This is a genomic window from Pseudomonas sp. FP1154, from assembly GCF_030687245.1.
GTDB lineage: Bacteria > Pseudomonadota > Gammaproteobacteria > Pseudomonadales > Pseudomonadaceae > Aquipseudomonas > Aquipseudomonas rhizophila.
Genome location: NZ_CP117465.1, coordinates 5,221,263 through 5,278,933, shown reverse-complemented (window position 1 = coordinate 5,278,933; position 57,671 = coordinate 5,221,263). Strand labels below are relative to the sequence as shown.

At 59.2% G+C, this 57,671-nt stretch carries 46 protein-coding genes and 1 pseudogene (2 of these 47 cut by a window edge); 26 read left to right on the top strand and 21 right to left on the bottom strand.

Going from position 1 to position 57,671, the window contains the following annotated elements:
• The 4 genes from PSH91_RS23580 to PSH91_RS23565 all read right to left on the bottom strand — a co-directional run.
• Positions 1-627 carry the beginning of a TonB-dependent receptor domain-containing protein gene (locus tag PSH91_RS23580; RefSeq protein WP_305466865.1) on the bottom strand. The gene continues 1,254 nt to the left of window position 1, outside the view, so 627 of the gene's 1,881 nt are visible here — the first part of the coding sequence; its start codon is at positions 625-627; the stop codon falls past the left edge of the window.
• 148 nt (positions 628-775) lie between these two features.
• On the bottom strand, positions 776-2,674 hold the full coding sequence (gene dxs / locus PSH91_RS23575; protein ID WP_047229735.1) for a 1-deoxy-D-xylulose-5-phosphate synthase: 1,899 nt from the start codon (positions 2,672-2,674) through the stop codon (positions 776-778).
• A gap of 105 nt (positions 2,675-2,779) precedes the next feature.
• Positions 2,780-3,667: a (2E,6E)-farnesyl diphosphate synthase gene (gene ispA, locus PSH91_RS23570; protein ID WP_047229734.1), complete on the bottom strand. Its 888-nt coding sequence runs from the start codon at positions 3,665-3,667 to the stop codon at positions 2,780-2,782.
• Positions 3,664-3,906: an exodeoxyribonuclease VII small subunit gene (locus PSH91_RS23565; protein WP_047229733.1), complete on the bottom strand. Its 243-nt coding sequence runs from the start codon at positions 3,904-3,906 to the stop codon at positions 3,664-3,666. Before PSH91_RS23565 ends, ispA begins: the two co-directional genes overlap by 4 nt.
• A 497-nt stretch (positions 3,907-4,403) precedes the next feature.
• On the opposite strand from PSH91_RS23565, the gene PSH91_RS23560 reads away from it, so the two are divergent.
• From PSH91_RS23560 to PSH91_RS23500, 13 genes and pseudogenes are all read left to right on the top strand, one after another.
• Positions 4,404-5,192, top strand: a complete 789-nt coding sequence (locus tag PSH91_RS23560; RefSeq protein ID WP_047229732.1) for a YfaP family protein — start codon at positions 4,404-4,406, stop codon at positions 5,190-5,192.
• A gap of 35 nt (positions 5,193-5,227) precedes the next feature.
• Positions 5,228-6,937 carry a DUF2138 domain-containing protein gene (locus tag PSH91_RS23555; RefSeq protein WP_047229731.1) on the top strand — a complete coding sequence of 570 codons (1,710 nt, stop codon included), beginning with the start codon at positions 5,228-5,230 and terminating at the stop codon, positions 6,935-6,937.
• A complete protein-coding gene (locus tag PSH91_RS23550) occupies positions 6,922-7,581 on the top strand; it encodes a DUF1175 family protein (RefSeq protein ID WP_160893659.1) in 660 nt (219 codons plus the stop codon). The genes PSH91_RS23555 and PSH91_RS23550 overlap by 16 nt, the downstream gene beginning before the upstream one ends.
• Positions 7,578-12,148 (top strand): annotated as a pseudogene (locus tag PSH91_RS23545) (alpha-2-macroglobulin). Before PSH91_RS23550 ends, PSH91_RS23545 begins: the two are co-directional and overlap by 4 nt.
• Positions 12,087-13,769 (top strand): DUF2300 domain-containing protein, encoded by a 1,683-nt coding sequence (locus PSH91_RS23540; RefSeq protein WP_370695171.1) that lies wholly within the window; start codon positions 12,087-12,089, stop codon positions 13,767-13,769. The pseudogene PSH91_RS23545 and the gene PSH91_RS23540 overlap by 62 nt, the downstream one beginning before the upstream one ends.
• Positions 13,770-13,772: 3 nt before the next feature.
• A complete protein-coding gene (locus PSH91_RS23535; protein WP_047229728.1) occupies positions 13,773-14,588 on the top strand; it encodes a YfaP family protein in 816 nt (271 codons plus the stop codon).
• Positions 14,589-14,920: 332 nt separating this feature from the next.
• Positions 14,921-15,502: a YjfI family protein gene (locus tag PSH91_RS23530; protein ID WP_092394936.1), complete on the top strand. Its 582-nt coding sequence runs from the start codon at positions 14,921-14,923 to the stop codon at positions 15,500-15,502.
• Positions 15,503-15,526: 24 nt separating this feature from the next.
• Positions 15,527-16,225, top strand: coding sequence for a PspA/IM30 family protein (locus tag PSH91_RS23525; RefSeq protein ID WP_047229446.1), 699 nt, complete (start codon positions 15,527-15,529; stop codon positions 16,223-16,225).
• Positions 16,226-16,602: 377 nt separating this feature from the next.
• Positions 16,603-17,640: an ion channel gene (locus PSH91_RS23520; RefSeq protein ID WP_188251933.1), complete on the top strand. Its 1,038-nt coding sequence runs from the start codon at positions 16,603-16,605 to the stop codon at positions 17,638-17,640.
• Positions 17,627-18,301 carry a DUF2491 family protein gene (locus tag PSH91_RS23515; RefSeq protein WP_047229448.1) on the top strand — a complete coding sequence of 225 codons (675 nt, stop codon included), beginning with the start codon at positions 17,627-17,629 and terminating at the stop codon, positions 18,299-18,301. The genes PSH91_RS23520 and PSH91_RS23515 overlap by 14 nt, the downstream gene beginning before the upstream one ends.
• 15 nt (positions 18,302-18,316) lie before the next feature.
• Entirely contained in the window at positions 18,317-18,745 is a 429-nt protein-coding gene (locus PSH91_RS23510) for a DUF350 domain-containing protein (protein WP_047229449.1), read from the top strand.
• An 18-nt stretch (positions 18,746-18,763) separates the two neighbouring features.
• The gene (locus PSH91_RS23505; protein WP_305466863.1) at positions 18,764-19,483 is read left to right on the top strand and encodes a DUF1190 domain-containing protein; all 720 of its coding nucleotides are present in this window, start codon (positions 18,764-18,766) and stop codon (positions 19,481-19,483) included.
• 12 nt (positions 19,484-19,495) lie between these two features.
• Complete coding sequence (locus PSH91_RS23500; RefSeq protein ID WP_047229451.1) at positions 19,496-20,653, top strand: glutathionylspermidine synthase family protein; 1,158 nt, start codon at positions 19,496-19,498, stop codon at positions 20,651-20,653.
• 245 nt (positions 20,654-20,898) lie between these two features.
• Here PSH91_RS23500 and PSH91_RS23495 read toward each other — a convergent pair whose 3' ends face one another.
• From PSH91_RS23495 to PSH91_RS23470, 6 genes are read right to left on the bottom strand one after another with little or no spacing between them, the layout of a single operon-like run.
• The gene (locus PSH91_RS23495) at positions 20,899-21,831 is read right to left on the bottom strand and encodes a phosphatidate cytidylyltransferase (protein ID WP_305466862.1); all 933 of its coding nucleotides are present in this window, start codon (positions 21,829-21,831) and stop codon (positions 20,899-20,901) included.
• Position 21,832: 1 nt separating this feature from the next.
• Positions 21,833-22,453, bottom strand: a complete 621-nt coding sequence (locus PSH91_RS23490) for a 1-acyl-sn-glycerol-3-phosphate acyltransferase (protein ID WP_281459797.1) — start codon at positions 22,451-22,453, stop codon at positions 21,833-21,835.
• Positions 22,454-22,462: 9 nt separating this feature from the next.
• On the bottom strand, positions 22,463-22,918 hold the full coding sequence (locus tag PSH91_RS23485; RefSeq protein WP_305466861.1) for a hypothetical protein: 456 nt from the start codon (positions 22,916-22,918) through the stop codon (positions 22,463-22,465).
• Positions 22,908-24,251, bottom strand: a complete 1,344-nt coding sequence (locus PSH91_RS23480; RefSeq protein ID WP_305466860.1) for a phosphatase PAP2/dual specificity phosphatase family protein — start codon at positions 24,249-24,251, stop codon at positions 22,908-22,910. Before PSH91_RS23480 ends, PSH91_RS23485 begins: the two co-directional genes overlap by 11 nt.
• On the bottom strand, positions 24,251-26,008 hold the full coding sequence (locus PSH91_RS23475) for a bifunctional alpha/beta hydrolase/class I SAM-dependent methyltransferase (RefSeq protein ID WP_305466859.1): 1,758 nt from the start codon (positions 26,006-26,008) through the stop codon (positions 24,251-24,253). Before PSH91_RS23475 ends, PSH91_RS23480 begins: the two co-directional genes overlap by 1 nt.
• A gap of 10 nt (positions 26,009-26,018) precedes the next feature.
• Positions 26,019-26,642: a CDP-alcohol phosphatidyltransferase family protein gene (locus tag PSH91_RS23470; protein WP_107321797.1), complete on the bottom strand. Its 624-nt coding sequence runs from the start codon at positions 26,640-26,642 to the stop codon at positions 26,019-26,021.
• Between the two features lie 255 nt (positions 26,643-26,897).
• Between PSH91_RS23470 and PSH91_RS23465 the strand changes: the two genes are divergently transcribed.
• The 9 genes from PSH91_RS23465 to PSH91_RS23425 all read left to right on the top strand — a co-directional run bounded on the left by PSH91_RS23465 (position 26,898) and on the right by PSH91_RS23425 (position 40,558).
• Positions 26,898-27,356, top strand: a complete 459-nt coding sequence (locus PSH91_RS23465) for a GNAT family N-acetyltransferase (protein WP_047229458.1) — start codon at positions 26,898-26,900, stop codon at positions 27,354-27,356.
• Positions 27,357-27,865: 509 nt separating this feature from the next.
• Positions 27,866-29,140 carry a glycoside hydrolase family 68 protein gene (locus PSH91_RS23460; RefSeq protein ID WP_305466858.1) on the top strand — a complete coding sequence of 425 codons (1,275 nt, stop codon included), beginning with the start codon at positions 27,866-27,868 and terminating at the stop codon, positions 29,138-29,140.
• Positions 29,141-29,731: 591 nt separating this feature from the next.
• A complete protein-coding gene (locus tag PSH91_RS23455) occupies positions 29,732-30,091 on the top strand; it encodes a DUF6124 family protein (RefSeq protein ID WP_305466857.1) in 360 nt (119 codons plus the stop codon).
• A gap of 688 nt (positions 30,092-30,779) precedes the next feature.
• Complete coding sequence (locus tag PSH91_RS23450) at positions 30,780-32,525, top strand: DEAD/DEAH box helicase (protein ID WP_305466856.1); 1,746 nt, start codon at positions 30,780-30,782, stop codon at positions 32,523-32,525.
• Positions 32,515-34,338 (top strand): ATP-binding protein, encoded by a 1,824-nt coding sequence (locus PSH91_RS23445; protein WP_305466855.1) that lies wholly within the window; start codon positions 32,515-32,517, stop codon positions 34,336-34,338. Before PSH91_RS23450 ends, PSH91_RS23445 begins: the two co-directional genes overlap by 11 nt.
• Positions 34,339-34,361: 23 nt before the next feature.
• Complete coding sequence (locus tag PSH91_RS23440; protein WP_305466854.1) at positions 34,362-35,249, top strand: phospholipase D family protein; 888 nt, start codon at positions 34,362-34,364, stop codon at positions 35,247-35,249.
• Positions 35,250-35,452: 203 nt separating this feature from the next.
• Positions 35,453-36,391, top strand: a complete 939-nt coding sequence (locus PSH91_RS23435; protein ID WP_305466853.1) for a DUF4007 family protein — start codon at positions 35,453-35,455, stop codon at positions 36,389-36,391.
• On the top strand, positions 36,378-39,716 hold the full coding sequence (locus PSH91_RS23430; RefSeq protein ID WP_305466852.1) for an ATP-binding protein: 3,339 nt from the start codon (positions 36,378-36,380) through the stop codon (positions 39,714-39,716). Before PSH91_RS23435 ends, PSH91_RS23430 begins: the two co-directional genes overlap by 14 nt.
• Entirely contained in the window at positions 39,716-40,558 is an 843-nt protein-coding gene (locus PSH91_RS23425; RefSeq protein WP_305466851.1) for a phosphoadenosine phosphosulfate reductase family protein, read from the top strand. The genes PSH91_RS23430 and PSH91_RS23425 overlap by 1 nt, the downstream gene beginning before the upstream one ends.
• A gap of 601 nt (positions 40,559-41,159) precedes the next feature.
• Here the strand turns inward: PSH91_RS23425 and PSH91_RS23420 are convergent.
• The 9 genes from PSH91_RS23420 to PSH91_RS23380 form a co-directional block, all read right to left on the bottom strand.
• Positions 41,160-41,891 (bottom strand): helix-turn-helix transcriptional regulator, encoded by a 732-nt coding sequence (locus tag PSH91_RS23420; protein WP_305466850.1) that lies wholly within the window; start codon positions 41,889-41,891, stop codon positions 41,160-41,162.
• A 195-nt stretch (positions 41,892-42,086) separates the two neighbouring features.
• Entirely contained in the window at positions 42,087-42,614 is a 528-nt protein-coding gene (gene ppa / locus PSH91_RS23415; RefSeq protein ID WP_047229468.1) for an inorganic diphosphatase, read from the bottom strand.
• A 111-nt stretch (positions 42,615-42,725) separates the two neighbouring features.
• Positions 42,726-43,538 carry a zinc-dependent peptidase gene (locus tag PSH91_RS23410; protein WP_305466849.1) on the bottom strand — a complete coding sequence of 271 codons (813 nt, stop codon included), beginning with the start codon at positions 43,536-43,538 and terminating at the stop codon, positions 42,726-42,728.
• A gap of 6 nt (positions 43,539-43,544) precedes the next feature.
• Complete coding sequence (locus PSH91_RS23405) at positions 43,545-44,201, bottom strand: DedA family protein (protein ID WP_107321807.1); 657 nt, start codon at positions 44,199-44,201, stop codon at positions 43,545-43,547.
• A gap of 466 nt (positions 44,202-44,667) precedes the next feature.
• Positions 44,668-45,129, bottom strand: coding sequence for an N-acetyltransferase (locus PSH91_RS23400; RefSeq protein WP_076383489.1), 462 nt, complete (start codon positions 45,127-45,129; stop codon positions 44,668-44,670).
• Between the two features lie 106 nt (positions 45,130-45,235).
• The gene (eutC, locus tag PSH91_RS23395) at positions 45,236-46,060 is read right to left on the bottom strand and encodes an ethanolamine ammonia-lyase subunit EutC (RefSeq protein WP_281459803.1); all 825 of its coding nucleotides are present in this window, start codon (positions 46,058-46,060) and stop codon (positions 45,236-45,238) included.
• A gap of 27 nt (positions 46,061-46,087) precedes the next feature.
• A complete protein-coding gene (locus PSH91_RS23390) occupies positions 46,088-47,482 on the bottom strand; it encodes an ethanolamine ammonia-lyase subunit EutB (protein WP_107321809.1) in 1,395 nt (464 codons plus the stop codon).
• Positions 47,483-47,539: 57 nt separating this feature from the next.
• Entirely contained in the window at positions 47,540-48,988 is a 1,449-nt protein-coding gene (gene eat / locus PSH91_RS23385) for an ethanolamine permease (RefSeq protein ID WP_107321810.1), read from the bottom strand.
• A 224-nt stretch (positions 48,989-49,212) separates the two neighbouring features.
• Positions 49,213-50,733, bottom strand: coding sequence for an aldehyde dehydrogenase family protein (locus tag PSH91_RS23380; protein ID WP_305466848.1), 1,521 nt, complete (start codon positions 50,731-50,733; stop codon positions 49,213-49,215).
• Between the two features lie 498 nt (positions 50,734-51,231).
• Here PSH91_RS23380 and PSH91_RS23375 point away from each other — a divergent pair, with 498 nt between their 5' ends.
• The 4 genes from PSH91_RS23375 (at position 51,232) to PSH91_RS23360 (ending at position 55,667) form a co-directional block, all read left to right on the top strand.
• Entirely contained in the window at positions 51,232-53,136 is a 1,905-nt protein-coding gene (locus PSH91_RS23375) for a sigma-54-dependent Fis family transcriptional regulator (RefSeq protein ID WP_047229476.1), read from the top strand.
• A 260-nt stretch (positions 53,137-53,396) separates the two neighbouring features.
• Positions 53,397-54,746 (top strand): UDP-N-acetylmuramate:L-alanyl-gamma-D-glutamyl-meso-diaminopimelate ligase, encoded by a 1,350-nt coding sequence (gene mpl, locus PSH91_RS23370; protein ID WP_173406517.1) that lies wholly within the window; start codon positions 53,397-53,399, stop codon positions 54,744-54,746.
• Positions 54,743-55,390, top strand: coding sequence for a flavin prenyltransferase UbiX (gene ubiX, locus PSH91_RS23365; protein WP_305466847.1), 648 nt, complete (start codon positions 54,743-54,745; stop codon positions 55,388-55,390). Before mpl ends, ubiX begins: the two co-directional genes overlap by 4 nt.
• Positions 55,383-55,667 (top strand): YceK/YidQ family lipoprotein, encoded by a 285-nt coding sequence (locus PSH91_RS23360; RefSeq protein ID WP_160893627.1) that lies wholly within the window; start codon positions 55,383-55,385, stop codon positions 55,665-55,667. The genes ubiX and PSH91_RS23360 overlap by 8 nt, the downstream gene beginning before the upstream one ends.
• A 146-nt stretch (positions 55,668-55,813) precedes the next feature.
• Here the strand turns inward: PSH91_RS23360 and PSH91_RS23355 are convergent, their stop codons facing one another.
• Complete coding sequence (locus PSH91_RS23355) at positions 55,814-56,455, bottom strand: oxidoreductase (protein ID WP_047229480.1); 642 nt, start codon at positions 56,453-56,455, stop codon at positions 55,814-55,816.
• Between the two features lie 27 nt (positions 56,456-56,482).
• Positions 56,483-57,671: the 3' portion of a C13 family peptidase gene (locus PSH91_RS23350; protein ID WP_305466846.1), read on the bottom strand. The gene runs 530 nt beyond the window's last position; only the last 1,189 of its 1,719 coding nucleotides appear in the window; its start codon lies off the right edge, out of view; it ends in the stop codon at positions 56,483-56,485.

Here is a 57,671-nt window from a genome sequence, read left to right as displayed (position 1 = left end):
CTCATGGGTGCGATTGGTCCCATCGCTTTCATCCAGGCTGGCGCCGAGGCTGAAGCGTGTTCGATCATCACCGCCGGACAGGCCCAGGCTGCGCTCCCAGGTCTGGTGGCTGCCGAAACCCAGGTGCAAGCGCGGTTGCAGGCCTTGTTCGTTACCGCGACGGGTGAAGATCTGGATCACCCCGCCCACCGCGTCGGCGCCGTAGATCACTGAGCGCGAACCGCGCAGCACTTCCACCCGTTCGATCTGGTTGATGTTCAGGCGTTGCAAGTTGCTGTCGCCGGAGGTGGAATTGCCGATGCGCTGGCCGTCCACCAGCACCAGGCTCTGGGCCGATTTGGTGCCGCGAATGTAAATCCCCGGCAGGCTGCCACGCCCGCCCAGCGGCGCCACCTGAACCCCCGGCACACGGCTGAGCAGGTCGGTCACGCTGGCCGGTTGCAGGCGTTCGATGTCGTCACGGGTGAATACCGTGTTGGCGGCGCTACTGTCGTTGCGGGCCTCGACCTGGCGGTTGGCGCTGATGACCACGTCGGGGAGCTTGAGGGCCTGGTCGCGTTCGAAGGTGTCGGCCAGCAGCTCGGTGGTTGGTAGCAGTGAGAAGGTCAGGGCGAGGCGCAGTTTCATGGGTGTTCCGAGAAATATGGCTCCACGCATACCCCTGTGGGAGCGAGCCTGCTCGCGATAGCGGTGCGTCAGTCGATGTAGATGTCGACTGGTCTTACGCCATCGCGAGCAGGCTCGCTCCCACAAGGGATTTGTGTGGTCTGAAGATTTACCGGCCCAGCACCTGCAACCGCTGGCGCACGGCCGCTTCGATCCCGGCCTCGTCCAGCCCGCATTCAGCCAGCATCTGCGCCGGTTTGGCGTGTTCGACGTAGATGTCCGGCAGGCCCAGGTGCAGCACCGACTTGAGGATGTTTTCCCGGGCCAGGAACTCGCTGACCGCCGCTCCGGCGCCGCCCATGATGGCGTTTTCCTCGACAGTCACCAGCAGTTCGTGACTGCCGGCCATCTCGCGCACCAGGGTTTCGTCCAGGGGTTTGACGAAGCGCATGTCCACCACGGTGGCGTCCAGGGTTTCGGCGACCTTCAAGGCCTCGGCCAGTTGCACGCCAAACACCAGCAGGGCGGTCTGCTTGCCCTGGCGGCGAATCACGCCCTTGCCGATTTCGATCGGCTCAAGATCAGCTTCAATGGTCGCATTCGGGCCGCTGCCGCGAGGGTAGCGCACCGCCGCCGGGCCATTGAACAGGTGCCCGGTGGTGAGCATTTTGCGCAACTCGTTTTCATCGCTCGGCGTCATCAGCAACATGCCGGGGATGCAGCGCAGGAACGAAAGATCGAAGCTGCCGGCGTGGGTCGGGCCGTCTTCGCCTACCAAACCTGCACGGTCGATGGCGAACAGCACATCGAGGTTCTGCACCGCGACGTCATGAACAAGCTGGTCGTAGCCGCGTTGCAGGAAGGTCGAATAAATCGCCACCACCGGTTTTGCGCCTTCACACGCCATGCCAGCGGCGAGGGTGACAGCGTGCTGCTCGGCAATCGCCACGTCGAAGTAGCGCTGCGGGTAGCGCTCGCTGAAGGCCACCAGGTCCGAGCCTTCCTTCATCGCCGGGGTAATGCCCACCAGGCGCGGGTCGGCGGCGGCCATGTCGCACAGCCATTGGCCGAACACAGCGGAATACTTCGGTCCGCTGGCCTTCTTCGGGGCGGTGGCCGGGGCGTCCACCGGCTCAAGCTTGGTGATGGCGTGGTAACCGATCGGGTCGACTTCCGCCGGGGCGAAGCCTTTGCCTTTCTTGGTGACCACATGCAGGAACTGCGGGCCTTTGAGATCGCGCATGTTGCGCAGGGTGGCGATCAGAGTGGGCAGGTCATGGCCGTCGATGGGGCCGATGTAGTTCCAGCCCAGCTCCTCGAACAGCGTACCGGGCACCAGCATGCCCTTGGCGTATTCCTCGGTGCGGCGAGCGATTTCCCAGGCGCCTGGCAGGCGCGAGAGCACCTTTTTACTGCCTTCACGCATGCTGGCGTAGGTGCGGCTGGAAAGAATCTTCGCCAGGTAGTTGGACAACCCGCCGACGTTGCGCGAGATCGACATGTCGTTGTCGTTGAGGATCACCAGCATGTTGGCGTTGACTTCCGGCGCGTGGTTCAGCGCCTCGAAAGCCATGCCTGCCGTCAGTGCACCATCGCCGATCACGGCAATCGCCTTGCGCTCGCTGTTTTGCAGACGGGCGGCAATCGCCATGCCCAGGGCGGCGCTGATGGAGGTGCTGGAGTGGCCGACACCAAAGGTGTCGTACTCGCTCTCGGAGCGCCGCGGGAACGCTGCCACGCCGTCCTTCTGGCGCAGCGTGCCCATGCGCTCGCGACGGCCGGTGAGGATTTTGTGCGGATAGGCCTGATGACCGACGTCCCACACCAGCCGGTCGTCCGGGGTGTCGAATACGTAATGCAGCGCGATCGTCAGCTCGATGACGCCAAGGCCGGCGCCAAAGTGGCCACCGGTCTGGCCGACCGTGTAGAGCAGCTCCAGGCGCAACTCATCGGCCAGGGTTTCCAGCTCGGCTTCACCCAGGCGACGCAAGCCGTCCGGCGTGTTGGCGCGGTCCAGCAGCGGCGTGGTCGGGCGTTTGCGGGGAATCTCTTGAAACGTCGTGGGCATCAGGCGAATCGTTATAGGTATAGAAAGAGGCGGCAGTTTACCTTATGCATCGCAAGCTGCCCACGCGTAGGCCGGAACTTGGCCGATACGCAGTCTGACCCCGTATCAGCTACGGCGTTCGACGATATATCGGGCCAGCTCGCGCAACGGCTCGGCCGCCGCGTCAAAGGGTCGCAGCGCGCTCAAGGCCTGGTCGCGCAACTCCAGGGCATAGGCCTTGGCAGCGTCGAGGCCGAGCAGGGCCGGGTAGGTCGGTTTGTCGCGAGCGATATCGGCGCCCTGGCGTTTGCCCAGGGTCTGGGTATCGCTTTCGACGTCAAGGATGTCGTCCTGCACCTGGAACGCCAGGCCAATGGCCCGGGCGTAGGTCTGCAAGGCTTGCAATTGGTCAGGCGTGGCCCGACCGCTGGCCAGGGCACCGAGTTTGACGCTGGCCTCGATCAAGGCGCCGGTCTTGTGCCGATGCATGTATTCCAGCGCGCTCTGATCCAGCTTGAGGCCCACTGAACCGAGGTCGATGGCCTGGCCGCCGACCATTCCGGCCGGGCCTGCCGCCAGCGCCAGGGCGCTGACCATGTCCAGGCGAATCTGCGCCGGGCAATCGTTCAGCGTCGGCTCCAGCAGGGCGCTGAACGCCAGACTCTGCAAGCCGTCACCGGCCAGGATCGCGCAGGCTTCGTCGAATTTCTTGTGGGTGGTGGGTTGGCCGCGACGCAAATCGTCGTCGTCCATGGCTGGCAAATCATCATGAACCAGCGAATACGCGTGGATCAGCTCCACGGCACAGGCCGCGCCGTTGGCCTGTTCAGGGGCGCCGCCCAAGGCTTCGCACGCCGCGTAGGCCAGCAGCGGACGCACGCGCTTGCCGCCGTTCATCACGCTGTAGCGCATGGCCTCGTACAACCGCGCCAGCTCAGGGCTTGGGGCGGTGAACAGGGTGTCCAGTGCCGCGTTGACCCGGGCCTGACTGCCGGCCTGATAAGCGCCGATCATTCAGGCTGGTCCGCGTCGAAAGGCTCTTCGGTCAGCTCACCATCGCGTTCGAGCAACAGTTGCACCTTTTGCTCGGCCTGGGCCAGCGCCGCCTGGCAGTCGCGAGTCAAGCCGATGCCCTGTTCGAAGGCGGTCAGCGAGTCTTCCAGCGACAACTCGCCGTTCTCCAGCCGCTCGACCAGCGTTTGCAGGTCGGCCAGAGATTGTTCGAAGTCCAGTGCAGCTTTTTTGCGGGCCATGGCGGCGATTCCGGTTGACTGTTAAACGGGCGCGACACTAGCAGACATGGGGTATTGGGGCAAATCAGAGCAGGACTTGCGCGGTCTGTGAAGCGCTGCTTTTTGGTAAGGGGCAAGCTCCTGCTGGACCGTAGGAACTGTCGAGTGCAACGAGGCTGCGATCTTCCCCCTGCCAATTGAATCTTGAGCGAAAGTTAAAAGATCGCAGGCTTCGCCAGCGCCAATAGAGGCAACGGGATTACCTCCGAAGCTACGTCAGTTTCCGTATTCGGCTCATTTCGTGAGCCGAATAGCCGCGCTAATCGGCTCACGCCCCCCTCAGTACGTGATTTCCCACACAGATTCGCGCGTTCCCTGATTGTGAATAATCCGCCGAATCGCTAACCTTCGCCGCATCTACGGGCCCCTTGTGGCGGGGCCTTCAGACGTAACCCGAATAATGACAGGCAGCGCCGAGGAAGGGCGCCGGGTTGGGTCATGCATGGCAGGAGGCAGACATGCGTTTTCTTTCATTGTTGATCGTGCTGGCGGGCGCGCCACTGGCGTGGGCCGAGCCTGCCGCCGAGCTGTCGGAACCGGTGGGCGGCTGGCGCTACAGCGGTTTGCTCGATCGCACTGAAAACCCACGCGTGGCCTATCCCACGCCGCCCATCGACCGCGGCGTGCAGCGCAATCGCACGATGATCGAGGGTCGGCTCAAGGCCATGGGCACGGCCCGAGCGCCCCACAGCCTGGCCGTCAACGGCAATCCACTGAATCTCTATACCGACGATGAAGGGCGTTTCGCCCGCCCGTATGCCTTTGGCGCGGGCTCCAACAGCGTCGAGGTACGCAGTTCCGCAGGCCAGTCCCTCAAGCGCGTGCAGTTCTATGAAGCCAACAACCAGCGAACCCCGGCGCAGATCCGCGTGGTGCTGGGCTGGGACGATCCCAAGGCCGAGCTGGACCTGCACATCGTCACCCCCGACGGCCAGCATGCGTTCTTCGGCCGGCCGGCGCTGAGCAACGGCGGCGGCCTCGACCCCGATGGCGTCGATGGCCCTGGCCCTGAGATGTTCACCATGACCGCGCCGATGCACGGTACCTACCTGGTCTACGTGAACTACTGGGGCAACTACAGCAACGGTGGCTACAACTTCGAGGAAACCAGCAACCAGAACGAGGTGATCACCTCGCAGATCAACTTGGTGCTCAACGAAAACACCGTCGATGAAAAACGCGAAACCTTTGTCGTGCCCCTGCGCGCCATCGGCGATCTGTTGCTGGTCAAGACTTTCAACTACTAAGTATCCGCTCCACGGATGAACAGGCCCTTGTGAATATGAGCGACAACACTGCTTCCCCGACCGCGCCGGCCCCCGCCACCAAACCTGTGCGCCGCTGGCCGGCGCTGCTGATCGGGCTGTGCCTGGTGGCCGGTGTCGCCGCCGGACTGGGTTGGTTCATGACCAAGCCCAAGACGCCGCCCATGGAACTGGCGTTGGAAAAACTCGGCCTGAGCCGCCCCGACGGCCTGCTCGAGGCCCACTCCCTGAGCCAGTTGCCCAAGGACTTGCTGGCGGTGCCGTTCCTCAAGGCCACGCTCACCGAGGATTTCGTCTTCTATTACGAAACCCATGCCGACCGCCTCGGGCTGATCGGCAGCCTGCGGCGGATCATCTACGAGCATGATCTCAAACTGCAGGACAGCCTGATCGAGCAGCTTTTCGACCAGCCGGCCGATGTAGCGCTATGGCGCGGCGCCGACGGGCGGCTCAAGGATTTTCTACTGGTGATGGATCGCGGTGGCCTGGCCAAGGTGCTGGAGCCGCTGGCAAAAGTGGCGCTGGATGATTCACAGCTCAGCCAGCTCGGTGAGATGAACGTGGCCGGCGACGTGGTGCCGGTCTATCAACTCACCTATAACGCCAGCAAAGCCCTGGTGTTCGCTTCTCATGGCGACAAGCTGGTGGTGTTGTCCAATCCGACCAGACTCTACGACCTGGGAAGTGGCCCCACCGACGAACCCGGCATGGTCTCGACCCAGGCCCTCGAAGCGCTGCTGGCCGGTGAAAAACTCTTCCCCGAAGCCTTTGGTCTGCTGCCCAAGGCGCCTGAGGTCAAGCAACGCATCTCGGTCAATGCCAGCGTGCTCGCCATGGGCTACCAGCGTTTCATCCCGAACTTCGCCGGGTTGCGTTTCGACATGGACGACAAGGGCTGGCACAGCTTCCTGGCCATGGATGAGCTGGAAGACCAGCCGGACTTCGACTTCAAGCCAATCTGGCAAGCCATGCCCATGGGCGCCAGCGCCTGTGTCGCGTTGCCCCTGGCCGCCGAACAACAGAAGCCATTGCTGGTGAAACTCGGTGCCGACGACAACGCGGCCCAGGTCATGATCGAGCACATGGCCGGCGCGGCGGGGCTGTGCTGGTACGCCGATTCGCGGCTTTACACACCACTGCTGGTGGCGAACCTGAACGATGACGGCGGCAAGCTTGATGCCGACCTGGGCAACCTGTTCGGTTCGATGGTGGGCGCCTACGAAAACAACGTGGCCGAACATGCGTTTCCCGTTGTTGAGACACAGGAAGGCCCGATGCACCGCTGGCAACGCCAGGTCAGCTCCAACTTCGGCCCTTACCCGGCCAAGGACGCCGCGCAGCCCGAGTCGATCACCGGCAAGGCGTTCATGCAAGTCAGTCTGGCGCGGCACGGTTCGACCCTGTTGTTTTCCCTCGACGACAAACTGGTAGACAAGGCCCTCGGCACCCTCGACAAACGTTTCCCGCCCATGGCCGACGTGGTGCCCAAGGACCTGCTGATGCCGGTCTACTTCGGCCCGGATGCCATGGCGCAACTGATGCAACGCGAAACCCTCGACAGCCTGCCCCAGGACATGGAACCGGTGTTCTACAACGCCGCGCAAACCTACCTGATTCCGAAGCTGCGCACCCTTGGCGGCTACGGCAAATACGCCCTGACGTTGCCTGAAGGCAGCGAACCGGACGGCCACTGGCAGTGGTTGCCACTGGAATGGAAAGCGCTGTGACCGGGTTGATCCGCCGCCCCGGATGGGTGTTGATGCTGGCGCTGCTGCTGGGCGGGCAGGCGTTGGCCGCTCAGACACCCGCGCTGGATGTGCAGCAATCGAAGGTCTTTCGTGCCTGGTTCGTGCGTATTGCCCAGGAACAACTGACCAAAGGCCCGAGCCCGCGCTGGTACCAACAGGACTGCGCCGGGCTGGTGCGCTTTGCGGCCAATGAAGCGCTGAAGGTCCACGACCAGAAGTGGTTGCGCAGCAATGGCCTGTCCAATCGCTACCTGCCGCCAGAGCTTGAACTGAGCGATGCCCAGCGACGTCTGGCGCAGCAGTGGCAACAGGGCGGCGGCAAGGTCGGACCCTACGTCAACGCCATCAAGCTGATCCAGTTCAACAGCCATCTGGTGAGCCGGGACGTCACCCAGGCCCGTCCGGGCGATCTGATGTTCTTCGATCAGGGCGATGACCAGCACCTGATGATCTGGATGGGCCGCAACATCGCCTATCACACCGGCACCACCACCCCAACCGACAACGGCATGCGCTCGGCAAGCCTGCAACAACTCATGAACTGGAAGGACACCCGATGGATACCCGACGCAGCCAACCCCAACTTCATCGGCGTCTATCGACTCAACTTTCTCTCCCAATGACCGGTGCCCACATGCTGCGCTTGTGTTCAAAATTGCCCCTGCTGCTGGCCCTGTTGCTGGCGCCGATCGTTCATGCCGAAGACACTGTGCAGCCCAGCGGCTATACGCCGTTGGCCGGTGAAAGCTTCTTCCTGCTGGCCGACAGCAGTTTTGCCAGTGACGAGCAAGCCATGGTCCGCCTCGAAGCGCCGGGGCGCGACTATCGGAAATTCCGCATGGAGCCGTACGGCGGTGCCGATATCCGCGTTTATCGCATCGAAAAACCGCTGGATTTCCTCAAGCGCCAGAAGAACCTGCACCGGGTGGTCAGCGACGGCCAGTTCAAGGGCGAAGGGCTGTCGAACACCCTGGCGTACCTGTGGGACAACTGGTACCGCAAATCCCGTCGGGTGATGCAGCGGGCGTTTTCCTACGAGTCGCGTCAGCAAGTCACCGAGCAAGTGCCGGAACTGAAAATGGGCAGCGCCATCGCCGCGCCGACGCCGTACGACGCGCAACCACAGTTCGCCTTGATTCCGGGTTTGCCGGTGGTCAGCCAGTTCCGTTACCCGCTGTGGCAGGCCAAGCCGATCCAGCCGCCAGCGGGGGTCAACCTGGCGGGTTCGTCGAGTGAGTTCATCAGCGTCGCGCCAGGCAACGTCTACGTGCCACTGGGCCAGTTGAAACCCGGTCTCTATTTGGTCGAAGCGCTGATCGGGAAATACCGGGCCACCACCATGGTGTTTGTTTCCAACACCGTAGCGGTGAGCAAGATCGCCGGGGACGAGCTGCTGGTCTGGGCCGCGCGTAAACACGAAGGTCGTTCGGTGCCCAAGGTCAACGTGCTGTGGACCGACGGCCTGGGCGTGATGAGCAGCGGCGCCACCGACGAAGACGGCTTGCTGCGCCTCAAGCACGTCAGCCCGGAGCGTTCGTTCGTCATCGGCGAGGACGAGGAGGGCGGGGTATTCGTCTCGGAAAACTTCTACTACGACAGCGAAATCTACGACACCAAGCTGTTCGCCTTCACCGATCGGCCGCTGTATCGGCCGGGGGACTGGGTGTCGCTGAAAATTGTCGGCCGTGAATTCAAGAATGCCCGGGACTCGGTGCAGCCGACGGCCGCCGACGTCAATGTCAGCGTGCTGGATGCCACCGGCACCGAGTTGCAGACCCTGGCCCTGAAGCTGGACTCCAAGGCCGGCACCCAAGGCCGTTTCCAGTTGCCGGAAAACGCCATGGCCGGTGGTTATGAGTTGCGCTTTGGCTACAAGGACCAGCTCTACAGCAGTGCCTTTCGCGTGGCCGAATACATCAAGCCGCACTTCGAGATCGCGCTGAACCTCGCCAAGCAGGATTACCGCACCGGCGAGCCGGTCAAGGGCGCTCTCGTGCTGCTGTACCCGGACGGCAAACCGGTGGCCAACGCCAAGGTGAGCCTGAGCCTGCGGGCCCAGCAACTGTCGATGGTGGATAACGAGCTGCAGTACCTGGGGCAATTCCCGGTGGAGCTGACCAGCAGCGAAGTGACCACCGATGCCAAGGGCAGCGCCACCCTCGATCTGCCGGCCGCCGACAAGCCGAGTCGCTATACGCTCACTGTGTTTGCCAGCGATGGCGCGGCGTATCGGGTCAAGACCACCAAGGAAATTCTCATCGACCGTGGCGCGGCGAACTTTCGCCTGAGCGCGCCCCAGCGTTTCAGCGCCGCCGGCGAGAACGTCTCGTTCAGCTACACCAACGAGGGTGGCAACGCGCAAAGCAACGCCGTGACGCCGGGCAGCTACGCCTGGGTGCGGCTGGAAGACCAGACCACCGGCGAAGGCAAACTGGCGGCCAAGGACAAGGGCTTCAGCCTGACCTTCGAGCGTCCGGGCACCTACAACCTGACCCTCAAGGATGACCACGGTCGAGTCATTGGCGCCACTGGCCATTCGGTGACCGGCGAAGGTATCAAGGCCGTGCCGGGCACGGTCGAGATCGTCCTCGACAAAGCCCAATACCAGGCCGGTGACGAAGCCCTGGCGCTGATCACCTTCCCGGAGCCGGTCAGTGATGCGCTGCTGTCACTGGAGCGGGACAAGGTCGAGGCCACGGCGCTGCTGTCCAAGGGCGGCGACTGGCTGAAAATGGAAAAGCTCAGCGACACTCAATACCGCGCGCGCATCCCGGTGAAAGACGCTTTTGCGCCGAACCTGACCTTCTCGGTGCTGTACACCAAGGGTGGCCAATATAGCTTCCAGAACGCCGGTATCAAGGTGGTCGCGCCGCAGATCGACGTCGCCATCGTTACCGACAAAGCCACTTATCGGCCTGGCGACACGGTGACCGTGGACCTGAGCACCCAGTTCGTCGGCAAGGCGATCCCGGCGCACCTGACGGTCAGTGTCGTGGATGAAATGATCTACGCCCTGCAACCGGAAGTGGCGCCCACCATCGATCAGTTTTTCTACCATCCGCGCCGCAACAACGTGCGCACCAGCGCCAGCCTGTCGTTCATCAGCTACGACGTGGCCCTGCCGGGCAGCCCCGGCGCGCCGGGCAAGGCCAACCGCAGCGAGCGCGGGGTCAAAGTGCTGGAGCGGCCTCGTCGTGAAGACGTCGACACTGCCGCGTGGCAACCGGAGCTGGTCACCGACGCCAACGGCAAGGCCCGCTTCACCTTCAAGATGCCGGACTCCCTGACTCGCTGGCGCATCACGGCCCGGGCCATCGCCGACGACGGCCAGGTGGGGCAGAAAAAGCAATTCATCGGTTCAGAGAAACCGCTGTACCTGAAGTGGAGCGGCCCGACCCGGTTCCGCAGTGGTGACAAACCGCAAATGGGCCTGTTCGCTTTCAGCCAGTCCGAACAGCCGTTGAAGGCCGAACTGCTGATCCGTTACGCCGGTACTGAACAGCGCGTGGTGGCGGACCTGAAGCACGGCATCAACTATGTGGCGCTACCGTCTCTGGAGTTGAGCAACGGCGACTTGAACGTGCAGTTGCAGGTCAATGGCGAAACCCAGGACACCCTGGCCGTGCAACTCAATGCCATTGGCAACGGTTGGCAAGTCACCCAGAGCCAGCGCCTTGACGTGGCGAGCGGTGACACACCGCTGAGCCTGCCGCTTGATGCCAGCGATATCCGCCTGCGCCTGGACGACAGCCCGCAAGCGCTGTTCCGTTCGGCCCTGGATGACTTGTTGAGCTACCCCTACGGCGGCGTCGAGCAAACCGCCAGTCGTCTGCTGCCGCTGAGCATCGCGCCTACCCGACGCTGGCGGCGAACCCGCAGATTCGCGATCGCTTGCGGCTGATCATGCAAAACAGTCGCCTGCGCCTGGTGCAAATGGCCGGGCCTGCGGCGAGCTTCACCTGGTGGGGCCAGGCTGGCGAACCGGATGCGTTCCTCACGGCCTACGCTTATTACGCCGACTGGCACGCCAGCCAGGCCCTGGATCTGAGCCTGCCGCCGGAGCACTGGCAGCGGGTGCTGGAGGTCTACGCCAAACAGGCCGGCGATACGCCGTTGCTGCAGCGTGCGCTGATCCTGTCGTTCGCCAAACAGATGCAACTGCCGGTGAACACCTTGCTCAGCGGCTTGATGGACGACCTGGCGAAAGCCGGCGAGGGCGGCGATTCGAGCGTGATGGACAGTGGCGAAGACAGCCTGGTCATGAGCGCGCCGGATTCGGCACTGGGCTTGGCCAGCGCCCGCATGCTGACGGCGTCCCTCGCCAGGCAGGTGAAGGTGCCGCTGCCGGAGGCCTTCAGCCGGCAACTCGACGCCGCACAACAGCAACTGGACGTCAGCTCCCAGCCGTTCGTCGAGGCCTTGAGCCTGTCACTGCAAAGCTTCGATCAGGCGCGTGCCAAGGCATTGCTCGAACGTCTGCTGCCGCAGCAATCGACCCTTGAACGGGCCCTGGCCTTGACCTGGCTGCAACGCAGCATCGAGCAGGCCGCGCCCGCCGTGGCCCTGACCCCGGGCGAAGGCTGGAAGGCCCGGCAAGGCGCCACCGGTGAAACCTACTGGCAATGGCAGGGCGCGCAGCTACCGACCCTGCTGACCTTAAGCGGTGCCGAGGAGCGCCCGTTGCAGGCGGCACTGAGCTACCAGAGCCAGCAAGCGCCCGTGACGCCGATGGCGGTGACCATTACCCGGCGCTTGTCCCGTCTGGTGGCGGGCGACGAGGCCTTCACCTTCAAGCTCGAAGCCGTGGGCAGCAAGCCGCTGTCCAGTGACAGCCTTTATCTGGATGAAGTGATCATCAACAGCAAGGCGCCTACGCCGCTGCGCTACGGCATGCTCGAAGTGCCGCTGCCGCCGGGTGCCGATGTGGAGCGCACCACCTGGGGCATCCAGTTGTTGGGCAAGGCCGGCAGCGAGCCGACTTCCCTGGAGAAGGCGCGCTTCGAGCCGGGTCAGATGGGTTACGCGGTACCGCTGGACGCCCTCAGTGGCGAGCTGCGCCTGCGGCATCTGGTGCGCTTCTCCCAGAAGGGCCAGTTCAGCTTGCCGCCGGTGCGTTTCACCCAGGTCTATGCGCCGCAGCATCAGGCTCGGGAACAGAAACCGGCGCTCGGTCAGGTCACGGTCAACTGACGTGCGCTGGCCGCGGCTTGGGTGGTTGTTGTGCTTGATCCCTGCGCTGGCCACAGCGCAGGAGGAACCGTTGCGTCTGGCTTTCGACGGTCAGTTGCTGCTGGTGAGCCAGACCCAGGTGCTGGACCGTCAGCCCTTGCCCGAGGCCTTGCAGGCGCCGCTGGGCAGTGTGTGGAAGCTATTTGTCTACGCATGGCTGGTGGACACCGGCGCTCGCGAACCGGCTTATGAATGTCGCGGTGAGTCCAAAGAGGAAGTCTATTGCTGTAGCGCCGGGCAGAGCATCGGTCGCGATCAGGCGTTGGTGAAATCCTGCGGCCTGTATTTCGAACCGCAGCGGCTTGGGCTTTCGGCTTCGAACTGGCGCGAGTACTGGCAGGCCCGCCAGGCGCCGTCGTGGCTGCTGGACCTGCCGAGCCTGCAACCGCAAAAACAGGTTCGCGTGGCTGAACTGCTCAAAGCACTGGCGATGCTGCCGGCTCAGGATCAGGCCCGTCGGGTGCTGCTGGATGTGGTGCTCAACGCGGCGGATGGGCGATTGGTCGGCCAGTTGGGCAGTCGTCTGCGGGTCAAGACCTGGAGTTGGCTGGGTGAACAGGATCCTTCATCGCGCCAGGGCGGCTTCGCCGGTTGGCTGGCTGACGGCACGCCGGTGTGGGCCGGTGGGCGTGGCACCAGCGAGCAGATATTGAAGGCATACGGTGATGGATTGGCTGCGGCGCTGCCGTCTCGTTGGCCAGCGGAAACGGGGCGATGCGTGGAAGTGGACCTGTTCGCCCGGTATCCCTTGCAACGGGTGATGGCGGGTGACCGGCCGGCCACCCCAGGCCCGCTGCGCGGCGATTACCGTGTCGAATTCGCCAACGGCAACCAACTGGATATCCACAGCGACGGCGAGTTGTTCCTGCTGCCCGGCAAGCTGGTGGCGCGACTGGATCGCGAAGAGTACGTCGCCCGGGTCCTGCAGCGCGAAGCCAAGGCTGAACCCATCGAAGCGGCCAAGGCCCTGGCTGTGGCGATCCGCAGCTACCTGCTGCAAAACGCCCAGCGTCACGGCGATTGCCTGAGCATCGATGACAGCAGTCATCGCCAGCGCGTCGCCTCACGTCCGGCGGCGCCGCAATCCCGCGCCATCGCCGCCTGGACCAGCGATCTGGTGCTGGCGGGCACCGACGTGACCTACCACTCTGACCAATCCGCCCCGGACAAACTGTCCTGGGCGCAAGCCGTGGAGCAGGCCAGCGCCGGCCAGCGCTACGACGCCATTCTGCTGCATGCCTACCCGCGCGCCAGCCTCAGCCGCTGGGACAATCCGGTGGCGTCCTGTGAAGCGCTGCCCGCCGCTCAGGACTGGCTGTTGAAACAGCGACGCGGCTGGCGCCCCCGTCTGGCAGGTGAAGTGGGTTACAACGAAATCAGCGGGTTCGCCGTCTGCCGTGTCGCCTTCGGCCGGCCCTATGTCGACCGCGAACGCCGGCGCATTTACGTGCGCGGTGTGCTGTCGTTGCAAGACCGCCTCGACCTGACCCACGAATACTTGCACCTGGCCTTTGAAGCTCACCCCAACGGCCAGGACGAAACCTACATCGAAGGGCTCGCCCGTCACCTCTTGCTGGAATAGACCATGACACTCCGTTATCCACAGGCCTTGCTGTTGTTCTGCGCTTTGGCCGTGTTGCCGCCGGCCATTGCGGGCGAGGGCATCAAACTCGACACCCCGGTCGGCGGCTGGCGCAGCGGCGCGCCGGGCGGTGAAGGCGAGAGCTTCAGCCAGACCGTCAACTACCCGGCTTCTTCGGTCAACACACCTCAGGGCCAGGCCAACACCGCCCGCATCAGCGGCCAGATCAAAGGCACGCCCAAGGACAGTAACGAGCCGGGCAAACTCATCATCAATGGCGTGACCCTGCCGCTGAAACTCGACCCGCAAGGGCGCTTCGACCGACCGTTCTCGTTCCCCAATGGCAGCAACAGCATCGAAGTGCGCAGCCCCGACGGCCAGCAACGCCACCGTACGCAATTTCTCAACACCAGCGGCGGCGCCACCCCGGCCAAGCTGCGGGTCTTGTTGACCTGGGACAGCGACGGCACCGACCTGGACCTGCACCTCGTCACCCCGGACGGCGCCCACATCTGGTACGGCGACCGCGTCGTCCCCAACGGCGCCGCGCTCGACGTCGATGTCACCACCGGCTACGGCCCGGAAATCATCGCCATGCCCGCGCCGATCAAAGGTCAGTACCTGGTGTACGTGAACTACTACGGCGGCGGTTACCGCAGTGACGAGGACGGCGAGCAACAAGCGGCACAAGCCCTGACCACGGCGCAGATCACCGTCATCACCGAAGAGGGCACGCCAAGCGAGAAGATGGAAACCTTCGTGGTACCGATGCGCACGGCGGGGGAGTTGATGTTGGTCAAGAGCTTCAGTTACCCCTAAGGCCGCGCCAGAGTCGTTTGTGAGTGTGGGAGCGAGCCTGCTCGCGATAGCGACAGCACGTTCAGCATCAGGGTGTCTGACATACCGCTATCGCGAGCAGGCTCGCTCCCACAGGGGGTGTCCGTGGTTTGTGACAATTAGAAATCTCACGCGTGAGCTATTGAGGGGGCTGGGTATTCCCTGTAGTGTTTCTCACGCGTGAGTTTTTTCGCAGTGAGGTCAGCACCATGAACAGCCGCTCTCCAACAGATCCTGCGGGGTCTGCTACCGATTCAGCGAGCCGCAAGGGAGAGCGCTCGAAACCGTCCGTGAAAAAACCATCCAGCTTTTACATGAAGCAGATGCGCGCGGGCTTGAGTGCCGCCGGGTATGTGAAACACGAAACTTGGGTGCTTCCCGAAAACCGGAGCCTGCTCAAGCAGATGGAGAAACAGCTACGCCAACCGATTCTGGCTGGCTCATTCATGTCGGAGAATTACATGAGCGCAGGTAACAACTGGAACATTGATCGCCTCTTCAGTGCCCTTCAGGCCCTCGACGAAGTGGTGGCGAACGACATCACGCTTTCCCTTGTTCAAGGCTCCGAGTCCAGCATCAAGCTGGAAATGAACGACTTTGGCGGCTTGCCGATTTACATCGCAGTGGTGGGTGATCAGATCATCGTCGACACCGTTCTGGTGGATGTCGAATCGATCAATGACGTCGCGGCCTTCAATGATGCCGTGCTGCGCAGCCGGGAAATGTTCCCGCTGTCCTCGATCGGTATCGAGTCCATGCCCAACGGGCAGATTGTCTACAACATGTTTGGCGCACTGAGTTCCGACTCCAGCCTGACCAACGTCGTGACCGAGGTCAAAACCCTCGTCGACAACGTCCAGCGTGCCAGCGAAGCCTTCGAACGTTTCTTCATCTAATTTTTCGGGAACAGGAAATATCCAATGACTCAGTCCATCTGGAGCAAATTGTTCACCGCGCTGCGTGGTGGTGCCAACGAAGTCGGCGAATCGATCGTCGACCAACAGGCCCTGCGCATCCTCGACCAGGAAATTCGCGATGCCGACAGCGCGCTGGCCAACGCCAAGCGTGAGCTGGTCACCATCATGGCCAAACACAAACTGTCGACTGACCGCGTCAGCGAGTACAACGCCAAGATCCAGGACCTGGAGTCCAAGGCGCTGGCGGCCATCCAGGCCAACCGTGAAGACCTGGCGCTGGAAGTGGCCGAAGCCATTTCGACCCTGACCTCTGAGTTGGACGCCGAGCAAAAGCACGCGACCGAGTTCGGTGGTTACGCTGAAAACATGCGCAAGGACATCGTCAAGGCCGAGAACCGCATCAAAAGCCTGCGTCAGCAAGTGGACATGGCCAAGGCCCGTGAGAGCGTGCAGAAAGCCCAGGTCAGTGCTTCGATTGCCAGCGGCGGCGCCAATGGCAAGCTGGAAACCGCCGTCGGTACGCTCAACCGCCTGCAGGCCAAGCAACAGCAACGTGCCGCTGAACTGCAAGCCCAGGATGAACTGGCCGAGGCTTCGACCGGCAACGACCTGGAGCGCAAACTGCGCGATGCCGGCATCACGCCGAACGAAGGCAGCGCCAATGCGATTCTGGAGCGCCTGAAGAAAAAATCGGCGGAGTAATCGGCTGGGCTTTGCCTTTGTGAGGACCGGCCAAGGCAAGCCAGGCACAGACCTTGTGGCGAGGGGATTTATCCCCGTTGGGCTGCGAAGCAGCCCTGAAACCTGACACCCTCGGTGTGTCAGCTGGGTCGAGTTCGCTGTTATTGGGGCTGCTCCGCAGCCCAGCGGGGATAAATCCCCTCGCCACAGGGTTTTGTGTTCAGCTTCAGGTTTTGTGTCTTAGTCCTGTTTTCCTGAAAATTCCCGGATTTATTGTCACCAAAGCTCTTCTATCCAATCCCCGCAGCAGGTTTAATGCTGCCCCGTGACCGCACTTGAGCACTCCGCTGCCCGTGCGATGACGTCGCCAGGAATGAACCCACGGAGTCAGGGACGAAATGTCGATTTTCCTTTTGCTGCGAACCTACGCCTCGTCCTTCTTCCATCGGTTCGGCTGGGCGGGCCTGGCCATTGCGTTGGGCGTACACCTGTCCATCGCCTGGATCGGCCTGGTGCTTCTGGGCGAACAGCACCTCATCGCTGCCGCCACGTTTATCTACTTCTATCTCACCACCACGCTCACCGTCGGCTATGGCGATCTGTTGCCACAGACATCCGCCGGGCGAATTTTCGTGGCCACCTGGATCATGCTCGGCGGCATTGCCCTGTTGACGACGGTCATCGGCAAAACCACCAGCAGCGTCATTGATGTATGGAGAAAAGGCATGAAGGGCAAAGGCGATTTCACCGGCAAGACCGGCCACACCGTTCTCATCGGCTGGGAGGGCGCCTCCAGCGAACGGGTCATCGAGTTGCTCCTGCAGGACGAGACGTCCAATGACAACCTGATTGTCATCTGCGATTGCGTGCTTGAAGAAAACCCCATGCCCGGCAAGACGACTTTTATCAAAGGTGAAAGCCTGTCCTCTGTCGCACTTTTGCAGCGTGCCGGTGTGCCGGGTGCCGAACGCGTCCTGGTGCGCACCCACTCAGACGACCTGACCCTGTCCACCGTGCTGGCGGTCAATCAACTGAACCCGGTCGGGCATGTGGTCGCCCATTTCAATGACAGTGAAGTGGCCGCCCTCGCCAGCGCCTACGCGCCCAGCCTGGAATGCACCTCCAGCATGGCCATCGAGATGTTGGTGCGTGCTTCACAGGATCCGGGTTCGTCAGTGGTCATCAATGAATTGCTTTGCGTGGGCGAGGGCGCCACTCAGTACCTGATGAAACTGCCCGAAGCGTTTGATGCCGCGTTCGGCGATCTGTATGTGCAGATGAAAGAACACCACAACGCCATTCTCATCGGCTACCGCGCCAAAGGCGCCCGGCACCCGTCGATCAACCCGCCCTGCGACACGCGGGTCGGGGGCGGCGGCGACCTCTTCTATATCGCCTCCGCGCGTCTCAAGGAAATCTCCAATGGGCTGGTTTAAACGGTTGATGGGCATGGAGGCGCCGAACTCGGGCAAGGACTCCAAATGGGTCGCCAACCCAATCCCGGCCTCCGTCGGGCCGCTGGGCCTGGCATCTGGCAAAGAACTCAGGTTCGATAGCACGTTGAAGTTGTTGCTCGACGGCAACACCGGCGTGGTCATCCCGGATGCCCAGCAGATCTGGAGCACCGGCATCGTCGACCTCGGGCAATCGAACTGGCTGACGCGCTGTTACATGAACGACGAGGACTACTGGCTGCAAGTGCACACCAGCGGCGATGTCGCCGGGCAGGTCGAGTCGGTGATCCTGTTCAATTACCTCAGTTACGTCACCCTCAACAGCGAAGCGGAGTTGCGACGCCTGGCCGGGCCCGAAAGCCTGATCGGCCTGCCGACCTACAACCACGACGGTGTCGAGTACAGCCGCGAATGGGGCACCGAGGAAGGCCAGACTGAACTGGTGGCGTTGAGCGAGCGCGTGAGCAATCCGGATGAGTCCTACAGCGTCGAGCACCGCTCAATGCTGTATGCCCGCGAAACCGGCCTGACCGATCGCCGGGAATTCCTGCTGTTTTCCGTCGAAGAAGATGCCGAAGGCACCATCAGCTTGAGCACGTCGCTGGGCATTTCGCTGTACACCACTGACCTGAACACTTTTTAAAAAAGGAAGAAGTCCATGCTTGAAGCGCTCTCGATTTCCCTGAACAAAGCCGCCGTGCTCGGGTTTGTGTTGTACATCCTCGGTGCGGCCGTGCTGTTCGCGCTGTACCAGTTCATCTACACCCGGATCACGCCGCACAAGGAATTCGAACTGATCCGTTCGGGCAACGTGGCCGCCGCCATCGCGCTGGGCGGCGCCATCATCGGTTTCGCCATCCCGGCCAGCAATGTGATTGCCTATTCCGTCAGCATTCTGGACTTCGTCGTCTGGGCCGTGATCGCAGCGTTCGTGCAACTGCTGGCGTTCCTGGTGACCAGCCTGGTGCTCAAAGGCGCCTCTGAACGCATTAAAAAGGGTGAGCTCGCCGCGGGTATTTATATCGCGGCAGTAGCCATCAGCGTCGGCATGTTGAACGCCGCGTGCATGACGCCTTCCCAGAACTGATTGCGCCACGGAGATCCCATGAAACGAAGCAAGTACGTTCAGCTCTCGCTGGCCGCGTCGGTCGCCATGGCGATATCAGGCTGCAGCCCGACAGAAAAAACCTACCCGGTACAGAAGAAGTACAACTTCCAGTCCGTGCAGCAATGTGCCGATGAAAAACTCCCGGTAGACGTGTGCTCCGACGCCTACATGACCGCCATGGCCGAGCATCGCCGCATCGCACCGACGTACAGCAACCAGGCCGATTGCGATGCCGACTTTGTTGCCGATTGGTGCCAACAGGATTCCACCGGCCAGTTCATCCCCAGGCTGGGTGGTTTCGAACTGACCGCCGATGGCCAGGTTACCCAAGCCCAGGTGGATGCGGCCAAGGCACAACTGCCGGCCTCCGAAGCCAATGCGCAAGGCTCAGGGTTCTCCGGCACCAGCCTGCTGACCGGGTTGCTGATCGGCAACATGCTGAGCAGCAACCGCAACAGCTATTACTCCCAACCGGTCTACCGCTATCGCGATGATCGCGGCAACTACGCGTCCTCAACACTCGCCCAGCGGATTTCCAAAGGTTCGACCTTTACCAAGTCCAATCAGGCGAGGTATGGCAACTACACCGACACGGTCCGCTCCGCCAGCAAGCCGATCTCTGTTGCTTCCTCCACCTCCCGTGGCGGTTTCGGCAGCAAAGCCAGCGCCCGCAGCGGTTGGGGCGGCTCGAGCAGCTCCGGGCGATCGAGCAGTTAAGGAACGCGCGTCATGAAGAAAGTCCATTGCGCCGAACGTCATGACTGGAAACAGACCGCCGAGAGTCTCGGCTTTCTGTTCCACACCATCGACGACGAACCCTATTGGGACGAGAGCGCGTACTACCAGTTCACGCTCAAGCAGATCGAAGACGATCTGGAGGACCCGACCACCGAGATCCATGAGATGTGCATGGACCTGGTGGCCCGAGTGGTTCAGAGCGAGGAGCTGCTGGAGCGCCTGAGCATTCCTGCGCCGTTCTTCGACATGGTTCGCACCTCATGGCTCGAAGGGCATCCGCACCTGTATGGGCGCATGGACTTCTCCTACAACGGCAGCGGCCCCGCCAAGCTGCTGGAACTGAACTACGACACGCCCACCAGCCTGTATGAGGCGTCGGCGTTTCAGTGGGGCTGGTTGGAGCAATGCATCGAGCGCGGACTGTTGCCTGGGCATGCCGACCAGTTCAACAGCATCGACACCAAGCTGCATCAGGTCTTTGCCCAACTGCAACTCAAGCAGCCTTTTTACTTTGCGTCGATGAAAGACTCGATCGAAGACAAAGGCACCACCGACTACTTGCGCCTGATCGCGGAAAAAGTCGGCATCGAATCGCGGCACATCGATATCGAGGATATCGGCCTCACAGGTGAGGGCCGTTTCGTCGATCTGGAAGATCGCTGGATCCCTCACCTGTTCAAGCTGCATGCCTGGGAGTTCATCTTCCACGAGCCTTTTGGTGCGGCGATTGCCCAGAGCGACACGCAGTTTTTCGAGCCGGCCTGGAAGTCGATCATCTCCAACAAAGGCATCCTGCCGTTGCTGTGGGAATTCAACAAAGGTCACCCGAACCTGCTCGCAGCCCATCTCGACACTGACTCGAGCAAAGCCGTACCCAAGGGCTGGGTACGCAAACCGTTCTTTTCCCGGGAAGGCGCCAACATCGAGCTGCAAACCGCTGATGGCCTGATCGTCAAAGAAGACGGCCCCTACACCGACGCCCCCTTCATCCTCCAGGAATTCGCCCCGTTGCCGAAGTTTGGCGACAGCTACACATTGATCGGCTCCTGGGTCATTGGCGACCAGGCCGCCGGCATCGGCGTGCGGGAAGACAACAGCTTGATCACCAAGGATTCGAGCCGGTTCCTGCCGCATTTGATCCTCGACTGATTGCTCCCAAGCAGCCAATTCAATCAGCCTGACAGTCTGCGGTGCTTGTTTTTGGGGCTGCTTCGCAGCCCAGCGGGAGCAAGCTCCCTCGCCACAAGGGCGGTGTGTCAGTGGGCTAGGCGCTGAACCCATGTGGGAGCGAGCCTGCTCGCGATGGCGGTGGATTAGCCAACATCAATGTCGACTGACTTTCCGCTATCGCGAGCAGGCTCGCTCCCACAGTTCAGGTGTTCACCACAGATTTTTCAGGTCCACCAGTACCGCACCAGATGAAAGAAGATCGGTGCGGCGAAGCTCACCGAATCCAACCGATCCAGCATGCCGCCGTGGCCTTCGATCATGTGCCCCCAATCCTTGACGCCACGGTCACGCTTGATGGCCGACATGACAATCCCACCGGCAAACCCCAGCAAGTTGATCAGCAAGGCGATGAGGAATGACTGCCACGGATTGAACGGCGTGATCCACCACAACGCGCCACCGATCAGCGAAGCCAGCAGAATGCCGCCGACAAAACCCTCGACGGTTTTCGACGGTGACAGGTTCGGGGCGATCTTGTGTTTGCCGAACAACTTGCCGCACACGTACTGCAGCACATCCGACAGCTGCACCACGATCACCAGGTAAGCGATCAGCAACAGGTTGCGCCCTTCGAAACCAGCGATGTCCAACGTCAGCAGTGCCGGCACGAACGAGATGCAGAACACCGCGATCATCAGCCCCCACTGGACCTTGGAAGCGCGCTCCAGAAAGTGCGTGCTGTCGCCGCCCAGGGACGCCAGGATCGGCAGCAGCAGGAACACGTACACCGGGATAAAGATGGAAAACAGTCCGTACCAATCAAAATAAATCAGCAGGTATTGCAGCGGCAGTGCCAGGTAAAACGCCGCCACCAAGGCCGGGTAGTCGCTGCGCCGGGTCGGTGTCAGGGTCAGGAACTCCCGCAGGGCGTAAAACGACACGGCGTAGAACAACAGGATGACCGCCGCGTTGCCCAGCCAGAACGCGGTGCCGATCACCAGCACCATCACCCACCAGGCGTTGATCCGCGCGTTGAGGTTATCGATGACCGAATTCGGCGCGCCTTTTGTCCGCAGTTTGAGGATGAAACCAATCACAGAGGCCAGCAGCAGAATTGCGCCGATCCCGCTAAACAGCATCAGGGTATGTCTATCCATGTCAGACGTGCTCCGGGGCCAGTGCCAGCAGCGCGGCCCGGCTGCGTTCAAGAAATTGCTCTTTGCCTTCATCTTCTTCGATGCACAGCGGCGCGCCGAAACTGGTGGTGCACAACAGCGGCAGCGGCAGCACTCGACCCTTGGGCATGACGCGGTTGAGGTTGGCGATCCACACTGGAATCACCTCGACTTCGGGGTGGCTTTTCATCAAATGATAGATCCCGCTCTTGAACGGCAGCAGGCCGTCCTCCGGGTTGCGCGTGCCCTCGGGGAAGATGATCAGCGAGTCGCCGTTTTCCAAGGCATCGAGCATCGGCTGCAAAGGGTTGTACGAAGGGTCCTTGCGCTCGCGGTCCACCAGCACGCCGTTGAACACCCGGTTGATGATGTAGCGCCGCAGCGGGCTGGTCTGCCAATAATCGGCGCCCGCCACCGGCCGGGTAAGCTTGCGCAGCGCCGGCGGCAACGAGGCCCACAGCAGCACGAAGTCGCCGTGGCTGCTGTGATTGGCGAAGTAGATCCGCTGCACCGGTTGCGGCGCGCAACCGAGCCACAGGCTGCGAGCCCCCGTGACCATGCGGGCGGCGGAGGTGATGAGGCTGGCGACCACGGGTTCGAACATGAGGATTCCTTATCCGGAAAAAGCTAACCAGGGACTGGCCAGGATCAAGCCCAGCGTCAAGACAACTTGCGTGGCCAGCAACAACGACTGGCGGCGCAGCAGCAACAACGCGCCATGTCGGCGCTCGGTCCAGAGGCGACCGCTGCGTTCGACCGGTTGCAGGCCGAGGGCGGTGAGGGCTTGATCCAATGTGTAGGTCCGTTCGGCCAGCGATTGGGTGCTGTCCGCCATGCGCTGGAACAGGTCGGCATCAAACGCCACGCGCTGCGCCCAGTACTTTTGCAGCACGCCAAGCAGGAATATCACGACGCTAAAGAGCAGTAGCCACGGATTGACGCTACCGACCAAAAGTTGAGCCAGCCCCAGCAGCGCCGCTAACAGGGTCAGCCCCGTGGAAAGCTGATCCAGCGAGTGACCTCGGCGCAACAGGCTCGCCACCGTGTGGAGTTCCATATCACTGATCATGGTCATTCCTCGTGTTTGTGGATAACCGTTCCAACGCCCGACGGTGCGCCGGATGCAAAACAACCTGCGGGCGGGCCCGCTGGATTTGGACGATGGCCGCATCGACGCTGGCGGCCCGGCCAGTGTGCAACAACCACGCGGCCACAGCGCTGGCGCTGCGTGAATAACCCAAGGCGCAGCAAACCAGTAGCGGCCCATGCTGACGCAGGTTCTCGATCATCCGCGCAGCCTCCAGGCACTGCTCGGCACTGGGCGCGGTCAGGTCAAGCACTGGCAACGTGCGATAGGCGATGCCGGTGCTGTCCATGGACATTTCGGCGCAAAGGTCGAGCACGCCGGTAAACGCACTGTCCTTCAATTCCATCGGCGTGGGAATGCGCCCCAGCCAGACGTTATCGGCCACCTGATCGGCCTGCGGATGCTTGCGCGTCCACCATCGGGAGTTGATCCACGCCGCCGCCAGATAAGGCGCCAACAGCCAGCGCACCGCCGGGCTCAATCGGCCATCCGCGCGCTTCTGAAAGCCATCGGCACCGAACACCAGGTAATTCAGCGTCACCCCCAGCACCGCCACTGCCGGCCAGATCAACCAGAGCCACGCGCCACCCAAGGCAAACGCCGGAACAAAAAACGCCGCAGCCCCTAAACCATAGCGCAAAGCCAATCGCAGACGAGCCGGGTCCGCGGTCACACGTGCATTTTTCAGCGGGCTGGGCCGATCCAGCGGCCACAACCAGACACACAACCACCCGGCCAACGCACCTGTGGGCAGGTCAATAAAGTGATGTTGATACGTGGTCAGCACCGACACGCCAATCAGCGCGAACCAACCGTGCATCAGCCAACGCCAGAGCCCTTGCAGGTGCCGCTGATAACACACCCACAGCACCACCAACAACGCGATGTGCAGCGACGGTGCCTGATTGAACGGCTTGTCGAACCCGGCCAGCACGTCGAACAGCCAACCGAACACCCCATCCATTTCCGGCCGGGCGAAGGTGAAGCGCAACGGCCAGAGCAAAAAACAACTGACCGCAATCGCCTGGGCCGTGAGCAGACGCAAGGCGTGGCGTTTGAGTTCTTCGCGGCTGTTGGGCAACAGCAGGGACAGGCCGTACAGCAGATCAATCGACCAATAGGGCACGATGGTCCAGGCCATGAACGGCATGTAGCTTTCCCAACCAAACACCAAACTGCCCACGTCGTCCCGCTGGGACGTCACCCAAGTGGCGAAGCCATAGGTGCTGAAAAACAACGGTGCCAACAGCAGCAACCACAGCACCGCCGGTTTCAGCAGGCCGGGCTCGCGGGCCGGGGCGATGACGGCGCTCATCACTGCACTCGCTGAGCCAGCGAAACGCTGAAGATGCCCCACTCATCGACCCGCAAAGTGATCTTGCGGAAACCCGCCGCCTCCACCAGTTGATCCATCTCCGCCTGCGTGCGCCGGCGCATCACCCAGGCCTGCCCGGCGCGGTGGCTGGTGAGGGCGCGGGCGATCAATTCCAGTTGCGGGTGCCACGGCTGCCCGGTGTAGACCAGGAACCCGCCAGGCTCCACCGCTTCGGCCAGGCCGGCGAGGGAGCCGCCGACCATCTGATTATCGGCAAACAACTCATACAAACCGGACACCACCGCGAGCGTCGGTTTGGGCTCCAGCGCCGCCAGATCCGAGCGATCAAAGGCATCACCTTTGACGAACCGAGCGATATCGCCCAAGCCCTTCTCAAGAATCAGCGCACTGCCGTCCCGCACGTTGATGTCGCTGTAGTCGCGCAGCAGGATCGACTCCGGCAACGGACTGACGCCTTGCAGCGCTTCGAGAATGTAACGGCCATGACCCGCGGCGATGTCGACAATGCGCACTTCGCGGTCCTGCTCGCGCAACCTGCCCATGGCCAAACGCAGCAGCTCCTCGACGTGCAACTTGCGCTGACGAATCCCGCGCCAGCCGATGGAGTTCAGGTAATTCTGGTCAATCATCCGTCCCAGGGCCGAGGTGCCGGTGGGGCGATTGCGGTAGACGTAATCCAGCGTGCTGCCGGAATCGAAGCCGGTGTCGAAACCCAACTTCACCCCAGCCGACAACTTGCTGCCAAAGCGCATGCTGGCGCGGGTCATGCGCCAGTACAGGTCGCGCAACGAATTGTGCGGCAGCGGCGTCGCCAAGGCTTCGGACTCGGCGCAGGTCGCGCCCAGGCGATCAGCGTCCAGCAGGGAAGGGCGGTCCAGCGGGCGGGCAAAGTTTTGCAGAATGAACCGGCGGGCACTGGCAATGGCCGGCGCACGGTTCTTCTCGCCGAGGGTGTCGTGGAAGAACCCCGGCAGAATGTGTTTCTCCTTGTGCACACTGCCCAGTCGCTCGAAGAACTGCTCCTGGGGTTTGCGCTGCACCACAAAGTCGGAACCTGAGATCAACAACTGCGTCGGCACCTGAATCGCCTGGGCATCGGCCACCACGCGGTCGGCGGCTTCGTACAGGCCCAGCAGCACATTCACCGAAATCGCCTTGGTGATCAGCGGATCGCTGTCGTAGGACGCCACCCGCTCCGGGTCATGGCTGAGGAATTTCGCCTTGACGTAACTGTTGACGAAAAAGTTGCCGCGAAACCGGCGCATCAGCGCCAGGCCCGGACGAGCGAAAGGCACGTAAAGCTTGACTTTGAACGCCGGCGACGCCAGCACCAGCGAGCGAATGCGCGGGGCGTAATCGTGAACCCAGGTCGACGCAATCACCGCCCCGACACTCTGCGCCACCACGGCGATATTCTGCTCGTCGATCTGATGCGTTGCGCCGATGTGATCGCAAAACGTCTGCACATCCCGCGCACTGGTGGCAAAACTCGGACTGTCGCCGCGCGCGCCCGGCGACTGGCCATGGCCGCGTGCATCCCAGGCAAAGAAGTCGAACCCGGGCAAATCCAGCTCATCCACCAGATGCGCAATGCGCCCGGAGTGTTCATGACCCCGGTGAAACAACAACACCGCCTGACGAGGCTCACCCGGCGCCGCATCGACGGCCGGCCAATGCCGGTAAAACAAATCCACGCCGTCAAAGGTGGTAAACGTCAGTTCCTGGGCTTCGCGCATTGCAACTTCCTTATGCTGAGGGAGCGTTTTCCGTCACTTGATTCAGGCCATGACGCACCCGATTGACCAAGGTATAAACCAGCAGGGCGGCTACCACCGCCATCACACCATCAACCCAGAGTGTCCCGAGCCAACCCAGGGCAATCCCGGTCGCCAGCACGCCCAACACAAAGGCGCGATCACTCTTGCCCATCGGCCCGTCATAGCGCCGCGAAGCCCCGACCATCGCCCCCAGCACACCGGCGTATTCGCTGAACAACGCCAACAGCGTGACCAACAACACCAGCAACAGACTGGCGTCGGCAAACAAGGCAAAAGGCAGGATCAAGGCAGCGTCGGCGATGATATCGCATAGCTCATTGAGGTAGGCGCCCAGATGCGATTGCTGCCCGAACTCCCGCGCCAACATGCCATCCACCGCGTTCAACGCCATGCGCAGAAGCATCCAGATCGGCACCAGGATAAACACCCCCGGATGATTGGCGAACCACGCCACCACGGCCCCCACCAGCACAGAGACAACGCCGGCGAGCAGGGTGACCTGATTGGCGGTGATGCCCTTGTCGTAAAGGCGCTGGACCATGGGGCGCAGCAGGTTCTGGAAGGCGGGTTTGAGCTGGTAGATGGAGGGCATGGGAATGAAATCTCGGCCGGTTACGGGGCTGGGCTTGTTCAGCTGCGAGATTACGATAGTTGGGGTTTGGCTGGAGGGGTAATTCTCGAGAATGCGCGCGGGTAGGCATCTGGCAACGAATTCACCGGTGAATAAAGAACCCCTGTAGGAGCGGGCTTGCCACAAGCCTCTGTGGGAGCATAGCTTGCTCGCGATAGCGGTTCATCAGCCAAACAGGTCAACACCCTGTTGTCCCAAACATAAGGAACGCTCCAAATGCCGCAAATGGATTGGCTCGAAAACCACATGGACAAATGCGACCAGATGGCCGAGTGGCTTCACCAGGAATTCAGCTATGAATTCGCCCAGCAATCCCTCGCCAGTTGGCAGCAAGAGTTCGCTGCGGGCCAACGTGATGGACACTGGAAATGCCTGATCGCCACGGAGCAAGACCAGTTGCTAGGCGGCGTCTCACTGGCCAGCGACGACCTGCCCGACCGACCAGAACTCGGCCCATGGCTGGCATGCGTCTTCATCACCCCAACCGCCCGCCGCAGAGGCCTTGCCGCGCAACTGATCGAAGGCATCTGCAACCATGCCAGAGAAGCGGGATTCACCACCTTGTACTTGCACACCCACAACCAGCGCGACTACTACACCGGGCTTGGCTGGGAAGTGCTGGAGCGCTTTGAGGCATGGGGGAAAGAGCAATGGCTGATGTCGCGGCAGCTGTAACCACCGCCGGGACCGCACACCGGCGAGTCGATTGTTCCTACGCGGATCCTGGGCATCGGCAACCCCCCGACACAACCCCAACACCCATCAAGCATCTGACCCACCGCCATAGCAGTCCTTTCGCACACCCCCTGTGGGAGCGAGCTTGCTCGCGATAGCGATACACCAGTCAACCTCAGCGCCACTGATTCGCCACCTCGCGAGCAGATCCCGGCGATCCGCTCCCTCCATGCATTGCCTCCCATTGCGCAGCTACGCGCGCCTTCCACCAATCAGCGATTCAAAGCACCGAGCGTGCAGGCAACGTCGCCGATCTCCCCTGGAACTAACTTCTGCAAACGTTCATGGCTGAAACGTATCAGCTACAAGAAAAAACCAAAATATGCACAAATGCATTTTTTCGCTTGACCCACATGGGTGAGCCTCTATAAGGTGGTTTCACTGTATGCGCATACAGTATTTCTGAAGCGTCATTTATTTGAATCCATTCATGGACGAGGCACTACCTTATGAAAACCAACCCTGAAAAATTCGGTGTAACACCCCATCAACCCAGCCTTTGGACCCGCGCCGATGCGTTGAAAGTCCGGGCGGACGATCCCACCACCACTCAGCCGCTGGTCAGCGCGGATTTCCCGGTACTGAACAACGACGTGTTCATCTGGGACACCATGCCCCTGCGTGACTTGGACGGTAACGTGACGTCCGTCGATGGCTGGTCGGTGATCTTCACCCTGACGGCTGATCGTCATCCAAACGACCCGCAGTACCTCGACGAGGACGGTAACTACGACATCCTCCGCGATTGGAACGATCGTCACGGTCGGGCAAAGATGTACTACTGGTTTTCGCGTACCGGCAAGAACTGGGAATTCGGTGGCCGTGTGATGGCCGAAGGCGTTTCGCCGACCGCTCGCGAATGGGCCGGTACGCCGATCCTGTTGAACGGCCGCGGTGAAGTGGACCTGTATTACACCGCCGTCACTCCGGGCGCGACCATCGTCAAGGTGCGCGGTCGGGTGGTGACCACTGAACACGGTGTCAGCATGGTCGGCTTCGAGAAGGTCAAGCCGCTGTTCGAGGCCGACGGCAATATGTACCAGACCGAAGCACAAAACGCGTTCTGGGGTTTCCGCGACCCATGGCCATTCCGCGACCCGAAAGACGGCAAGCTCTACATGCTGTTCGAGGGCAACGTGGCCGGTGAGCGCGGCTCGCACAAAGTGGGAGAGGCAGAAATCGGCGATGTGCCGCCGGGTTATGAAGATGTCGGCAACTCCCGCTTCCAGACCGCCTGTGTTGGCATCGCCGTAGCCCGCGACGCGGACGGTGACGACTGGGAAATGTTGCCGCCACTGCTGACCGCCGTGGGCGTAAACGACCAGACCGAGCGCCCGCACTTCGTGTTCCAGGATGGCAAGTACTACCTGTTCACGATCAGCCATACCTTCACCTACGCCGACGGCGTGACCGGGCCGGACGGCGTGTACGGTTTCGTCGCGGACTCGCTCTTCGGCCCTTACGTGCCGCTGAACGGATCCGGCCTGGTGCTGGGCAACCCGTCCTCCCAGCCATTCCAGACCTACTCGCACTATGTAATGCCAAACGGCTTGGTGACCTCCTTCATCGACAGCGTACCGACCGACGAAACCGGCACGCAGATTCGTGTCGGTGGCACCGAGGCACCCACGGTGGGCATGAAAATCAAAGGGCAGCAGACCTTCGTGGTGGGCGAGTACGACTACGGTTACATCCCCCCGATGCTCGATGTCACGCTCAAGTAATAGCAACAGAGGGTTTTCAGGCAGCGGGTTTGCGGTCGATGACAAAACCGTCGTGGATATGATCGAGATATCCCGCCTGATTCATTGTGACGTTGCTCGCAAGCCCCATTGAATAACGAGTCGTAACCTCTTCGCGACTGGCTGCAAGGATGCAGTCGGTCGCGAATGCGTTCCCCTGCGACGTATGTACACAAACTCCTCTGTGGGAGCGAGCTTGCTCGCGATAGCGGTGCATCAGCAACATTCCGGCCAGCTGTTTATCGTGACTCCACGAGACTCGCCACGACCGACATCGCCTTGCGCCATTGCCTACAACTACGCCAGAATCCGCCGGCTTGTGCGTCCTTGGCCGCGTCGGTAGTTTTGATCCTGTCACTGCCCATCAGTGATCGGGTTTAGCAGCCCGTCGAGTTGAGTCGTATCAAGCTTCATCAGTCAGGTATCCCCATCCCTGCATTTGATGGTGGCTGTGCGTGGGGCGCCCCCGGGCGCGCCGATTTCTTAACTCGTCGGTCTGCTAACCCGCGTACAGCTGCCACCCACTCGTTTAGCAGCGAGAGGGTTGTGGCCTCACCAAAGAGAGTTAAGGCTATGGTCAAAATTACACCGAACCCTCCAGCTACAGATGAAACCGTGTCTCGTGTTCAATCGGCTCGTAACAAGAAGCTCGATGATGCGGCCAACCGGGCTTTGGATTTCTATCTGAAGCCTACGCCGAAGAGCGAAACGTCTGACAAACCCAACACCATCTTCCGTATCGCACCGGATGTTGATTCGGAATGTCTGCTTGCCAACCTCAGTGAGAACCTGGCTTCGGCGAATGCCATGATCAGTGATTTGGCGTTTGGTCTTGAGGGATCACGACGGCATTTTGCGTTGGGGATTTTGCAGGTGATCGAGGTGAGTGAGCTGTTGGCGAATCGGGCTTTGGATATTGTTGAGGTGAGGTAGGGGAGGCAAGTCGTTTGCCCTCTGATATAAAAAGGTCCTGCACAGCAGGGCCTTTTTTTCTGCTCGAATTTCCAGGGACGGGCGGCTTTTCTAGGTGCGCTAAAGGGGATCCAGAGGCGATAGTGCAAGCACCTCCGGCATAAATCTTTCGGGTAATGCCTATGAAATAAGAGAAGACCTACGGGGGGCATGGCCATTTGCCTTAATCGTGCAGCAACTGGTTGCATAATTGCCTAGCTACCGCACACATCTCTTGCAATTTAACGACAGGATTGTAGGAGCTCAATCGCGTGAATCAATGCTGCGTCGTTCGTCTATATTTGTTGTAAGAACTGAGGTGGCCGTGGGAAGAAAGTGTTGCGCCATTACGGGGCTAGCCGAGGCGTTCAGCCAGGCATCCGTTGCTTCTACACTGGCCCTGATTGCCATACGAAACGCCTCAGATCCAAGGCTTTTCAGATAAGAGGCCCGCTGCGCATGAGCCTGGCGATTCTCCTGCGTCCATCTCTCGTTGCACGGCGAAGCCCCAACGAAACTCTCAAGCAGTGAATCAAGCTGCCCTCACTTCCCGAAATCTAGGATCTGCCTTAGACAAAACTAGTGGCCAAGCTCCGTACGTTGGTACGCTCGATGGCGAGTGATTTATTAATCCAGGAAAAAGTTGAAGCTCCTTCGATGAGATCCTCGAATGGCAGAATGGCATCATGGGCATGGTGCACTGGGAAAAGAACGGTATAGAATCGTAAAAATAGTTGAGACCGACAGGGAGGTCTACGCAGTGTTCGATGACCGCAGGGGATATGCTGGCAGTTCACCGGGGCAGAGCATGCATGAGTTGCTTGGCCGCCTGACGATTCGTGATCTTCAAATCATTGTTGGTCCACGTGTCCTCCCACTCCTTCCTGTATTCTCCGGTGAGGAGCGATCACCCTTAATTTATGCCGCGGAGCGAGCTCTCCAGGATCGCGCTGTTCGGATTCTCCAAGATTTAGATACAAGAAAAACCCTATTGCGAAATCTTGATCCGGGAAAATTAGATGAGTTGAAGTTCCGCCTCAGGCAAGCCGGCTTAAGCATCTCATCTGGTTCTTTGGATATACCAGCTCTGGCAGAACCTGAATATTGGACCATAGCATCTGGATTTTTTGGACTACAAGGTGAGGAGACAGCCGCCGGCGTCACCCCGCTTCATCGTCAGACAATTGAGCCAAATTTCTCTCTTTTTTCACACCAGAGATCCGTAGTTAGGCGTGCTTATGGGCGTGTGGGTAATGGACAGGGACGAACCCTCATTCACATGCCAACGGGGTCAGGAAAAACCCGTACAGCAATGCACTTGGTAGCGCGAATGCTGAATGAGCAAGAGCCGGGTGTAATTGTTTGGCTCGCTACAAGTAGGGAACTCTTAGAGCAAGCAGCAGAAACTTTTGAAAAAGCATGGGCTGTACTGGGTAATCGAGAAATTGAGTTGTTTCGATTTTGGGGAAGTCGTGCTCCCAAACCGGATACCCTAAAAGATGGGTTATTAATTGCGGGGCTAGCAAAGCTGCATGCATGGCGCGAGCGTGACAGTCTCTCTTTTCTCCGGCTATCTACACGTGTTCGTCTTGTAATTATGGACGAAGCTCATCAAGCGGTCGCGCCTACCTACCGCGCTTTGATCGAAGGGTTGTGTGATTCCGGCAGTGCGGGAGCATTATTAGGGTTGACGGCGACGCCCGGGCGGTCATGGAACGATTTAGGGCAGGATGAGGTTCTTTCTGATTTTTTTGGTGGTTCAAAAGTTGTTCTTGAGGTAGGCGATGATCCTAATCCGGTGAAATATTTGCTGGATAATGGATATTTGGCGAGGCCATGTTTTAAGCAGATTGAATACGTCCCAACAGTACAGCCTTCGCCAACTGAGTTAATTAGAATAACGAATGCTACAGAATACTCTGAGGCGATGCTTAGCAAAATTGCATCAGATACGGCACGTAATTTATCAATTATTGATGCGATAAAGTCGCTGATTGGTCGAGGGCATACGCGAGTAATTATGTTCTCAGTAAGTGTTGAGCACGCGCAGGATATTGCTAGTGGTTTGGCTGCGCACGCTATTAACGCTTCTGTAGTGTCTGGTCTCACGCCGCTTGGTATGCGAGCTTCTATATTGAAAGCTTTCAAAAGTCCTGATAGTAGGCCGCATGTTCTTTGCAATTTCGGAGTACTTACTACTGGGTTTGATGCGCCCAAAACAAGCGCTGCGGTTATCGCCCGCCCTACCAAATCGTTGGTCCTTTATAGTCAAATGGTTGGGCGCGCCACACGAGGGCCGCGAGCAGGGGGGAATAAAATGTGCGAAGTGCTAACGGTGCATGACCCAGCTTATCCCGGGTTTGGAGATATTGCTGAGGCCTTTTTCAATTGGGAGGATGTCTGGAATGAAGAATGAAAACGAGGGGCAGGAGGACGCTTCCTTTATACCTGCTGATCTTGCTATACAGGCAATGAGAGATAGCGGGTACAAAAATACCGCGTACGCGTTAGCAGAACTTATTGATAACTCTGTTCAAGCTGATGCAAAAAATATTGAAATAATGTGTATTGAGGAATACATACAGCTTGCAACGCGGTCTCGAAAGCGCCTCAGTAAGATTGCTGTATTGGATGATGGTATCGGAATGGACGGTATCGTACTTCGTAAGGCGCTTCAGTTCGGTAATGGTACAAGGCTTAACGACCGATCAGGTATTGGGCGCTTCGGAATGGGGTTGCCGAATGCATCAATTTCTCAAGCAGGTCGCCTGGATGTCTGGAGTTGGCAGAATGGCCCAGATAACGCGTTGCATAGTTTTCTTGATGTGCAAGAAATCCGAGATCGTAAACGCAAAGATGTTCCTGTTCCAGAACGCTCGGCAGTTCCTGCTGAGTGGCGAAAAAGAGCTATCAGCATTGGGCGCTCAGGGACGCTAGTAGTGTGGACAAAATTAACTCCCGACCGTCTTACTTGGAAGGGGGCTAAGGCAACTCTTAAAAACACGGGATGGTTGCTTGGTCGTATCCATCGGCGGTTCATCGATGGCGGGCTATTGAGTATTCGTCTGGCTGGGGGCGAGGATAATGCTTTTGAGTCTGGGATGGTAACTATTAATGATCCCATGTATCTCACCGCCGCGCCGACTATGCCGTCTCCATTTAATGTCGAACCAATGTTTGAGGACGTGATTAATGAGCCAATTTCCGTTGAAGTTGATGGTAAAAAGTATGAGGTACAGACTCGATATTCCGTAGCAAAAAATAAAACTTTGGACTTGGCGGGCTCGGTAAATCGTGGTGATACTGCATATGGTAAAGATGCGGCGAATAATATAGGTGTTTCAGTAATGCGTGAGGGGCGAGAGCTTATGCTTGATCGCTCCTGGACTATTCAATATGACCCTAGAGATCGTTGGTGGGGGTGTGAGGTTGAGTTTCCTGCTGCGCTTGATGAGATATTTGGCGTAACCAACAATAAACAAGCAGCAACAGTGTTTAATGAACTGTCTGGATTGGATTGGAAGGAGCTCGCCGATCCAGGCGAATCTATGCCGGACGTAATAGCCCGTCTTACTGAAGAAGGTGACCCAAAGGGAGTACTTCTTTTTTTAAGTGAAACGATAAAGAAAAATCTTGGGCAGATTCGCAACACAATAAAAATACAAGCCAAGGGTACACGGAAAGGTGAAAAGCGCCACGTCGGTGGAGACCCAACTGAAGAGGCAAATAAGCGTTGGAAACAAAGGGATGAAACCAATCCTATCCCAGATGGTGATACGAAGCCTTCGACAGAAGATTTGGACGAGCTTTCCGGCGACCTGACCGAAGATGGTAGAAACGAAGAAGATGCATCCGAGATCGTAGCTCGAGTCATTTCGGGTGATTTGAAAGTCGTATTTATCGATAAAACTTTAGGTGGATCGTCAGAGCTGTTTACTGTCGTTTCACGAGGTCCTGCTACTGAAGTAGTTTTCAATAGGCGACATCCCGCTTTTGATATGATTTTTGACACTGTTTCTGCGGATGATGATTTAGACCAGCTTTCTAGTTCTGAACTTCAAGATCGATTACTAAAGGCTGGACAGGCGGTTCAGTTGCTCTTCGCAGCTTGGGCGCGAATGGAGAGAGAGGATCCTCCAAATCAGGCTCGGTATGAAAGGGTCCGTGAGAGCTGGGGAAAACTCGCTCGTGATTTTCTTGATCCCATTGATATTTCGGGGCTTGACTGATGCGTCTAGATGGCGATCTCCTAATGGCGCATTTGGCAAGAGCGAAAAGCCGAGTGGTTCTTTGCGCACCGTTCATCAAAGTAGGGGTGTTAAATCGTCTGCTTTCAGTGGTCGCGCCAGACGTCTCTGTTGAGATATTTACCCGCTGGCATGCAGAAGAGATCGCAGCAGGAGTTAGTGATCTGGACGTATTTGATGTCACTAGTTCTCGACCATTAACCACGCTCAAGCTGCTTGATAATCTCCATGCGAAGTTGTATTTCTCTGATGAAGCTCTACTGGCTGGGTCTGCAAACCTGACGGCTACAGCGTTAGGTTGGTGTAAAAGTCCAAATCTTGAGCTCCTAACTCTTGTGCCGTCCAATGAGTCGGCAGTCCTTCGATGTGTTGAAGCATTGGCTTTTGCAAGAGTTGCTAGTGCGGCAGAGCGTTCAGCGATGCAACTTCTAGTTGATAATATGCCACGAACGTTGCTTCCGTCTGCGCTTCCCTTAGAGATGGAACTTGCCTCTATGTGGATTCCTAGGCTCGCAGCCCCGGAAAAGCTATTTTTAGCGTACCGGCCGTCGAGTAGAGATAGGCTTGTGGAGTCAGTATTGAGCGCAGCAGATCATGATTTAAGCGCTCTATGCATCGCTCCGGGGCTTAGTGAAGCCGATTTCAAAGCAGAAGTTGCTAAGAGGTTTTCAGCGATGCCCGCTATGGCCGCTGTCTTGCGCGCCGCTTCAACCGATCTTAGTGATGCGGCTGGTATTGAGCTTCTAGGTAGGCTTTCCCCGGTAACGGAAATGTCGGTCGAGCTGCTATGGGGCGTTACCCGAGAGTGGCTCACGTATTTTCTTGGCGATAGGTATGAGATCGCTCCTCAGTCATACGTAACTAGGCTCAGATCTGGGGTGAAGAGAGAGTGACGACGATGGGGCGGTCATGTCTCATCGTAATGCTGCCTGGCTGCCGTTGAGCTGCGATCGGATTGCCGTGACTGGCATATTTTTTTTGTTGTGTCAATGGAAAAAATAACGATCTGCTGATCGAATTCTGGCTTTATATACAGTATTCTGAGGCAACGATAAGACTGGTGACATCAACCAGTCTTCCACTGCATTGGTACCCTATGATTACCTTACGTACCGACCAACGCCCTCAGTTTTCAGGTCACGAAACGTTTCCACTCCGTCAGCTTTGGCTTCGTAAAGCCTACGACGCAGTAGCCTACTATCGGAATCTTGGGCTTACCGCGCCCAAATCAGTATTTTCCGAGGACGCTGCTATCGCTCGATTTGGTGTTGGCAAAAATATGGTTACCTCCATCAGATTCTGGGCTACTGCCTGTCGAGTAATAGAAGAGTCCGAGGGGGGGTTCGTCCCCACGCAAATAGCTGACACCCTTTTTGATCCTCAAACCGGTCTAGATCCATTTTCAGAGCACACCGCTACTACTTGGTTAATGCATTGGTTCCTTGCGAGCAGTCCGGAGAAGACTACGACTTGGTATTACTTGTTTAATCATGTTGTGCAGCAGGTATTTAAGAGAGAGAGTGTCGTTGAGTCGCTTTCCGCAATGATTACTGAGCGCAACCTAAAAATTTCAGGAGCAACGCTTAAGCGGGATGTTGAGTGCTGCATTAGAAGTTACGTTCCGCGGCTAGGTGGCGAATCCCCAGAGGAAATGAGTGAGCCGCTATTGGGAGAGCTTGGATTAGTTCAACAGAACACGAAAGATAGTTTCGAGTTTCGTAGAGGTGCCAAACGCTCTCTCCCCGATGGGGTTTTCGCGTATGCCCTTCTGGACTATTGGGAGCGCCTCGGTCATTCAGGGTCCGTGATGGCTTTTGATCGCGTGGCACATGATTATGGGTCACCTGGGCGTGTTTTTAAGCTAGATGAACATTCCGTAGCAGATCGACTAATGGCTTTAGAGGATCTGAGCAAAGGGCAGCTGTTATGGACTGAGCAAGCGGGAATCAGGCAAGTGACCCGTCAACGAGATGCCCTTAGCAATATAAAAAAGGCCAAAGAAAATCTTTTGCAGGCAGCGTATGCAAAAAAATAAGCAGGATGATACTGTGATGAAAAATTCTTTGGCTGATGTCGTGACTATCTCCCGACAATTTTTGCGCTCAGTGCGTATAGATGCCGACTTAAAAAGAGGTGACGCTCTTTCAGGATATGTTTGTCAAGGTACCTCTAGATCGCTATTGGAGAATATGGCTCGCCAAGTTGTTGAAACTCGACAGCGAGCGTTCACCTGGACAGGCCCTTATGGTGGAGGTAAATCGTCTCTAGCGTTAATGCTTTGCTCTCTTGTCGGTGAAAGTGCAGAGCTTCGTGCCAAAGCAAAGCAAATTTTGGATTTGCCTCAGGATAGTATTGTGTACCGAGCTTTCGATCCCGGGGCACAGGGTTGGTGTGTTCTTCCGATAGTCGGTAAAAGAGCTAGTGTTATAAGTGAGCTATCTAAGGCCTTAAGTCAAGCTAAAGGCGAAGCTCCAGCTAAGCGTAAATACCCTGATGTGGTTGGCGATCTTGTGGCTGCGGCTGAGTCTCATCCTCAAGGCGTTTTGGTTGTTATCGATGAGCTTGGAAAACTGCTCGAGGCCTCCGCCAAGGACGGTGATGACATATATTTTTTTCAGGAATTGGCCGAGGCGGCTAGTCGCTGTAATGGAAAACTTATAGTCGTTGGTATATTGCATCAGGCGTTTGAGGCTTATGCCTCTCGCCTTGGCAGAGAATCACGAGACGATTGGGCAAAAGTGCAAGGTCGGTTTATTGATATCCCATTAGTTTCTGCTACTGATGAAGTGGTGGAACTTATTGGTCGTGCTATTGAAAGAGATCCTTCAGTCGACCACTTAGTTGAACGAGACCATATCGAGGTGGTAACTAGCGCAATCAGAGCTAGGCGTCCAGGTACTCCCGCAGGAATGAGTTCAGGTTTAGCAAACTGCTGGCCTCTTCACCCCATTACAGCTGCTCTTTTGGGGCCTATCTCCAAGCGCCGTTTCGGGCAAAATGAGAGAAGCACATTTGGGTTCTTGGCTTCACGTGAGCCTTTGGGGTTTGTAGAGTTCCTTGAGGGGGCTGTAGTAGGAAAAAGTTCATTATATGATCCCGCACGCTATTGGGACTATTTAAGGGCAAATTTAGAGCCGGCAATTATGGCTTCTCCTGATGGGCATCGTTGGGCAGTGGCCTGCGACGCCGTTGAGCGAGCCGAAGCTAAGGGGGACTCCTTACATATTGGCTTGACGAAGGTCGTTGCACTAATTGAGATGTTTCGCAATGGGTCGGGTGTCGTTCCAGAGGAGAAAATTCTTGCAGTTGCCATTCCTGGTGTATCGGCGGACGCCATTCACAAAGCGCTGAATAACTTGATTAGTTGGAAAATCCTAATCGAGCGTAAGCATCTAGGAGCCTATGGGATATATGCAGGTAGCGATTTTGATGTTGATGGAGCGGTTAATCAAGCACGTTACGAAATTGGAGCTTATTCGCTAGTCCAGGTTTCTTCAGTAAGTGACTTACAGCCGGTTCTCGCTAAGCGGCTATATCAAGAAACTGGAACCATGCGGTGGTTTGACCGGAAAATAGTTCCCCTGTCAGAAATAGAGTCGGTTCTTAAAAATTATAGGTCTGACAAAGGAAGCGTAGGTACGTTTTTCTTATGTTTGCCGGAGATAGGGCAAACTGGACAGTCCGCCGAAGCACACATAAAGAAATTAAGCGCCAAGTACGACAGGATGCCCGTTTTATTTGGGGTCCCAACGAATGCGGAGAAAATCGCGGACCTTGCACTGGAGCTCGGTGCGTCTGAACGAGTCGTTCATACTCGCCCAGAGCTAGAAGGTGATTCGGTGGCAAAGCGCGAATTGACTGGGCGTGTGGCCGCTGTGAGGGCTTCTCTTGAGGAGGAACTCACTGATGCATTTGGTCTTTCTGGCTGGTACTATCAAGGTGTCCGACAAGTTAAAGATGTCATCACTTCTTTAACCGTGCTTGCGTCAAAAATTGCGCAGGAAATTTATTATAAGTCCCCTCGTGTACTAAGCGAGTTGATAAATCGTGAAGACCTATCTAGCAACTCTAGTAGGGCGCGTAAAGACTTATTATATAAGATGGTTGTAAATGCTGCGGAGCCGAATCTTGGGTATCAGGGATACCCGGCAGATGCGGGGCTTTACTATAGCGTTTTGCAAGGTACGGGTCTTCATTTTGAGCGCAAAGACGGCTGGGGTTTCGGTTCTCCAAATGATTGCGTTCGTGGATTGTCCATTGCACCACTATGGTGGGATACAGAACAGTTGGTTTTGTCGCCGAAGAGTACAACTTTGGCTGAGATTTATAAGCTTTGGAGTTCCCCTCCTTATGGTGTGCGCTCGGGGCTTATGCCCGTGCTGGCACTATCTTTTTTTCTGTCGAATCGCTCATCGTTAGCAATGTACATAGATGGCATATTTACTCCTGACATTTCAGAAGCTGCAGTCGACGAGTGGCTTTTGGATCCTGCTCGCATCCGGTTTCAATTTGTTGAGGTCTCCAAGGATAAGGAAAAATTGGTCGCAGCTATTGCGCGAACTGTTTCTTTACCGATGCCCGCCGGTTTGAGCCCTGAACCGCTTGATGCTGCTCGAGCACTGGTAAGTATGGTTTTCAATCTTCCCTCGTGGACGAAGCGGACTGCTACGGTTTCTCAAGTGGCGCAAGATGTGCGAGCTATGTTGTTAAAAGCTAATGATCCCCATAAGGTATTATTTGCGGATTTGCCGATTTTGCTGGGGGCAGTGAAAGCTGATGAGTTAGTTGTAAAGCTTCAATCAGTTATTGATGAATTGTCTTCTGCTTATCCGAATATGCTTGAGAGAGTTAATAAGACGTTACTGTCGGCGTTGGATCATGAGGGAAGAAGCATTCCACTTTTGCAAAAGCGGGCTGCCGGCGTTAAGGGGATTACAGGTAATTTTCTATTGGATGCGTTTGCTACAAGATTGGAAACCTATGATGGGGGGGGGGCTAGCGTTGAGAAAATTATCAGTCTGGCAACTAATAAGCCTCCTGCTCAATGGGTTGATCGAGATATTGACGCGGCACTATCACAGATAGGTGCTTGGGCTATAGACTTGCGTAAAGAAGAGGTTATGGCGCCATTACATGGCCGGCCTGCAAGTCGGCGGGTTATAGGTGTCGTATTTGGCGCCAAACAGGGGCTAGATACTTCAGGATCAATAGACATTTCCGAGGAAGATGTTCCTGCGGTAGATGAGCTGGTTAAGCGTGTACTAGCTACGGTTCAGAAAGAGAGTCGCGATATAGTTCTTGCAGCACTGGCAGAGACAGGTGCTTTATTGATGAGTGAACGTATCAAGGAGGCTGAGTAATGGCTGAGCATCATGTATTGGGGTTGTCTGGAGGAAAAGACAGCGCCGCGCTCGCTGTATACATGAGTCTGCATTATCCTGAGCTGGATATTAAGTATTTTTTTACCGATACAGGTAAAGAGTTGCCGGAGGTTTACGAGTTCCTCGGTCGCTTAGAAGGTTTCTTGGGGAAACCTATTGAGCGTTTAAATCCGCATAGGGACTTCGATTTCTGGCTGCGCCAGTATAATAATTTTTTGCCTTCTCCTAATACTCGGTGGTGTACCAGAAAGCTGAAGTTGGAGCCCTTCAAGCAGTGGGTACATCCTTGGTTGGAAGCAGGGGATTACGTATATAGCTATGTAGCGATTCGGGCAGATGAAGAACATCGAGATGGTATGATTGCCCGTCAAGATAATCTGGTTGTAAAGCTACCGTTTCGTGAGCATGGTATCGATAAGCCCGGAGTAATTGATATTCTAGAAGCCTCTGGGTTGGGGTTGCCGAAGTATTACGATTGGCGATCTCGAAGTGGTTGTACGTTTTGCTTTTTTCAGCAGAAAATTGAATGGGCTAATTTAAAGCTAAAACATCCAGCAAGTTTTGAAGAAGCTAAGGAATACGAAAAAACCGCTCTGGAAAATGGGTCCCCATTCACATGGAGTCAAGGGGAGTCATTAGTTGAGCTCGAGCAGCCCGGGCGTTTAGCGCAAATTGATGCTGATTTTAGAGTTCGCAAAGAGCGTGAGCTTGCGCGGAAAAAAGTTAATCCGCTTAGACCTGTAAGCTTAGAGCCTACTGATATTGATGACTTGTACTTTGAGGATGAGGGTGGCGGTGCATGTTTGATTTGCCATAAGTAGACTGTTGTCGACCTAATTTGTATTTTTAGTTTGGCTGATAATGTGGTGATTAGAATATCAATTGATGATTATCGTTCCCTTTCGCGCCTTGTTCTGTTGTTTTGATTCGAGCGTTTGTCGATTTTGATAATTTACGTGTTCCCATATTGTATCTCAATGCTTAAGTCGATTCGGAAGTGACTGATACAAGGAAATGCTTCAGGATTTGATTTTTAGTTGGCCGTTAGGGTGAAAACGGCTTTTCAATAGGCATTAAAAAGCCGGCTTATGGCCGGCTTCTCGTTGACTAACTCAGTTCGTTTTTGACAAACCTCACCAGCCTTCAAAACGTACATCCGGCTCTTGCGGCCGGCTGTGGGACTTGGTCAGAAAGTGATCTGCCTTGTCGGTGCGAGGTGTGGGCTCGCAAATGTGGGGCGCAGGGTACGCGGGTTTGGGGGGGAATTCCAGAGGTAAGTTGTGTTTTGAATCATTGGGTTAGGGGGAGTAGCAGGGGGGGGCTGCTTCGCAGCCCAGCGGGGATAAATCCCCTCGCCACAGGATCTTCCCAAATCTCCTCAACATAGGGAGCTCCTCCCACAGTCCTGCCATCCGGGGTTGGTCAATCGAACACCGGCGGTCGTTGTTTGTTCAGGGTGGACCACCAGAAGACCCAGCCGATGACTTTGATGTTTTGCGCTTCGATCTGTTCGGCGCTGAAGACCTCGTCAGGATACGCAGCACAGTTATGGCTACGCAGGCGTAGCCGATTACCGGGAATGCGGTGCAGGTATTTGATGCGCAGCATCCCGTCGTGCTCAAGCGCATAGATATGGCCGTCGACGATTTGGGTCAGGCCGCGGTCGATGGCGAGGGTGGAGCCGTCTTCGATGCGTTCGGCCATGCTGTCGCCGACCATGGTGGTGCAGATGGCGTCGCCGGGGTCGATTTCCAGGGATTCTAGGTGGCTGCGGGGCAGGCGGATGGTTTGGTCGGGGATTTCGATGATGTGGGTTTTGGTTTCGCCGGGGGCGATGGGGGCTTCCTTGTAGAGGGGCAGTTCGATGTCCGTGGTTTCTTGCACGCTGTAGACGCCATCGTTTTCGGCGGCTTCATAGGTGATGCCGGGGCCCAGGCCCAGTGGGGTCTGCGGGCCTTCGCCGGTGGCGAGCCATTGCGGGCTGACGGTCAGCAGGCTGGCGATGGAGTAGATGCGCCCTGGCGGGATGCCACGGTTGAACCAGTTGTTTATGTGCTGGGATTTCACGCCGTATAACTTCGCGAAGTCGGCGGATCGGATATTCGCTTCTTTTAGAAGGGCTCTGAAGCGGTCGCCACTGGAAAGTATTTTCATAAACGGAAAGTTTAGGGGCGACTGTATTTTCGGCAATAAACAAGTCGTGCAAATATATAAGACGATCTTTCCGTTTGCAGGATTTGAAAGGGGCGGGCTAAACGGGGTTAAACGGTATTAATACAACTTCGTATTTATCATCATTAAGACATAAAAAAACCCCGGTGCAAACCGGGGTTCTTCTTTACTTCAGTATCAGCCTTTGTAGGCGGCAACCGACTTGGTGATCGCTTCGCGGGCGGCGTCAGCACCGGCCCAGCCTTCGATCTTGACCCACTTGCCTTTCTCGAGATCCTTGTAGTTCTCGAAGAAGTGTTCGATCTGCTGGATCAGCAGGGCTGGCAGGTCGGTGTATTCCTTCACGTCGACGTACAGCTGCGACAGTTTGTCGTGCGGTACGGCGATGACTTTGGCGTCGCCGCCGCCGTCGTCGGTCATGTTCAGGATGCCGACCGGACGGGCGCGGATGACCGAGCCTGGGGCCACTGGGTAAGGGGTCACGACCAGCACGTCGAGGGGGTCACCGTCGTCGGCCAGGGTGTTGGGGATGAAACCGTAGTTGGCCGGGTAGAACATTGGGGTGGCCATGAAACGGTCAACGAACAGGCAATCGCTGTCTTTGTCGATTTCGTATTTGATCGGGGCGTGGTTGGCCGGGATTTCGATCGCGACGTAGATGTCGTTCGGCAGGTCTTTGCCAGCCGGAATCTTGCTGTAGCTCATTGGGCGGTGCCCCCGTTAGTTGACCAAATGACTGGTCGGATTGACCAAAAAGTGGCGGCGATTATAGGCATATTCGGCCGTCGATGCCACGTTACAAGGGTCTTAGAGACCTTAGTATGACGCCTGATAGACCGGATCTTCGGCTTGAAGTTGCCGCAGCCGGGCCAGCGGGTCCTGGCGGTAGAACGCCTTGAGCTGCTCATAGACCCGCGGGTACGCCTGGTGCAGCAGGTCTGGGGCGCTGAAGAAGTATTCGCTGGTGACGGCGAAGAACTCCGCCGGATTCTCCGCGGCGTAGGGATCGATGACGGTTTCTGCGTCCGGATCCTGGTCCAGTTGGCGGTTGAGGTCGTCGAAAGCCTGTTGCATGGCCTCGGCCCAGTCTTTGACCCGCATGTCGGCATGCAGCGGTGGCAGGCCGTTGGCGTCGCCGTTGAGCATGTCGAGTTTGTGCGCCAGCTCATGGATCACCAGGTTGTAGCCGTCCCAGCCGCCGCTGGCGAGCACGCCGTCCCAGGCCAGGATGATCGGGCCCTGGGGCCAGGCTTCGCCGCTGTGTTCGCCGTCCCATTCGTGCTCGATGCCGCTGGCGTCGCGGTAGCGCTGGGGGCTGAGGAAGTCGTCGGGGTAGAGCACGATTTCGTGGAAGCCCTGGTACCAGTTCAAGTCGCCGAGGTGCATCAGCGGCAATTGGGCCTGAGCGGCGAGCAGCAGGCGTTGTTCCTGGTGCAGTTCGACGCCGGGCAGGGCGCTCAGGTGTTTGTCATGCAGAAACAGTACGCAGGCTTCGCGCAGCCATTGGTCCTCGGTGGCGCTGATGCCGTCGAGAAAGCTCAACTGGTGACGCACCCGCTGCCAGGTTTCCTCGCTGACGGGATGTTTGGCGAGGGTGCGTTGCCGGTGCCAGCCGCTCAGGGACCACATGGGCGATCAGCGCGGATGGGCTTTCGAGGCGCTGGCGGCGAGGCGGCTGCGGATCACGCCGATGATCATCGGTACCAGCGACAGCAGGATGATGCCCAGCACCAGCAGGGACAGGTTCTGCTTGATGAATGGCACGTTGCCGAAGAAGAACCCGAGGGTGACCAGGCCGCCGACCCACAGGATGGTGCCCAGGACGCTGAAGGCGAAGAAGCGCGGGTAGGGCATTTTTGCAACGCCGGCGACGAAGGGGGCGAAGGTGCGGATGATCGGCAGGAAGCGCGCCAGGGTCACGGTTTTGCCGCCGTGCTTGTCGTAGAAGTCGTGGGTTTGTTGCAGGTAGTCGCGGCGGAAGATTTTCGAGTTCGGGTTGCTGAACAGCCGTTCGCCTGCGGTGCGGCCAATGATGTAGTTGGTGCTGTCGCCGAGGATCGCCGCCAGCATCAGCAGGCCACCGAGTAGCACCGGGTCCATGCCGCCACCGGCGGCTACCGCGCCGGCGATGAACAGCAGGGAGTCGCCCGGCAGGAAGGGCATCACCACCAGGCCGGTTTCGCAGAAGATCACCAGGAACAGGATGGCGTAGATCCACGGCCCGTAGTTGGTCACCAGCAGGTCGAGGTACACATCGAGATGCAGAATGAGGTCGAGGGGGTTGAAATCCATGCAAAGCACCTGTGGTCGCGGCCTGACTGGGTGGGGCCTGTGGGTCGGGCTTCGAGTAAGGCTACAGCGCGTGTAGCTTTTTCTTACAAGCCGGGAAGAGCGGCATTATACGAGGTCGAGGGTGGTGTGCGTGGTGAGTTTGTAGCTGGGGATGTCGGGAGGCTTCTGGCTGGGTGAAGAACTCTGTGGCGAGGGAGCTTGCTCCCGCTGGAGCGCGAAGCGGTCCCAAATGCAGCCAACCCGGTCTGCCTGATGCACCGCGTGCTCAGGTTCTGGGGCTGCTGCGCAGCCCAGCGGGGATAAATCCCCTCGCCACAACATTTCACCCAACCACAGGGGTTATCGATCGTTCCTACGCTCCGCGTGGGAATGCATCCCGTGACGCTCTGCGTCAAGCGGAACGCGGAGCGTCCCTGGCGGCATTCCCACGCGGGAGCGTGGGAACGATCAGTCCGCGGTAATCGGGTCAGAGCTCTTCGCTGATCGGCAACACGTAGTTCTTGAACTCGGTGTCTTCCTTGAAGCCGATGGACTCGTAGGTTTTCTGCGCCACCTCGTTGTTGCTGCTGGTGGAGACGCGCATGCGTACGGCGTTGGTTTCCTTGGCCATTTTTTTCGCGGTGCGGATCAGGTTGTCGGCCACCAGTTGGCGGCGGGCGTCTTCGGCGACGTAGATGTCGTTGAGGATCCACACGCGCTTGAGCGACAGTGACGAGAAGCTTGGATAGAGCTGGCAGAAGCCCAGCAACCGGTTGTCATCGTCATCGGGCAACGCCAGGTAGATCACCGATTCCTTGCGGCGCAGGCGTTTTTCGAGGAAGGCTCGGGACGAATCCGGGTAGGGCAGCGAGCCATAGAATTCCCGGTATTTGACGAACAATGGGGTCAGCAGGTCCAGGTGTTCCAGGGTCGCTTGGATAATCCGCATAGTAGGTCTCGTCTGCAAAGGTCGACAGATACTCGGACAACAACGGCGTTCTGCCGTGCTTCGATGCTGCCTGAAAGCGGATCAAAAACGCAAACTTGTAAACGGATCAGCTTCGGGGCGGCATCAGTAGGAAGTTACCTTTCATATCGGCGGTGTTTTCCGAGTCTAGAGTTTGGACCTGGGCTTCGTCCTTCAGATTGACCCCCGAGAGCTGTCTGCGGCAGGCCTCGCGCATCAGGTAGATCAGGCGGTGGGCGGCCATGCCGTAGCTCAAACCTTCAAGGCGGACGTTGGAGATGCAGTTGCGATACGCATCGGTCAGGCCGACCTTGGGGTTGTAGGTGAAATACAAACCCAGGCTGTCGGGGGAACTGAGGCCGGGGCGTTCGCCGATCAGGATCACCGACATTTTTGCGCCGAGCCTCTGCGCCACCTCATCAGCCACCGCGACGCGGCCCTGTTCCACCAGAATCACCGGCGAGGTTGACCAACCATCAGCGGCGGTCTGTTCTTCCAGCCGCGCCAGGAACGGCAAGGTATGCCGATGTACCGCCAGCGCCGACAGGCCGTCAGCCACCACGATGGCCAGGTCTACGCCGCCGGGGTGGGCCGCTGCGTAGTCCTCCAGGATTTGTACGGAGGCCTCATCGAGCCGTCGGCCCAGATCCGGGCGCTGCAGGTAGCTGTTGCGGTCGCTGGCCGCGCTGTGCAGCAACAGGCTTTCGCGGCCGCGCTCAGTCAGTTGCGCGCGAATGCCTTCATGGTCGAAGGCCAAATGCACGGCGTCCCGAGCCTGGGCGTGGGCGTACTGGAAGTCCAGTTGCGCCGAGGTCGGCAGGCTGGTGCCGGTGCGGCCCAGGGCGATGCGCGCCGGGGTGAGGTTGCGCAGATTCAGCCAAGGGTTTTGTGGATCTACAGGTTTTTTATCCATGGGCAGTTCTCTCATCCCAAATGCGGCTTATCCCAAATGAGCTAATGCGTGACGAAACGCCGGTGGCAGGTTGTCGCCGAACCGCACCCGGCCATCGGCCTGGGTGAAAATGCCCATGTTCGCCAGCCACGTTTCGAATTCCGGCGCCGGCTTCAGGCCCAGGGTCTGGCGGGCGTAGAGGGCGTCGTGGAACGAAGTGGTCTGGTAGTTGAGCATGATGTCGTCGGAGCCGGGGATGCCCATGATGAAGTTGATCCCGGCCACGCCCAGCAGGGTCAGCAGGGTGTCCATGTCGTCCTGGTCGGCTTCGGCGTGGTTGGTGTAGCAAATGTCGCAACCCATCGGCACGCCCAAAAGCTTGCCGCAGAAGTGATCTTCCAAGCCGGCGCGGATGATCTGTTTGCCGTTGTACAGGTATTCCGGGCCGATGAATCCTACAACCGTGTTCACCAAAAACGGCTTGAAATGCCGTGCGACGGCGTAGGCCCGGGTTTCGCAGGTCTGTTGATCGACGCCGTGGTGGGCGTTGGCTGACAGGGCACTGCCCTGGCCGGTTTCGAAATACATCAGGTTGTTGCCCAAGGTGCCGCGATTCAGGCTCAGCCCGGCGTCGTAGCCTTCCTGCAAGATGTTCAGGTTGATGCCGAAACTGGCGTTGGCCGCTTCGGTGCCGGCGATGGACTGGAACACCAGGTCCAGGGGCACGCCACGGTTCGCCGCTTCAATGGAGGTGGTGACGTGGGTCAGCACGCAGCCTTGGGTCGGGATGTCGTAGCGCTGGATGATGGCGTCGAGCATTTCCAGCATGGCGCAGATCGACGCTGTGCTGTCGGTGGCCGGGTTGATGCCGATCATGGCGTCGCCATTGCCGAAGAGCAGGCCGTCGAGGATGCTTGCGGCGATCCCGGCGGGTTCGTCGGTGGGGTGGTTGGGTTGCAGGCGGGTCGACAGCCGCCCGCGCAGGCCGAGGGTGCCGCGAAATTTCGTCACCACGCGGATTTTCTGCGCCACCAGCACCAGATCCTGCACGCGCATGATCTTCGACACGGCGGCGACCATTTCCGGGGTCAGGCCCGGGGCCAGCGCCCGCAGGCTGTGTTCGTCGGCCGCATCGCTGAGCAGCCAGTCGCGAAAACCGCCGACGGTGAGGTGGCTGACGGCGGCGAAGGCCTGTTTATCGTGGGTGTCGACGATCAGTCGGGTGACTTCGTCGTCCTCGTAAGGAATCAGCATTTCTTGCAGGAAATGGCTGAGGGGCAGGTCGGCCAAGGCCATTTGCGCTGCTACGCGTTCGCCATCGTTGAGCGCCGCGACCTCGGCCAGAAAATCCCCGGAACGCGCCGGGCTGGCCTTGGCCATCAGGTCTTTGAGGCTGTCGAAGCGGTAGGTCTGGGCGCCGACCGTGTGTGCAAAACTGGCCATACAGGTTCTCCGTGACGGCGCCGCTGGGCGGCGCCGTGGTTTTCGGCGTTTTACAACTTAGTGCAAGGCTTCTTCAGCTTTCTGAATGGCCGCGAATTCTTCTTCGGGCGTGCCTGCTACCAAGTGATGCCGACTGTAGAACGCGAAGTAAGCAATTAACACTCCATAGATGATCGCCGCGCCGATGACCACCCGCGGATCCACCAGAAAGCCCGCTACTACGGCGATGCACGCCAGCACCAGGGCCACGCCCGAGGTGAAGATGCCTCCCGGTGTGCGGTATGGCCGGTCCATTTTGGGGCGGCGGATGCGCAGGGTGATGTGCGCGGCCATCATCAGCACGTAGGAGATGGTGGCGCCGAACACCGCCACCAGAATCAGCAGATCGCCCTGGCCGGTCAGGGACAGCCCGAAACCGATGATGCCGGGGATGATCAGCGCCAATACCGGTGCTTTGCTTTTATTGGTTTCGGAGAGCTTGCGTGGCAGGTAACCGGCGCGAGACAACGCGAAGATCTGCCGCGAGTAGGCGTAGATGATCGAGAAGAAGCTGGCGATCAGGCCCGCCAGGCCCACCAGGTTGACGAAGTTGCCCATCCAGGTCGAGCCGCCGTAGGCCTTGGCCAGGGCTTCCACCAGCGGGTTGCCCGAAGCCATCAGCGCATTGGAACCCGCACCGCCTGGGCCGATCACCAGAATCAGCAGGGCAAACGCCACCAGCACCAGCATGGCGCCGATCAGGCCGCGCGGCAGGTCGCGCTTGGGGTTCTTGGTTTCTTCAGCCGCCAGCGGTACGCCTTCCACGGCCAGGAAAAACCAGATGGCATACGGAATGGCTGCCCACACGCCGACATAGCCGAACGGCAGGAATGGGCTGGCGCCCGTGGCTGCGGTGACCGGGATGTCCAGCAGGTTGGCGACGTCGAAGTGCGGCACCATCGCTACCAGAAACACGCCCAGTGCCAGGGCTGCGACGGCGGTGATGATGAACATCAGTTTGAGGGCTTCACCCACGCCGAATATGTGGATGGCGATGAAGATGATGTAGAACGCCAGGTAGATCATCCAGCCGCCAATGCCGAATAGCGATTGGCAATACGCGCCGATGAACACGGCAATCGCCGCCGGGGCGATGGCGTATTCGATGAGGATCGCCGTGCCCGTGAGAAACCCGCCCCAGGGCCCGAATGCGCTACGGGCAAAGCCATAGCCGCCGCCGGCGGTAGGAATCATCGAGGACAGCTCGGCCAGGGAAAAGCACATGCACAGGTACATCGCGGCCATCAGCAGCGTGGCAAGAAACATCCCGCCCCAACCGCCCTGGGCAAGGCCGAAGTTCCAGCCGGCGTAGTCCCCGGAAATGACATACGCCACCCCCAGGCCCACCAGCAGGACCCAGCCCGCCGCGCCTTTTTTCAGTTCACGCTGTTGGAAGTATTCGGAGCCGACTTTTTCAAAGTCGACCGAGGACGTTGCCGGTTGCGGGTTTGCTTGATCGCTTGGCATAAGGGTTTACCTGTTTTTATTGTTTTTTGGCCCTGTTGGAGCGGGGCTGCTCTTGGAACCGGTGTGTTGCATACAGCAGGGATGCAAGCTTGATTGTTCCCACGCTCTGCGTGGGAACACAGCCAGGGACGCTCCGCGTCCCAAAGAGCCGAACGCGGAGCGTCCGTAGAGGCGTTCCCACGCAGAGCGTGGGAACGATCGGCCGGGCACAAATTTCCCGCAGGTTAGAAGAACCCCAACGGATTGATGTCGTAGCTCACCAGCAGGTTCTTGGTCTGCTGGTAATGGTCGAGCATCATCTTGTGGGTTTCACGACCCACGCCGGACTTCTTGTAACCACCAAACGCCGCATGAGCCGGGTAGAGGTGGTAGCAGTTGGTCCAGACGCGACCGGCCTTGATCGCCCGGCCCATGCGATAGGCGCGGTTGATGTCGCGGGTCCAGAGACCGGCGCCGAGGCCGAACTCGGTGTCGTTGGCGATGGCCAGGGCTTCGGCTTCATCCTTGAAGGTGGTGATGCTCACCACTGGGCCGAAGATTTCTTCCTGGAACACGCGCATCTTGTTGGTGCCCTTGAGCAGGGTTGGCTGGATGTAATAACCCGTGGCCAGGTTGCCCTCGAGTTTTTCCACCCGGCCGCCGGTCAGCAGTTCGGCACCTTCGCCCTTGGCGATTTCCAGGTACGAAAGAATCTTGTCGAATTGCTGCTCGGACGCCTGGGCGCCGACCATGGTGTCGGTGTCCAGCGGGTCGCCGCGCTTGATCTGCAGGACTTTGTTCATCACAACTTTCATGAACTCGTCGTAGATCGACTCCTGCACCAGGGCGCGGGAAGGGCAAGTGCAGACTTCACCCTGGTTGAAGAACGCCAGCACCAGACCTTCGGCAGCCTTTTCGATGAAGCTCGGCTCGGCCTGCATGATGTCTTCGAAGAAGATGTTCGGCGACTTGCCGCCCAGTTCCACGGTGGACGGGATGATGTTCTCAGCCGCGCATTTCATGATGTGCGAGCCGACCGGGGTGGAGCCGGTGAAGGCGATCTTGGCGATGCGCTTGCTGGTGGCCAGAGCTTCACCGGCTTCCTTGCCGAAGCCTTGCACCACGTTCAGTACGCCAGGCGGCAGCAGGTCACCGATCAGCTCCATCAGCACGCAAATGCCCAATGGGGTTTGCTCGGCGGGCTTGAGCACCACGCAGTTACCGGCGGCCAGGGCCGGGGCGAGTTTCCAGGCGGCCATCAGCAGCGGGAAGTTCCACGGGATGATCTGCCCGACCACGCCCAGCGGTTCATGGATGTGATAGGCCACGGTGTTGCCGTCGATCTCGGCGGCGCTGCCTTCCTGGGCGCGCAGGCAACCGGCGAAGTAGCGGAAATGGTCGGCGGCCAGGGGGATGTCGGCGTTGAGGGTTTCGCGCACGGCCTTGCCGTTGTCCCAGGACTCGGTGATCGCCAGAACCTCAAGGTTCGCTTCGATGCGGTCGGCGATTTTCAGCAGGATCAGCGAACGGGCCTGGGCGGACGTGGCGCCCCAGGCATCGGCAGCGGCGTGGGCGGCGTCCAGGGCTTTTTCGATGTCTTCGGCCGTGGAACGCGGGAATTCGGCAATGGGCTGGCCATTGACCGGGGAAGTATTGGTGAAGTACTGACCTTTGACAGGCGCGACGAACTCGCCGCCGATGTAGTTACCGTATTTGCTCTTGAACGAAACGATAGCGCCTTCAGTACCGGGGTGAGCGTAACGCATGATGAGTTCTCCTTGGCTTTTGTGCTTATACGGGAGGCCGCGCAAAATTGAGCGCTGGTAATTAAGCCTAGAGCAAAGGTCGGGCCACTGCCTTGCAAGGCCCGTAAATCAAGACTTTAGGAGCAGTTCGTCGGACAAACGGATGCCCTGCGTGACGATAGCGATACAGCGGGTGTGACAGTTTGTGCCAGATGCGAGACAGTCTGTGACTGACAGGTCGCGCCAGCATTGCAAAGGTGGGTGGGCTGGAGGATGCTGGGCTCACCAGTTGGCCTGCCCAGCAAAGTTGTGGTGAGGGGATTTATCCCCGTTGGGCTGCGAAGCAGCCCCCAAAGCAGCCAACTCGATCAATCTGATACACCGCATTGCTTAGGTTTCAGGGCTGCTTCGCAGCCCAGCGGGGATAAATCCCCTCGCCACAGGTTAAGTGTTGAACATTGGTTAAATGTTAAACAGTTGCTCCAGTGAGGCAGGTCCTTCGGGGAGAAATAATAAGAAATGCACAGCAACCACTTGAGTCGCCATGCCCAACAAGTCCTGACGGTCACCCAGGGCAAGGCCCATTTGCAGGGCCCTGGCAGCGATCCGTCGATTGCCCGCTCCTGGCTGCGTTGCCTTGAGGACTATCACCTCGACCCGGCGCAAAACCTGGCGCCGACGGTGCTTGAGCATGGCCGGGTGCTGGAAAGCCGCGAGCGCCTGCAACAGGTGTTGCACATCGCCGGCACGGAAATGACCAGCCTGCATCAACAACTCTCCGGCGCCGGCCACGCGGTGCTGCTGACTGACGCGCGCGGCGTGATCCTCAACTGTGTCACCGCCCCCAGTGAGCGCAAGATTTTCGAACGGGCCGGCCTCTGGCTCGGCGCCGACTGGAGCGAAGCCTGCGAAGGCACCAACGGCATCGGCACCTGCCTGGTGGAGCGCCAGGCCCTGACCATTCACCAGGAAGAACACTTTCGCGGCCGCCACACCGGCCTGACCTGCTCGGCGAGCCCGGTTTTCGATCCCCATGGCGAACTGCTCGCGGTGCTGGATGTGTCATCGGCCCGGCCGGACGTGTCGCGCCAGAGCCAGTTCCACACCATGGCCCTGGTCAACCTCTCGGCGAAGATGATCGAGAGCTGCTATTTCCTGCGCTGCTTCGACAATCAATGGCTGCTGCGTTTTCACTTGCAGGCCGAGTCCGTGGGGTTGTTCAGCGAGGGGCTGCTGGCGTTCGACGGCGAAGGGCGGATCAGCGCGGTCAACCAGAGCGCGCTGAACCTGTTGGGGCATATTCGCGGTGGCTTGCTGGGTCAGCGGGTGGAAGACTTTTTCGATTGTTCACTGGATGAGCTGCTCGGACGGGCCAGCACCCAGGCCAGCGCCAGTTGGCCGTTGCGCACCCGTGACGGGCGGCATTTGTTTGCCGTGCTGCGGGGGCAGCCGCGCAGTGTGCCGGTCCCGGTCGTCCCGGCATTTAAAACCATCGAGCCCGCCCGGCTACCGGGCATCTGCCTGGGGGATGCAGTGTTGCAAGAGCATTTTCGCAAGGCGCTGCGGGTGTTTGAGCGCGATGTGCCGCTGCTGATCCATGGCGAAACCGGCTCCGGTAAAGAAGCCTTCGCCAAAGCCGTGCATCACGCCAGCCAGCGTGCTGGGAAAAACTTCGTGGCGCTTAACTGCGCAGCCATCCCGGAAAGCCTGATCGAGAGTGAGCTGTTCGGTTATCGCGGCGGCAGCTTCACCGGCGCGCGCAAGGAAGGCATGCGCGGCAAGCTGCAACAGGCCGACGGGGGCACGCTGTTTCTGGATGAGATCGGTGACATGCCCCTGGCCTTGCAGACCCGTTTGCTGCGGGTGCTGGAAGATCGCCAGGTGGTGCCCATCGGTGGCGAACCCGAAGCGGTGAACGTGCGCATCATCAGCGCCACCCACCGTCAGTTGCTTGATCGGGTGCGCGACGGCAGTTTTCGCGAGGACTTGTACTATCGCCTCAACGGCCTGGAGATCCCCTTGCCGGCGTTGCGCGAGCGCAGCGACAAGTCCCAGTTGCTGGATTTTCTGTTGGCCGAGGAGGCGGGCGCCGAAGCGGTGTCCATCGACGAACCGGCGCGCCAGGCATTGCTGAGTTTTGATTGGCCGGGCAACGTGCGGCAACTGCGCAATGTGCTGCGCACCCTTGCTGCGTTGTGCGACGGCGGGCGGATCGGGCTGGAGGATCTGCCGGCGATGATTCGCCAGTGTCCGGTGGCGTTGGTTGAAACCGTGGCGGAGCGCCCGCTGGAAGATGCCGAGCGATTGGCGCTGCTCGATGCACTTGAGCGCCAGCGCTGGCACATGACACACACCGCCGAACAACTGGGCATCAGCCGCAATACGCTTTATCGGAAGCTGCGCAAGCACGCCATCGCCCGCTGAACCGCGTCGCGGCCATTCGCGAGCAAGCCCGCTCCCACATTCTGACCGCATTCTTCCTGAAAGAACTCGGTCAACTGTGGGAGCGAGCCTGCTCGCGATGGCGGCAGCACATTCAGCATCAATGCAAACTGACCCACCGCTATCGCGAGCAAGCTCGCTCCCACAGAGGATTTGCGCTGTTCTGATGGTTGCAGTTCGAAACACAAGGTGCGATTTCCCCCTCCCTACGCTAACCTGCGGCCATGTTTACGAGGTCGACTATGCACATCCATATTCTCGGTATTTGCGGCACTTTCATGGGCTCGATGGCTGTCTTGGCCAAGGAGCTGGGCCATCACGTGACCGGTTCCGACGCCAACGTCTACCCGCCGATGAGCACGCAGCTGGAGGCCCAGGGCATTGAACTGACCCAAGGCTACGACCCGGCGCAACTGGACCCGGCGCCGGACCTGGTGGTCATCGGCAACGCCATGTCCCGTGGCAATCCGGCGGTTGAATACGTGCTCAACAAAGGCCTGCCTTACGTGTCCGGCCCGCAATGGCTGGCCGACCATGTGTTGCAGGGCCGTTGGGTCCTGGCCGTGGCCGGCACCCATGGCAAGACCACCACCAGCAGCATGCTCGCCTGGGTGCTGGAACACGCGGGCATGAGCCCAGGCTTCCTGATCGGCGGCGTGCCGCAGAATTTCTCGGTGTCGGCGCGCCTGGGCGGCACGCCGTTCTTCGTGATCGAGGCCGATGAATACGACAGCGCGTTCTTCGACAAACGTTCGAAGTTTGTCCACTACCGCCCGCGCACCGCGATCCTCAACAACCTTGAGTTCGATCACGCCGACATCTTCCCCGATCTGCCGGCCATCGAGCGGCAGTTCCACCATTTGGTGCGCACCATTCCAAGTGAAGGCCTGGTCATCCATCCGACCACCGAGCCCGCGTTGCAACGGGTGATCGAAATGGGCTGCTGGACCCCGGTGCAAACCACCGGCGCCGGCGGGCAGTGGCAAGTGAAGTTGCTCAAGGACGACGGTTCGCAGTTCGAAGTCATGTTCGAAGGCGTGGCCCAAGGTGTGGTCGATTGGGACATGACCGGCCAGCACAACGTCGCCAACGCCCTGGCCACCCTGGCGGCGGCTCGTCATGTTGGCGTGGTGCCGTCCCTGGGCATCGCCGCGCTGAGTGCGTTCAAAAGCGTGAAGCGGCGGATGGAAAAGGTCGCGGAAGTGCGCGGCATCACCATCTATGACGACTTCGCCCACCACCCGACGGCCATCGCCACCACCCTCGACGGTTTGCGCAAGCGCATCGGCGATGCACCGCTGATTGCCATCATCGAGCCGCGTTCCAACTCCATGAAACTCGGCGCCCACCGCGACGGCCTGCCGGAAAGCGTGGTGGATGCCGATCAGGTGATCTGGTACGCGCCGGCCAACCTGGGCTGGGACCTGGGCGCCACCGCCGCGTTGTGCACGGTGCCGTCGATTGTCAGCGATTCCCTGGAAGGCATCATCGAGCGCGTGAAGAGCCAGGCCCAGCCCGGTACTCACGTGGTGATCATGAGCAACGGCGGCTTCGGCGGCCTGCACGGCAAGCTGGCCGAGGCACTGAAATGAACACGCGCCTGGAGAGCAACGGCCCCGACCGCATCACCCTGGCCATGACCGGTGCTTCCGGCGCCCAGTACGGCTTGCGCCTGCTCGATTGCCTGGTGCGGGAAGACCGCGAGGTGCATTTCCTCATCTCCAAGGCCGCGCAATTGGTGATGGCCACCGAGACCGACGTCACCCTGCCGGGCAAGACCCAGATGATGCAGGCCTTCCTCACCGAATACACCGGTGCGGCGGCGGGGCAGATTCGTGTGTATGGCAAGGAAGACTGGATGTCGCCGGTGGCCTCGGGCTCCGGGGCGCCGGCGGCAATGGTGGTGGTGCCGTGTTCCACCGGCACGCTCTCGGCGATTGCCACCGGTGCCTGCAACAACCTCATTGAGCGCGCCGCCGACGTGACGCTCAAGGAGCGCCGCCAGTTGATCCTGGTGCCGCGTGAGGCGCCGTATTCGAGTATTCATCTGGAGCACATGCTCAAGCTGTCGAACATGGGCGTGACGATTCTGCCGGCCTCCCCGGGTTTTTATCACCAGCCACAGACCATCGATGACCTGATCGATTTTGTGGTCGCGCGGATTCTCAATCTGCTGAACATCCCCCAGGACATGCTGCCGCGCTGGGGCGAGTACCATTTGAGCAGTGATGAATAAGCTGCTGGTGGTAGTGCTGGCGCTGCAACTGACCGGCTGCGCCACCGCCCGCACCCTGGACGCCGCCAAACCCGGCGCGCCGGTGGTGTATGCGGGCACGCGCCTGGACTTGTATGCGCTTAACGGTGGCTGTTGCGCCAAGGACCGCTTTGGCGCCGAAGCGCCGCGTTACCCAGGCGTGGATCTGCCGGCCAGTGCGTTGCTCGATACCTTGTTATTGCCGTTGTCGTTGCTGACGGTGATTGGCGTGGGGTTTCAGGCTACGGGTGGGTTGTAACCAGCGCTACAATCCAACATGGATGTAAGCTGGGCCACCGCTATCGCGAGCAGGCTCGCTCCCACATTGGTACGCATTCCTTCTGAAGAACTCGGTCAACTGTGGGAGCGAGCCTGCTCGCGATGGCGTCCGCCCAGGCGCCGCAATTATTTGCCCAACTTACGCAACTCATCCGACTCCACCACCCGCACCCCTTCCTGTTCTTCCAGGGCCAGGCGCCACATGGCGCGGGCCAGTTGGCAGGCTTCGATACCGTGGTACTTGCCGGGGATCAGCCTCGACAAGGGGCCGGCCAATTGTTCGGCCAACCGCGGTTCGGTGCGTTCGCCCAGTAGCAGGGAAGGGCGGCAGAGGGTCAGCTGTGGCCAGTCCTGGGCCTTGAGGGCGGCTTCCATTTCGCCTTTGACCCGGTTGTAGAAAATCGAAGAGCTCGGGTCTGCCCCCAGCGCGCTGATCACGATCAGGTGCCTTGCGCCCAGCTCCCGGGCGCGCTTGGCGAAGGCCACCACCAGGTCCAGGTCCACCGCGCGAAACGCCTGTTCTGAGCCGGCCTTCTTGATGGTCGTGCCAAGGCAGCAAAATGCGATGTCCACCTGGCCACTGAGGCGGGGCAGCAGTTCGGCTGTTTCACCGACCGGGTTTTCCAGGTGTGGATGCTCGGCCAGCGGCCGGCGTGAAGGCGCCAATACACGTGTGATGGTCGGCTCGTTGAGCAGCCGGTCCAGTAGATGTTCCCCGGTCAACCCGGAAGCTCCGGCAAGCAAAACATGCTGAGGCGTCAAGTACATAGTGTTTCCCCCTTGATACGATTCAGCTTAGTTGCTCTTTTGGGCCTCGTCGTTCAATGCCGTACTTTGTAATGCTTTTCGCGCCTGTTGCTTGCGCAATAGCTGCCAATGGGAAAGGACGGTCCTGGGCGCCCAGATCTGCGGCTCGGAAGCTTCGAAATTGTCCGCCTGTTCCCGCTCGGCCACGGTGGCCTTGGCACGCTTGAAGGCTTGCTCAAGATCGTCGGTCTGGTTCAGTGCCTGGGCGAACAGCGCGTCGCCGAAGTAGGTGAAGTTGGCCTCCTCGGAGCAGCCGAACGACACCCGATCGGCGCGGGAAGCGGTCATGATCAAGGTGCGTTCATCCTTGAGCGCCGGGATGAAGCCGCCGGAGTAACAGGCTGAAATCACCACGATCTTGTCGCGATCCTTCAGCGGCGCCAGCACCACGGCCAGTTCATCGGCGGGCAGGTCGGCCAGTTCCATGCGCGGCTGGTCGAGCACCAGTTCGTGTTCGCTGGTGCCGTGGCTGGTCAGGTAGATGAAGATCAGGTCTTCCGGGCCGCTGCGTTCGGCCAGGGCGCTGGCGGCGCGGCGCAGGCTTTCGCGAGTGGCCATGGGCCGGTCACCGAGGTGATCGCGGTGGTTGACCAGGCGGATCTGGCCGAACGCGCCAAAACGGCTGGTGAGCATGTTGGCGACGTAGTCGGACTCGCGCAGGAACACACTCTGCTTGCCGTCGCCGCCCACCGTCAGGCTGTACAGCTCCACCGCGGGCGTCGAGGCCGGGATATTGGCCAGGGCATTTTCCAACAGGCGCCCCTGGGCCAAAAGGCCGAGCTCGAGCACATCCGGCAGTAGCCGCCCGCCAGCGTCGCGTACTCGCAGACCGTTGGCCCAGGTGCCGCTTTGCACGGTGCCATCGGTCAGCGCCAGGGTGCCGCGCCCGTGGTAGGTGTCGTTCTCGAACTGGCCGATATAAAAGCTGCCGTCGGGCAGGTTCAGCCGGCCCTCGCCGCTAAAGCGCCAGTCATTGAATTGACCGAGGTAGTGGCTGCCGTCGGCGCCGATCAGTTGGCCCTTGCCGGTGAGCGCGCCTTCCTTGAACCGGCCGATCCAGACATCGCCGTCGGCATTTTCATAACGACCGCGACCGCTGAGCTGGTTGTTCTTGAACCCGCCGATGTAGACGTCGCCCTCGGCGCTGTTGAAGGTGCCTTTGCCCTGGAGCTGGCCG

Bases quoted from the DNA above. Each gene is read 5' to 3' on its own strand.
- PSH91_RS23445 (WP_305466855.1), top strand. From the start codon at position 32,515: ATGAAGAATGAAAACGAGGGGCAGGAGGACGCTTCCTTTATACCTGCT.
- PSH91_RS23505 (WP_305466863.1), top strand. From the start codon at position 18,764: ATGAAACGAAGCAAGTACGTTCAGCTCTCGCTGGCCGCGTCGGTCGCC.
- PSH91_RS23390 (WP_107321809.1), bottom strand. From the start codon at position 47,482: ATGGCCAGTTTTGCACACACGGTCGGCGCCCAGACCTACCGCTTCGAC.
- PSH91_RS23530 (WP_092394936.1), top strand. From the start codon at position 14,921: ATGAAGCAGATGCGCGCGGGCTTGAGTGCCGCCGGGTATGTGAAACAC.
- PSH91_RS23475 (WP_305466859.1), bottom strand. From the start codon at position 26,008: ATGCGCGAAGCCCAGGAACTGACGTTTACCACCTTTGACGGCGTGGAT.
- PSH91_RS23355 (WP_047229480.1), bottom strand. From the start codon at position 56,455: ATGTACTTGACGCCTCAGCATGTTTTGCTTGCCGGAGCTTCCGGGTTG.
- PSH91_RS23425 (WP_305466851.1), top strand. From the start codon at position 39,716: ATGGCTGAGCATCATGTATTGGGGTTGTCTGGAGGAAAAGACAGCGCC.
- PSH91_RS23440 (WP_305466854.1), top strand. From the start codon at position 34,362: ATGGCGCATTTGGCAAGAGCGAAAAGCCGAGTGGTTCTTTGCGCACCG.
- ubiX (WP_305466847.1), top strand. From the start codon at position 54,743: ATGAACACGCGCCTGGAGAGCAACGGCCCCGACCGCATCACCCTGGCC.
- PSH91_RS23515 (WP_047229448.1), top strand. From the start codon at position 17,627: ATGGGCTGGTTTAAACGGTTGATGGGCATGGAGGCGCCGAACTCGGGC.
- PSH91_RS23360 (WP_160893627.1), top strand. From the start codon at position 55,383: ATGAATAAGCTGCTGGTGGTAGTGCTGGCGCTGCAACTGACCGGCTGC.
- PSH91_RS23560 (WP_047229732.1), top strand. From the start codon at position 4,404: ATGCGTTTTCTTTCATTGTTGATCGTGCTGGCGGGCGCGCCACTGGCG.
- PSH91_RS23380 (WP_305466848.1), bottom strand. From the start codon at position 50,733: ATGCGTTACGCTCACCCCGGTACTGAAGGCGCTATCGTTTCGTTCAAG.
- PSH91_RS23410 (WP_305466849.1), bottom strand. From the start codon at position 43,538: ATGTGGTCCCTGAGCGGCTGGCACCGGCAACGCACCCTCGCCAAACAT.
- ppa (WP_047229468.1), bottom strand. From the start codon at position 42,614: ATGAGCTACAGCAAGATTCCGGCTGGCAAAGACCTGCCGAACGACATC.
- PSH91_RS23550 (WP_160893659.1), top strand. From the start codon at position 6,922: ATGGAAAGCGCTGTGACCGGGTTGATCCGCCGCCCCGGATGGGTGTTG.
- PSH91_RS23540 (WP_370695171.1), top strand. From the start codon at position 12,087: ATGCGCCGCAGCATCAGGCTCGGGAACAGAAACCGGCGCTCGGTCAGG.
- PSH91_RS23375 (WP_047229476.1), top strand. From the start codon at position 51,232: ATGCACAGCAACCACTTGAGTCGCCATGCCCAACAAGTCCTGACGGTC.
- PSH91_RS23435 (WP_305466853.1), top strand. From the start codon at position 35,453: ATGATTACCTTACGTACCGACCAACGCCCTCAGTTTTCAGGTCACGAA.
- PSH91_RS23510 (WP_047229449.1), top strand. From the start codon at position 18,317: ATGCTTGAAGCGCTCTCGATTTCCCTGAACAAAGCCGCCGTGCTCGGG.
- PSH91_RS23555 (WP_047229731.1), top strand. From the start codon at position 5,228: ATGAGCGACAACACTGCTTCCCCGACCGCGCCGGCCCCCGCCACCAAA.
- PSH91_RS23480 (WP_305466860.1), bottom strand. From the start codon at position 24,251: ATGAGCGCCGTCATCGCCCCGGCCCGCGAGCCCGGCCTGCTGAAACCG.
- PSH91_RS23470 (WP_107321797.1), bottom strand. From the start codon at position 26,642: ATGCCCTCCATCTACCAGCTCAAACCCGCCTTCCAGAACCTGCTGCGC.
- PSH91_RS23535 (WP_047229728.1), top strand. From the start codon at position 13,773: ATGACACTCCGTTATCCACAGGCCTTGCTGTTGTTCTGCGCTTTGGCC.
- PSH91_RS23450 (WP_305466856.1), top strand. From the start codon at position 30,780: ATGGCAGAATGGCATCATGGGCATGGTGCACTGGGAAAAGAACGGTAT.
- PSH91_RS23485 (WP_305466861.1), bottom strand. From the start codon at position 22,918: ATGATCAGTGATATGGAACTCCACACGGTGGCGAGCCTGTTGCGCCGA.
- PSH91_RS23405 (WP_107321807.1), bottom strand. From the start codon at position 44,201: ATGGATTTCAACCCCCTCGACCTCATTCTGCATCTCGATGTGTACCTC.
- PSH91_RS23490 (WP_281459797.1), bottom strand. From the start codon at position 22,453: ATGTTCGAACCCGTGGTCGCCAGCCTCATCACCTCCGCCGCCCGCATG.
- PSH91_RS23420 (WP_305466850.1), bottom strand. From the start codon at position 41,891: ATGAAAATACTTTCCAGTGGCGACCGCTTCAGAGCCCTTCTAAAAGAA.
- PSH91_RS23525 (WP_047229446.1), top strand. From the start codon at position 15,527: ATGACTCAGTCCATCTGGAGCAAATTGTTCACCGCGCTGCGTGGTGGT.
- PSH91_RS23460 (WP_305466858.1), top strand. From the start codon at position 27,866: ATGAAAACCAACCCTGAAAAATTCGGTGTAACACCCCATCAACCCAGC.
- PSH91_RS23520 (WP_188251933.1), top strand. From the start codon at position 16,603: ATGTCGATTTTCCTTTTGCTGCGAACCTACGCCTCGTCCTTCTTCCAT.
- PSH91_RS23500 (WP_047229451.1), top strand. From the start codon at position 19,496: ATGAAGAAAGTCCATTGCGCCGAACGTCATGACTGGAAACAGACCGCC.
- mpl (WP_173406517.1), top strand. From the start codon at position 53,397: ATGCACATCCATATTCTCGGTATTTGCGGCACTTTCATGGGCTCGATG.
- eat (WP_107321810.1), bottom strand. From the start codon at position 48,988: ATGCCAAGCGATCAAGCAAACCCGCAACCGGCAACGTCCTCGGTCGAC.
- PSH91_RS23465 (WP_047229458.1), top strand. From the start codon at position 26,898: ATGCCGCAAATGGATTGGCTCGAAAACCACATGGACAAATGCGACCAG.
- PSH91_RS23455 (WP_305466857.1), top strand. From the start codon at position 29,732: ATGGTCAAAATTACACCGAACCCTCCAGCTACAGATGAAACCGTGTCT.
- ispA (WP_047229734.1), bottom strand. From the start codon at position 3,667: ATGATCGGCGCTTATCAGGCCGGCAGTCAGGCCCGGGTCAACGCGGCA.
- dxs (WP_047229735.1), bottom strand. From the start codon at position 2,674: ATGCCCACGACGTTTCAAGAGATTCCCCGCAAACGCCCGACCACGCCG.
- eutC (WP_281459803.1), bottom strand. From the start codon at position 46,060: ATGGATAAAAAACCTGTAGATCCACAAAACCCTTGGCTGAATCTGCGC.
- PSH91_RS23400 (WP_076383489.1), bottom strand. From the start codon at position 45,129: ATGCGGATTATCCAAGCGACCCTGGAACACCTGGACCTGCTGACCCCA.
- PSH91_RS23565 (WP_047229733.1), bottom strand. From the start codon at position 3,906: ATGGCCCGCAAAAAAGCTGCACTGGACTTCGAACAATCTCTGGCCGAC.
- PSH91_RS23495 (WP_305466862.1), bottom strand. From the start codon at position 21,831: ATGGATAGACATACCCTGATGCTGTTTAGCGGGATCGGCGCAATTCTG.
- PSH91_RS23430 (WP_305466852.1), top strand. From the start codon at position 36,378: ATGCAAAAAAATAAGCAGGATGATACTGTGATGAAAAATTCTTTGGCT.